This is a genomic window from Streptomyces sp. NPDC088817 (assembly GCF_044750345.1).
In the GTDB taxonomy this organism is placed as follows: Bacteria; Actinomycetota; Actinomycetes; order Streptomycetales; family Streptomycetaceae; genus Streptomyces.
The window spans coordinates 57,672-114,577 of record NZ_JBIVJN010000011.1 but is presented as its reverse complement, the minus strand read 5'-3'; the positions used below and the strand labels follow the sequence as shown (position 1 = coordinate 114,577).

48 protein-coding genes, 1 tRNA gene and 3 pseudogenes (2 of these 52 cut by a window edge) are annotated in these 56,906 nt (G+C 71.0%); 20 read left to right on the top strand and 32 right to left on the bottom strand.

Annotated elements, in window-relative coordinates:
- On the bottom strand, positions 1 to 106 hold the 5' end (the start) of the coding sequence (locus tag ACIP4X_RS21305) for an RpiB/LacA/LacB family sugar-phosphate isomerase (protein ID WP_358730485.1). 365 nt of this gene lie to the left of the window's left edge; the window shows 106 of its 471 coding nt (coding positions 1-106); its start codon is at positions 104 to 106; its stop codon lies beyond the left edge, outside the window.
- A gap of 75 nt (positions 107 to 181) precedes the next feature.
- Positions 182 to 1,297 (bottom strand): protein kinase domain-containing protein, encoded by a 1,116-nt coding sequence (locus ACIP4X_RS21300; RefSeq protein WP_391454703.1) that lies wholly within the window; start codon positions 1,295 to 1,297, stop codon positions 182 to 184.
- Positions 1,298 to 1,607: 310 nt separating this feature from the next.
- On the opposite strand from ACIP4X_RS21300, the gene ACIP4X_RS21295 reads away from it, so the two are divergent.
- Positions 1,608 to 1,769: a hypothetical protein gene (locus ACIP4X_RS21295; RefSeq protein WP_358730483.1), complete on the top strand. Its 162-nt coding sequence runs from the start codon at positions 1,608 to 1,610 to the stop codon at positions 1,767 to 1,769.
- A 12-nt stretch (positions 1,770 to 1,781) separates the two neighbouring features.
- Here the strand turns inward: ACIP4X_RS21295 and ACIP4X_RS21290 are convergent, their stop codons facing one another.
- Positions 1,782 to 2,555 (bottom strand): TSUP family transporter, encoded by a 774-nt coding sequence (locus tag ACIP4X_RS21290; protein ID WP_391454704.1) that lies wholly within the window; start codon positions 2,553 to 2,555, stop codon positions 1,782 to 1,784.
- A gap of 227 nt (positions 2,556 to 2,782) precedes the next feature.
- Here ACIP4X_RS21290 and ACIP4X_RS21285 point away from each other — a divergent pair, with 227 nt between their 5' ends.
- From ACIP4X_RS21285 to ACIP4X_RS21275, 3 genes are all read left to right on the top strand, one after another.
- Positions 2,783 to 3,265: a ferritin-like domain-containing protein gene (locus tag ACIP4X_RS21285; protein ID WP_391454705.1), complete on the top strand. Its 483-nt coding sequence runs from the start codon at positions 2,783 to 2,785 to the stop codon at positions 3,263 to 3,265.
- Between the two features lie 191 nt (positions 3,266 to 3,456).
- Entirely contained in the window at positions 3,457 to 4,008 is a 552-nt protein-coding gene (locus ACIP4X_RS21280; RefSeq protein ID WP_391454706.1) for a hypothetical protein, read from the top strand.
- Between the two features lie 96 nt (positions 4,009 to 4,104).
- Positions 4,105 to 4,770, top strand: coding sequence for a DUF3566 domain-containing protein (locus ACIP4X_RS21275; protein WP_391454707.1), 666 nt, complete (start codon positions 4,105 to 4,107; stop codon positions 4,768 to 4,770).
- A gap of 84 nt (positions 4,771 to 4,854) precedes the next feature.
- Here ACIP4X_RS21275 and ACIP4X_RS21270 read toward each other — a convergent pair whose 3' ends face one another.
- A complete protein-coding gene (locus ACIP4X_RS21270; protein WP_391454708.1) occupies positions 4,855 to 5,739 on the bottom strand; it encodes a Cof-type HAD-IIB family hydrolase in 885 nt (294 codons plus the stop codon).
- A 500-nt stretch (positions 5,740 to 6,239) separates the two neighbouring features.
- Here ACIP4X_RS21270 and ACIP4X_RS21265 point away from each other — a divergent pair, with 500 nt between their 5' ends.
- The 3 genes from ACIP4X_RS21265 to ACIP4X_RS21255 all read left to right on the top strand — a co-directional run bounded on the left by ACIP4X_RS21265 (position 6,240) and on the right by ACIP4X_RS21255 (position 9,428).
- On the top strand, positions 6,240 to 7,643 hold the full coding sequence (locus ACIP4X_RS21265) for a glutamine synthetase (RefSeq protein ID WP_391454709.1): 1,404 nt from the start codon (positions 6,240 to 6,242) through the stop codon (positions 7,641 to 7,643).
- Positions 7,643 to 8,830, top strand: a complete 1,188-nt coding sequence (locus tag ACIP4X_RS21260) for an amidohydrolase family protein (RefSeq protein WP_391454710.1) — start codon at positions 7,643 to 7,645, stop codon at positions 8,828 to 8,830. The genes ACIP4X_RS21265 and ACIP4X_RS21260 overlap by 1 nt, the downstream gene beginning before the upstream one ends.
- A 70-nt stretch (positions 8,831 to 8,900) precedes the next feature.
- On the top strand, positions 8,901 to 9,428 hold the full coding sequence (locus tag ACIP4X_RS21255) for an NUDIX hydrolase family protein (RefSeq protein ID WP_358730641.1): 528 nt from the start codon (positions 8,901 to 8,903) through the stop codon (positions 9,426 to 9,428).
- A gap of 59 nt (positions 9,429 to 9,487) precedes the next feature.
- On the opposite strand, the gene ACIP4X_RS21250 is transcribed toward ACIP4X_RS21255, so the two are convergent.
- The 5 genes from ACIP4X_RS21250 to ACIP4X_RS21230 form a co-directional block, all read right to left on the bottom strand.
- A complete protein-coding gene (locus ACIP4X_RS21250; protein ID WP_391454741.1) occupies positions 9,488 to 10,954 on the bottom strand; it encodes a sialate:H+ symport family MFS transporter in 1,467 nt (488 codons plus the stop codon).
- A 60-nt stretch (positions 10,955 to 11,014) separates the two neighbouring features.
- Complete coding sequence (locus ACIP4X_RS21245; protein WP_391454711.1) at positions 11,015 to 11,698, bottom strand: putative N-acetylmannosamine-6-phosphate 2-epimerase; 684 nt, start codon at positions 11,696 to 11,698, stop codon at positions 11,015 to 11,017.
- Positions 11,695 to 12,639: an ROK family protein gene (locus ACIP4X_RS21240; protein WP_391454712.1), complete on the bottom strand. Its 945-nt coding sequence runs from the start codon at positions 12,637 to 12,639 to the stop codon at positions 11,695 to 11,697. The genes ACIP4X_RS21245 and ACIP4X_RS21240 overlap by 4 nt, the downstream gene beginning before the upstream one ends.
- Entirely contained in the window at positions 12,636 to 13,595 is a 960-nt protein-coding gene (locus ACIP4X_RS21235; protein WP_391454713.1) for a dihydrodipicolinate synthase family protein, read from the bottom strand. The genes ACIP4X_RS21240 and ACIP4X_RS21235 overlap by 4 nt, the downstream gene beginning before the upstream one ends.
- Before the next feature lie 384 nt (positions 13,596 to 13,979).
- Positions 13,980 to 14,756: an FCD domain-containing protein gene (locus tag ACIP4X_RS21230; RefSeq protein ID WP_358730468.1), complete on the bottom strand. Its 777-nt coding sequence runs from the start codon at positions 14,754 to 14,756 to the stop codon at positions 13,980 to 13,982.
- A 153-nt stretch (positions 14,757 to 14,909) separates the two neighbouring features.
- Here ACIP4X_RS21230 and ACIP4X_RS21225 point away from each other — a divergent pair, with 153 nt between their 5' ends.
- The 4 genes from ACIP4X_RS21225 to ACIP4X_RS21210 all read left to right on the top strand — a co-directional run bounded on the left by ACIP4X_RS21225 (position 14,910) and on the right by ACIP4X_RS21210 (position 21,315).
- Positions 14,910 to 16,484, top strand: coding sequence for an ABC transporter substrate-binding protein (locus ACIP4X_RS21225; RefSeq protein ID WP_391454742.1), 1,575 nt, complete (start codon positions 14,910 to 14,912; stop codon positions 16,482 to 16,484).
- Positions 16,485 to 17,391: 907 nt separating this feature from the next.
- Complete coding sequence (locus tag ACIP4X_RS21220; RefSeq protein WP_391454743.1) at positions 17,392 to 18,342, top strand: ABC transporter permease subunit; 951 nt, start codon at positions 17,392 to 17,394, stop codon at positions 18,340 to 18,342.
- A 1-nt stretch (position 18,343) separates the two neighbouring features.
- On the top strand, positions 18,344 to 20,347 hold the full coding sequence (locus ACIP4X_RS21215) for an oligopeptide/dipeptide ABC transporter ATP-binding protein (RefSeq protein ID WP_391454714.1): 2,004 nt from the start codon (positions 18,344 to 18,346) through the stop codon (positions 20,345 to 20,347).
- Complete coding sequence (locus ACIP4X_RS21210) at positions 20,344 to 21,315, top strand: ABC transporter ATP-binding protein (protein WP_358730465.1); 972 nt, start codon at positions 20,344 to 20,346, stop codon at positions 21,313 to 21,315. The genes ACIP4X_RS21215 and ACIP4X_RS21210 overlap by 4 nt, the downstream gene beginning before the upstream one ends.
- A 79-nt stretch (positions 21,316 to 21,394) precedes the next feature.
- Here the strand turns inward: ACIP4X_RS21210 and ACIP4X_RS21205 are convergent, their stop codons facing one another.
- A complete protein-coding gene (locus ACIP4X_RS21205; RefSeq protein ID WP_358730464.1) occupies positions 21,395 to 22,381 on the bottom strand; it encodes a D-cysteine desulfhydrase family protein in 987 nt (328 codons plus the stop codon).
- A 296-nt stretch (positions 22,382 to 22,677) separates the two neighbouring features.
- Positions 22,678 to 23,709: a medium chain dehydrogenase/reductase family protein gene (locus ACIP4X_RS21200; RefSeq protein WP_358730463.1), complete on the bottom strand. Its 1,032-nt coding sequence runs from the start codon at positions 23,707 to 23,709 to the stop codon at positions 22,678 to 22,680.
- Positions 23,710 to 23,846: 137 nt separating this feature from the next.
- Here ACIP4X_RS21200 and ACIP4X_RS21195 point away from each other — a divergent pair, with 137 nt between their 5' ends.
- On the top strand, positions 23,847 to 24,497 hold the full coding sequence (locus ACIP4X_RS21195; RefSeq protein WP_358730462.1) for a TetR/AcrR family transcriptional regulator: 651 nt from the start codon (positions 23,847 to 23,849) through the stop codon (positions 24,495 to 24,497).
- 193 nt (positions 24,498 to 24,690) lie between these two features.
- Here ACIP4X_RS21195 and ACIP4X_RS21190 read toward each other — a convergent pair whose 3' ends face one another.
- The 12 genes and pseudogenes from ACIP4X_RS21190 to ACIP4X_RS21135 all read right to left on the bottom strand — a co-directional run bounded on the left by ACIP4X_RS21190 (position 24,691) and on the right by ACIP4X_RS21135 (position 38,642).
- Complete coding sequence (locus ACIP4X_RS21190; RefSeq protein ID WP_358730461.1) at positions 24,691 to 25,383, bottom strand: response regulator transcription factor; 693 nt, start codon at positions 25,381 to 25,383, stop codon at positions 24,691 to 24,693.
- Positions 25,384 to 25,386: 3 nt separating this feature from the next.
- Entirely contained in the window at positions 25,387 to 26,577 is a 1,191-nt protein-coding gene (locus tag ACIP4X_RS21185; protein ID WP_391454744.1) for a histidine kinase, read from the bottom strand.
- 73 nt (positions 26,578 to 26,650) lie between these two features.
- Complete coding sequence (locus ACIP4X_RS21180) at positions 26,651 to 27,421, bottom strand: lysostaphin resistance A-like protein (protein WP_401349960.1); 771 nt, start codon at positions 27,419 to 27,421, stop codon at positions 26,651 to 26,653.
- Positions 27,422 to 27,724: 303 nt separating this feature from the next.
- On the bottom strand, positions 27,725 to 29,620 hold the full coding sequence (locus ACIP4X_RS21175; RefSeq protein WP_401349957.1) for an ATP-binding cassette domain-containing protein: 1,896 nt from the start codon (positions 29,618 to 29,620) through the stop codon (positions 27,725 to 27,727).
- A 29-nt stretch (positions 29,621 to 29,649) separates the two neighbouring features.
- Positions 29,650 to 30,570 carry an extracellular solute-binding protein gene (locus ACIP4X_RS21170; RefSeq protein WP_401350114.1) on the bottom strand — a complete coding sequence of 307 codons (921 nt, stop codon included), beginning with the start codon at positions 30,568 to 30,570 and terminating at the stop codon, positions 29,650 to 29,652.
- A gap of 331 nt (positions 30,571 to 30,901) precedes the next feature.
- Positions 30,902 to 32,110 carry a PP2C family protein-serine/threonine phosphatase gene (locus ACIP4X_RS21165; RefSeq protein ID WP_401349954.1) on the bottom strand — a complete coding sequence of 403 codons (1,209 nt, stop codon included), beginning with the start codon at positions 32,108 to 32,110 and terminating at the stop codon, positions 30,902 to 30,904.
- Between the two features lie 142 nt (positions 32,111 to 32,252).
- Positions 32,253 to 34,637 carry a SpoIIE family protein phosphatase gene (locus tag ACIP4X_RS21160; RefSeq protein ID WP_401349951.1) on the bottom strand — a complete coding sequence of 795 codons (2,385 nt, stop codon included), beginning with the start codon at positions 34,635 to 34,637 and terminating at the stop codon, positions 32,253 to 32,255.
- A gap of 239 nt (positions 34,638 to 34,876) precedes the next feature.
- A complete protein-coding gene (locus tag ACIP4X_RS21155; protein ID WP_401349948.1) occupies positions 34,877 to 35,452 on the bottom strand; it encodes a DUF1990 family protein in 576 nt (191 codons plus the stop codon).
- A 502-nt stretch (positions 35,453 to 35,954) separates the two neighbouring features.
- Positions 35,955 to 36,800, bottom strand: a complete 846-nt coding sequence (locus tag ACIP4X_RS21150; RefSeq protein WP_401349946.1) for a hypothetical protein — start codon at positions 36,798 to 36,800, stop codon at positions 35,955 to 35,957.
- Positions 36,801 to 36,861: 61 nt separating this feature from the next.
- A pseudogene (locus ACIP4X_RS21145) lies at positions 36,862 to 36,969 on the bottom strand (IS5/IS1182 family transposase); the annotation flags it as partial.
- 16 nt (positions 36,970 to 36,985) lie between these two features.
- Entirely contained in the window at positions 36,986 to 37,951 is a 966-nt protein-coding gene (locus tag ACIP4X_RS21140; RefSeq protein ID WP_401349943.1) for an Ig-like domain-containing protein, read from the bottom strand.
- A gap of 193 nt (positions 37,952 to 38,144) precedes the next feature.
- Entirely contained in the window at positions 38,145 to 38,642 is a 498-nt protein-coding gene (locus ACIP4X_RS21135) for a hypothetical protein (RefSeq protein WP_401349940.1), read from the bottom strand.
- Between the two features lie 221 nt (positions 38,643 to 38,863).
- Between ACIP4X_RS21135 and ACIP4X_RS21130 the strand changes: the two genes are divergently transcribed.
- On the top strand, positions 38,864 to 39,763 hold the full coding sequence (locus ACIP4X_RS21130) for an MBL fold metallo-hydrolase (protein WP_401349938.1): 900 nt from the start codon (positions 38,864 to 38,866) through the stop codon (positions 39,761 to 39,763).
- A gap of 24 nt (positions 39,764 to 39,787) precedes the next feature.
- Here the strand turns inward: ACIP4X_RS21130 and ACIP4X_RS21125 are convergent, their stop codons facing one another.
- Complete coding sequence (locus tag ACIP4X_RS21125; RefSeq protein ID WP_358730451.1) at positions 39,788 to 40,447, bottom strand: isochorismatase family protein; 660 nt, start codon at positions 40,445 to 40,447, stop codon at positions 39,788 to 39,790.
- 205 nt (positions 40,448 to 40,652) lie between these two features.
- Here ACIP4X_RS21125 and ACIP4X_RS21120 point away from each other — a divergent pair, with 205 nt between their 5' ends.
- Complete coding sequence (locus tag ACIP4X_RS21120) at positions 40,653 to 41,159, top strand: MarR family transcriptional regulator (protein ID WP_391454721.1); 507 nt, start codon at positions 40,653 to 40,655, stop codon at positions 41,157 to 41,159.
- Positions 41,160 to 41,243: 84 nt separating this feature from the next.
- Here the strand turns inward: ACIP4X_RS21120 and ACIP4X_RS21115 are convergent.
- Positions 41,244 to 41,584: pseudogene (locus tag ACIP4X_RS21115) on the bottom strand (RNA helicase); the annotation flags it as partial.
- A 234-nt stretch (positions 41,585 to 41,818) separates the two neighbouring features.
- On the opposite strand from ACIP4X_RS21115, the gene ACIP4X_RS21110 reads away from it, so the two are divergent.
- The 3 genes from ACIP4X_RS21110 to ACIP4X_RS21100 all read left to right on the top strand — a co-directional run bounded on the left by ACIP4X_RS21110 (position 41,819) and on the right by ACIP4X_RS21100 (position 43,490).
- Positions 41,819 to 42,379, top strand: a complete 561-nt coding sequence (locus tag ACIP4X_RS21110; protein ID WP_391454722.1) for a hypothetical protein — start codon at positions 41,819 to 41,821, stop codon at positions 42,377 to 42,379.
- Positions 42,379 to 42,948, top strand: coding sequence for a GNAT family N-acetyltransferase (locus ACIP4X_RS21105; RefSeq protein ID WP_391454723.1), 570 nt, complete (start codon positions 42,379 to 42,381; stop codon positions 42,946 to 42,948). The genes ACIP4X_RS21110 and ACIP4X_RS21105 overlap by 1 nt, the downstream gene beginning before the upstream one ends.
- A gap of 98 nt (positions 42,949 to 43,046) precedes the next feature.
- Positions 43,047 to 43,490, top strand: coding sequence for an antibiotic biosynthesis monooxygenase family protein (locus ACIP4X_RS21100; protein ID WP_358730447.1), 444 nt, complete (start codon positions 43,047 to 43,049; stop codon positions 43,488 to 43,490).
- A gap of 35 nt (positions 43,491 to 43,525) precedes the next feature.
- Here ACIP4X_RS21100 and ACIP4X_RS21095 read toward each other — a convergent pair whose 3' ends face one another.
- From ACIP4X_RS21095 to ACIP4X_RS21075, 5 genes are all read right to left on the bottom strand, one after another.
- Positions 43,526 to 43,846: a hypothetical protein gene (locus tag ACIP4X_RS21095; protein ID WP_358730446.1), complete on the bottom strand. Its 321-nt coding sequence runs from the start codon at positions 43,844 to 43,846 to the stop codon at positions 43,526 to 43,528.
- A 657-nt stretch (positions 43,847 to 44,503) separates the two neighbouring features.
- The gene (locus ACIP4X_RS21090) at positions 44,504 to 45,403 is read right to left on the bottom strand and encodes a hypothetical protein (protein ID WP_391454724.1); all 900 of its coding nucleotides are present in this window, start codon (positions 45,401 to 45,403) and stop codon (positions 44,504 to 44,506) included.
- A 20-nt stretch (positions 45,404 to 45,423) separates the two neighbouring features.
- On the bottom strand, positions 45,424 to 48,891 hold the full coding sequence (locus ACIP4X_RS21085; RefSeq protein WP_401349932.1) for a hypothetical protein: 3,468 nt from the start codon (positions 48,889 to 48,891) through the stop codon (positions 45,424 to 45,426).
- Between the two features lie 838 nt (positions 48,892 to 49,729).
- Positions 49,730 to 51,198 (bottom strand): IS3 family transposase gene (locus ACIP4X_RS21080; protein WP_391460076.1). Its coding sequence is split into 2 segments (ribosomal slippage): positions 49,730 to 50,814 and positions 50,814 to 51,198, totalling 1,470 coding nucleotides; the frame shifts between segments, so codons are not numbered across the junction.
- Positions 51,199 to 51,433: 235 nt separating this feature from the next.
- Positions 51,434 to 51,507, bottom strand: a tRNA-Pro gene (locus tag ACIP4X_RS21075).
- A 147-nt stretch (positions 51,508 to 51,654) separates the two neighbouring features.
- On the opposite strand from ACIP4X_RS21075, the gene ACIP4X_RS21070 reads away from it, so the two are divergent.
- Together ACIP4X_RS21070 and ACIP4X_RS21065 are read left to right on the top strand one after the other, a co-directional pair.
- Positions 51,655 to 52,362, top strand: coding sequence for a transketolase (locus ACIP4X_RS21070; RefSeq protein ID WP_358730445.1), 708 nt, complete (start codon positions 51,655 to 51,657; stop codon positions 52,360 to 52,362).
- A 65-nt stretch (positions 52,363 to 52,427) separates the two neighbouring features.
- A pseudogene (locus tag ACIP4X_RS21065) lies at positions 52,428 to 53,309 on the top strand (transketolase family protein); the annotation flags it as partial.
- A 368-nt stretch (positions 53,310 to 53,677) separates the two neighbouring features.
- Here ACIP4X_RS21065 and ACIP4X_RS21060 read toward each other — a convergent pair.
- Complete coding sequence (locus ACIP4X_RS21060; protein ID WP_391460081.1) at positions 53,678 to 54,979, bottom strand: MFS transporter; 1,302 nt, start codon at positions 54,977 to 54,979, stop codon at positions 53,678 to 53,680.
- Positions 54,980 to 55,264: 285 nt separating this feature from the next.
- Positions 55,265 to 55,867, bottom strand: coding sequence for a TetR/AcrR family transcriptional regulator (locus ACIP4X_RS21055; RefSeq protein ID WP_358730442.1), 603 nt, complete (start codon positions 55,865 to 55,867; stop codon positions 55,265 to 55,267).
- Positions 55,868 to 55,975: 108 nt separating this feature from the next.
- On the opposite strand from ACIP4X_RS21055, the gene ACIP4X_RS21050 reads away from it, so the two are divergent.
- A protein-coding gene (locus tag ACIP4X_RS21050) for a beta-ketoacyl-ACP synthase III (protein ID WP_401349928.1) crosses the window boundary here: on the top strand, positions 55,976 to 56,906 show its 5' portion. Its footprint extends 20 nt past the window's final position; only the first 931 of its 951 coding nucleotides appear in the window; it begins with the start codon at positions 55,976 to 55,978; its stop codon lies off the right edge, out of view.

Here is a 56,906-nt window from a genome sequence, read left to right as displayed (position 1 = left end):
GGCGCAGCGCGCCGTGGGTCACCACCTCGTGCCCGCGCTCACGCAGCAGGGCGACCAGCGAGCGGGCGACGGGTTCGGCCATGTCCGAGGAGACGGAGATCCGCATGTGCCGGAGACTACTCAGCGCGCCGTCCGGACTCCAGGGGCACCCGTCCGTACCGACCTGGGAGCGGCAGGCCGGCTAGAACCACGCCATCCCGGCGAGCAGCGCGGAGACGAACAGGACGGCGCCGCCCACGATGGCGGCCACGCGGAAGTGGCGGCGCAGCGAGGAGCGCACGCCGGGTCTGCGCGTGGGCACCCGGTGCACGCTGGTGTTCCAGCCGTCGGAGTCCACGGCGGTGCGCCCCGACGGGGCCCCGGCGCGGGCGGGGGCGGGAGCGGCGGCGCGGCGGTGCGAGGGGGCGGTGCCGCGCTGGCTCGGACCGCGGTGCTGCCCGTGGCCCCCGCCGCCGCCCCACTGCTCGGGGGGAAGCGGCTCGGGCACGCCGCGCCACGCGCCGCCCGCGAACCACTCCGCGGCCTGCTGGGCCGTGGGCCGTTCCTCCGGCCGTTTGGCCAGCATGCTCAGCAGGTACGCCTCGAACGCGGGCGGCAGCGCCGCGCCCCGCTGGTGCGGCGGTACGGGCGCGGAGTCGACGTGCTGGTAGAGCAGGGCGGTGGCGGTCGACGCCTCGAAGGGCGGGGAGCCGACGGCCAGGTGGTAGAGCACGCAGCCCAGGGAGTACATGTCGGAGGCGGCGCTCGCCGGGGTGCCGATGGCCCGTTCGGGCGCCAGGTAGAGGCCGGTGCCGACGATTTGTCCGGTGGTGGTGAGCGCGCCGGAGGGGTCGTCGACGAAGCGGGCGATGCCGAAGTCGGCGATGCGGACGCTGCCCTGCTGGTCGCTGAGCAGGTTACCGGGCTTGACGTCCCGGTGCACGATGCCCTGGGCGTGCGCCGCGGCGAGGCCCTCCGCGGAGTGCTGGGCCACCTGGGCCAGCCGTTCCGGTGTGAGCGGGCCGCCGGCGGTCAGTTCACCGGCCAGGCTGTCGCCCTCGATCAGTTCCATCACGAGGAAGCAGCGGTCCTCCCAGGCACCGAAGTCGAGCGTGCCGACCACGTGCGGGTGGTTCAGCCGGGCCGAGGTCTGCGCCTCCAGTCTGAACCGGGCCTCGGCCGAGGCGTCCGATCCGTCGTTCAGCAGCAGTTTGACCGCGATCGGTCTGCCGAGCACCTCGTCGTGGCCTCGCCAGACCTCGCCCATTCCGCCGCGCCCGATGACCGTCTGCAGCCGGTACCGCCCCGCCACCAGCACCCGTAAGCCCCGCCCTCAAGATCCCCGAATTCCCGCCCTCACGACCGCTCCCCGCAGCGGGCGCGGCAGCAGCCGGGCAGCGCATGCGGGTCGCGGCAACCGCCGTTCATCCTAACGATCACTCGGGGCGCTCCCGACCCCCGTCCGGCCTTACCTGCCGGATTGTCCGGACAAGAAACCTTCGGAATTCGTCGCCGGGGCCCTCCGAGTGAAAACCGGGGAGTCGATCGTCATACAAATATGTAGAGCTGATCATGTATGTCATCGTCGCCCTACCCGGCTGATCCACTCGGGAAGGAGAGGACGAACAGTGGCCCCTCTGACATGGCTGCTCATCCCGCTGGCGACGGTGTTCATGGCGAGCGTCTGGGGCGTCCTCGCGGGACGGCCGCGCCGTGCCGACGACGTGGGGGACGTGGAACGCTACGACCGCTTCCGGGCGGCCCTCGCCCGCGCGGACCGGACGACCTGACCGGACGACGGGCTAGCGCAGCAGAAGCTGAAGCCCGCCCACGACGGTGGCCGCGATCACCAACTGTTCGAACAGCCGCTGGTTGATGCGGTGCACCGCCCACTTGCCGAGCAGCGCCCCGGGCACGACGAAGACCACGAGCGCGGCGTCCAGGACCAGCGAGCGGCCGTCGATCAGGCCGAGACCGGCGCTGAAGGGCACCTTGGAGACGTTGACGATGAGGAAGAAGAACGCCGACGTGCCCAGGAAGCCGAGCTTGCGGAAGCCCGCGGAGAGCAGGTACAGCGACATCACCGGGCCGCCCGCGTTGGCGACCATGGTGGTGAAGCCGCCGAGGACACCGTAGGAGCGTGCCTTGAGGCGGCCCGGACGGGTGGTGACCGCGTCCGGTTCCTCCTCCCGGCCGGCGCCACGCCGCCGCCACACCGTCACCCCCGCCATGAACAGCAGGATCGCCCCGATCGACGTCCGTACGACCCCGTCGTCGGCCCACATCAGGAACAGGGTGCCGACGACCACTCCCGCCGCGACCGCCGGGAACAGCCGCCACAGCGTGGGCCAGTGGGCGTGCCGCCGGTAGGTGAGGACGGCGAGGACGTCGCCGGCGATCAGGACCGGCAGCAGCACTCCGGTGGAGGCGCGGGCGGGCAGGACGGCCGCGAAGACGGCGAGGCTGACCGTGTTGGCCCCGCTGACCGCGGTCTTCGAGAAGCCGACGAGCAGGGCCGCGAGGGCGAGCGCGGCGAATCCCCACCCGGAGATGTTCCAGAGCGTCATCGTGTTCATGCGGTGACCGATGTTATGTCCTGACAACCGCGGCACGTAAGGCCCCCCGGGCGGGCGGTCGGCCGGCACAAGGGGCGCCCCACCTGGGGCAAGCGGTTGTTTACTCCCTCGTGGCGAGGGCACCCGCGCCTTCAGGGAGCGGTTGCGCAGCGTGGGCGGGACCGGCGAGGACGAACGCGTCGCAGCGCTCCGTACCGCCAGAGACGACCCCCAAGGAGAACCACCGTATGACTGTCGTGAAGAGCACGATCTCCGACTCGGCCCTTCAGGTCACCGGGGACGCGCTGCAGAGCACTCTCGTGGACCTTCTCGGGCTCTCCCTGATCGGGAAGCAGGCACACTGGAACATCGTCGGACCGCGGTTCCGGTCCATCCATCTCCAGCTCGACGAGGTGGTGGCGGCGGCCCGCGAGTTCGCCGACACGGTCGCCGAGCGCGCCGCGGCGCTCGGTCTGCCGCCGGACGGGCGCCCCGAGACGATCGCCTCGGCCTTCACGCTGCCCGGCCCCAAGGACGGCTGGGTGCGCGACGCCGAGGTCGTGGCGATCATGGTCGAGTCCCTCGAGGCGGCCATCAAGCGGCTGCGCGAGCGCATCGACGCGACGGAGAAGCCCGACCCGGTCACCCAGGACCTGCTGATCGCGATCACGGCAGAACTGGAGAAGCAGCGCTGGATGTTCGCCGCCGAGAACGTGAGCGAGCGCGGCTGAACGCCGTACGACGGAGGGCCGGTCGGACCGGCGTGGGCACCTGCCGTCACCCGAGCGGCCCCGTCCCGCGGCCACGGGCATGCGGGACGAGGGCCCCGCGCCTAACGTCGACATGGCACACCAATGGCGGTGTCCGGGACGGCTCGCACGCCGTTCGCGGACGCCGGTTCGGCGTGGGAGGCCGGTCAGCCATGAGACTCACCGAAGCACGCCACCGCGGCCGGCGTCGGGACCCGGACCGGCCCCTGCTCGTCAGCAGATGGCGTGAGACGGCGGACCGGCATCTGACCCCGGTGCAACGGTCGTTGCTGATCACGTGGATCTCCTTCGGGGTCACCTTCGGCACCGTCCGTGTCATCACGCACGGCATCCGGGGCGGCTGGCTGCCCTGGGGCAACATCTCCGCCGGCGGCGAGCACCTGCACCACTACAACATCGGCATCGCCACCCTCACCGGCGTGGGCCTGATCGCCGTACGCGGTGACGAACGCGCGGTCGGGCATCCCGCCGTCGCGGCCGCCTACGGCTGCGGCACCGCGCTCATCTGCGACGAGTTCGCCCTCCTGCTGGACCTTCAGGACGTCTACTGGGCCAAGCAGGGCCGGATCAGCGTCGACGTGTCCCTCGGAGTCCTCTCCGTGCTGGGCGCCTATCTGACGGCGAAGCCGTTCTGGCACGAGATCGGCCGTGTCACCCGCCACCACATCGTCGCCGCGACCACGCGCCACGGCGCCACGGCCTGATTCCCGCATCCGCCCGACTTCCGCACCGCCCCACCACGGCCCGGCCGCCGCCATGCACGCCGCGCGGGCGGTCGCACCCACCGTGAGGAGCAAGGCATGAGCACAGCCGAGCACCAGGAGGACGGCACCGAGGGCGCCTCCGGGCAGCGGCCCGTCCCGCAGCGGCCGTCCTTGATACGCATGCGCGTATCAAGGGCCGATCCCTGGTCGGTGATGACGACGAGCTGTCTGGTGCTGCTGGGCCTCGGGGCCTGCGTGCTCGTCACCATGGTGTTCGTCTGGGCCATGCTGACCGCGATGGACCCGGAGGGCTGGCCCTCGTTCGGCTGGACGCTCGTCATCGCCGCCGGCGTCGTCAGCCTGGAGGTCGTATTCGGTACGGCCCTGGCGACCCTGGGCGCGTTCCTCTACAACATGTCCTCGCAGTACGCCGGGGGTGTCCACCTGACCCTGGCCGACGACGCGGCGGCGGGCCCGGACCCTCGGCCCGAGTTGCTGCCGGACGTCGGCCAGGTGTTGCGCAGGATCCAGGACCGCGTGGGGTTCCCGCCACCCGGATGGGGTGCACGCTATGTCGGGTTCGTCAACCACTGCGGCGACGCGTGGCGCCGGCTGAAGGGCCGGGCCGCAGGGCACGGTCAGGCCGCCGGGCACGGCCGGGACGGCGGGCACGGCCGGGACGGCGGGTCCGGTCACGACGAGCGTGGGCGCGGGGACCGGGACGATCCGGACACCCGGGTCGAGGAGACCACTTCCGGCTGACGGCCCTGACGGCCCTGACCAGGGTGCTGACAGCCCCTGACCGCCCCGAGGGCCCGGGCTCCGCCCGGCTCCCGCACCGGCCGGTCAGTCGCCGGCGACGGGCGGCAGGTGCAGCAGGCGCGCGATGGTGCGCAGGACGCCGTTGTCGTTGTTGGACGGGGCCAGATGGCGGGCCCGGCCGATGACCTCGGGGTGGGCGTTGGCCATGGCGAACGACCACTCGGCGGCGTCCAGCATCTCCAGGTCGTTGAGGTAGTCGCCGAACACCAGGGTCTGCGCGGGCGTGATCCCCAGGTCCCGCTGGAGCCTGCGCAGGGCGGCGCCCTTGTCGGCGGTGCGGTTCATGACGTCGACCCAGTGCTCGCCCGAGACGACGACCTGGTGGGTTTCGGCGAACGCTGCCAGCGCCGGGGCGGTGGTCCGCTCGGCCGACCCGAAGTCGAACAGGGCCACCTTGATGATGTGGTCGTCCACGGCCGCCGCGTCCGGCACGATCCGGTGCCGTACGTAGTACTTGCGGACCTCGGTCAGGAACGCCTCGTCGGCGCGTTCCACGTAGGCCGACCGCTTGCCGCAGACCACGGCGCCCACGTCCACGCCCTGGGCGGCGAGTTCCCGTACGGCACCGACGAGGCGGGCCGCGACGGCCGGGTCCAGAGGGTCGGAGCTCAGCTCCACGCCGTCCCGGACGACATAGGTCCCGTTCTCCGCGATGAACACCATGCCCTCGTCGTGGCCGGCGAACTGCTCGGCCAGCGTGGCGTACTGGCGGCCGCTCGCGGGGCTGAACAGCACACCGCGGCGGCGCAGCTCGGCCAGGGTCGGCCACAGTCCGGCCGGGATCCGCTTGGCGTCGTCCAGGAGCGTGCCGTCCATGTCGGTGACGATCAGCCGTATGCCGGCGGGGTCGGTGAGCGTCCCGGAGGCGGGTTCGGAGGCGGTGGTCAGGGGCGAGGGTGTGCTGGGCATGTCCGTTTTCCGTGACGGGCGCGGCGGGCGCGGCCGGTGGTGGGGCGTCGGCTCCGTTGCCGTGCGCGGGGCGTGCGGTGGCCGACGCCGTACCGACTCCGGGCCGTCGTCGGCCGGGTCGATCGGGCCGTGGCGCCACGGCCCGGCCAGCCTACCGGGGCCCGCCCGGCCGGCCGGGTTCGGCCGATTCCCGGACACGGTGATCACCGGGCGGCACAATGGCGGCGACGGCCGCGGCAGGCCGTCGGCAAGGGCGCGAGCAGGAGAGCGACGACAGGGGCACGGACGTGAGCGAGAGCCGCACACCGCCGGGCGCCCGCGCCCGCACCGGGGTGACCGGCTCTTCCGGGCCCCTGGTCGTGCCCGGCCCGGTGCCGTGCTCGCGGTGGCGTCCGGGCGGCGACTCCCCCGTCGCGGTACCGCGGTTCGGCGCGGTCGCCGTGAAACGCTGACGCGGGCGGCCCCGGCCGCCGGTTCGCCCGAGCCCGCCGAGGAGGACTATGACCACCCTTGCCGACCCCGTCCCCGGCGGGCGCCCCGGTGACGTGGAGCGGGCCACCGCGCTCAGCGGCGAGCTGGCCGGGCGAGGCGTGCACGGCGTCGTCCTGGCCTACGTCGACACCGCGGGGATCGGCCGGGTCAAGACGGTCCCGGTGGCGAAGCTTCCCTCGGCCGCCGCCTGGGGGGTGGGCATGTCCCCGGTGTTCGACACGTTCCTGGCGCACGACTCGATCGTCACCACCGACGTCCTCGGCTCCCCCGACGGCGATCTGCGGCTCTACCCCGACCTCGACCATCTGGTGGCCCTGTCCGGGCAGCCCGGCTGGGCCTGGGCCCCGGTCGACCGGATCACGCAGGAGGGCGAGCGCCACCCCGGGTGCGGCCGTACGTTCCTGCGCCGGATCACCGCCGAGGCCGAGCGGCGGCACGGCCTCACCTTCAAGGCGGCCGTCGAGATCGAGTGGGCGTTCGGCCGGGGCGACGCGCCCGGCGGCGCGTTCGAGCCCGCGGCGTCGGGTCCGGCGTACGGGGCCGTCCGGCAGGTGGAGCTGAGCGACTGCGCGGCCGATCTGCTGGCGGCCCTCGCCGCGCAGGGCGTGGACGTGGACCAGTTCCACCCCGAGTACGCGCCCGGGCAGTTCGAGGTGTCCGTCGGCGCGCTGGATCCGGTGGCGGCGGCCGACCGCAGCGTGCTGGTGCGGCAGACCGTGCGGGCCGTGGCCCGGCGGCACGGGCTGAAGGTGTCCTTCGCGCCGGCCGTCCTCGCGCGCGGCGTGGGCAACGGCGGCCACGTCCACCTCTCGGCCTGGCGCGACGGGACCAACCTGCACTCCGGGGGCGAGGGCCGCCACGGCATGACGGCCGAGGCCGAGTCCTTCACGGCCGGTCTCCTCGCCCACCTGCCCGCCCTGACGGCGGTGACCGCGCCGAGCCCGGCCAGCTATCTCCGGCTCAGGCCCTCCCAGTGGGCCGGGGTGTTCACCGCCTGGGGCCGGGAGACCCGGGAGGCCGCGCTGCGCGTGGTGACCGGGACCCGCGGGCAGCGCGGGCAGGCGGCCAACCTGGAGGTCAAACCGGTCGACCTCGCGGCCAACCCGTACCTGGCGCTGGGATGCCTGATCGCCGCCGGGCTTGACGGCACCGCCTCGTCCGCGCCCCTGCCCGAGGAGATCACCGGGGACCCGGCCCGGTTCGGCGAGGCGGAAGCGGAAGCCCGGAGCGTACGGCGGCTGCCGGTCTCCCTGGCGGAGGCGGTCGCCGCGTTCCGCGGGGACGACGTGCTGCGCACCGCCCTCGGACCGGTCCTCGCCGACGCGATCACCGCCGTGCGGCAGGGCGAGATCGCGGCCGTCGAGGGGCTGGACGACGAGCAGGTCGCGGCGGCGTACCGCTGGGTGTACTGATGGGCGCGTCGGCCGGGGCCGCGGGGGTCCACGAGGTGCTCGCGGCGCTGCCGCTCGTGGACCACCACTGCCACGGCGTCGTCACCGCCGACCTGGACCGTTCCGGCTTCGAGTCCCTGCTCACCGAGGGCGAGGCGTGGCCCGGCAGCGGGATCTCGCCGTTCGACAGCCCGGTCGGCGTGGCCGTGCGCCGCCACTGCGCGCCGGTCCTCGACCTGCCGCGCCACGCGCCCGCCGAGGGGTATCTGGCCCGCCGCACCGAGCTGGGCGCGGCGGAGGTCAACCGGCGCTTCCTCGGGGCCTGCGGCACGAACGTCTTCTGCGTCGACACCGGATTCGCTCCCGAGCCCGGCACCACCCCGCGGGAGCTGGCCGACGCCGCGGGCGGTGGCGCGACGGCGTACGAGGTCGTACGGCTGGAGCGCGTCGCGGAGGCCGTGGCGGCCGAGGGCGTCGAGCCCGGCGAGTACGGTGCCGCCTTCCGCGCGGCCGCGCAGGACGCCGTGCGGCGGCCGGGCGTGGTCGCGGTGAAGTCGGTGGCCGCCTACCGCACCGGCTTCGGTCTCGACCCGGCCCGCCCCTGCCGGGAGGAGGTCGCGCGGGCGGCGGCGGGCTGGCTCGCCCGCGGCGGCGGCCGTCTCGACGATCCGGTGCTCGTACGACATCTGCTGTGGACGGCGGTCGGCCTCGGTCTGCCCCTCCAGTTGCACACCGGGTTCGGGGACAGTGACATCCGTCTGCACCGTGCGGACCCCGCCCTGCTGACCGACTGGCTGCGCCTGACCGCGGGCACGGTCCCGGTCCTGCTGCTGCACTGCTGGCCCTACCAGCGCCAGGCCGCCTATCTGGCCGCCGTGTTCGAGCACGTGTACCTCGACGTGGGCCTGACGCTGCACCACGTGGGGCCTGCCCGATCCCGGGCGGTCCTCGCCGAGGCGCTGGAGATCACGCCGTTCCGCAAGCTGCTGTACAGCTCCGACGCCTACGGTGTGGCCGAGTTCCACCACCTGGGCGCGGTGGCCTTCCGGCAGGGCCTGGCCGGGCTGCTCCGGGAGCGCGTGGACGCCGACGAGCTGAGTGCGGCGGACGCGCTGCGGATCGCCCGGTGGACGGGGCGGGACAACGCCCGTCGGGTCTACGGACTGGCCGGCCCGTCCTGCGTCACCGCCCTCGAAGACCCCGGCTGAACCGCCGATCTCCCTGTCACCGATCTCCCCCATCGAGCACCACTGAAAGTATGATCAAGCGATGTCTGACATGACCGAAACCACGCCCGGTTGGCTGACCACGGACGAGTTGGAGTCGGCGCGCGCCCGCATGCCGATCCTCTACGTCGAGGCGGTACCGGTGCGCGTCGACGACAGCGGCGAAGTGATCAGCATCGGACTGCTGCTGCGCATCGGACCGGACGGAACGGTCAGCCGGACCCTGGTCTCCGGCCGGGTGCTGCACCACGAGCGCGTGCGGGACGCCCTGCTGCGGCATCTGGAGAAGGACCTCGGCCCGGTGGCGCTGCCCCGCGTGCCGGCGTCCCTCCAGCCGTTCACCGTCGCCGAGTACTTCCCGACGGCCGGTGTCACGCCGTACCACGATCCGCGCCAGCACGCTGTGTCCCTGGCCTACATCGTGCCGGTCGCCGGTGACTGCCGCCCCCGGCAGGACGCGCTGGACCTGGTCTGGTTCAGCCCGCAGGAGGCGGCGTCCGCCGCGCTCCACAGTGAGATGCCGGGCGGGCACGGGGTGCTGCTCAAGCAGGCGCTGGCCCACGTGGGCCACGCGTACTGACACACCGCGCGAAGGGCGCCTCCGGCATCACCGGCGGCGCCCTCCCCGGCTCGGTCCGGCTAGCCGGCGGTCGCGCGGGCGGCCGGGACCGGGCCGCGGTCCTCGTCCGTCACGAGGTGGTCGGCCGGCCCGTCCGGGTCGAGGAGCCGGCCCAGCCGGCGCGGCACGTCGAAGCCGACGAGGACCACGACGATCATCGTCCCGGCGAAGGTGAGGACGGCGAGCGCGTGGCCCAGGTCCATGCCGGAGGCGAGGCGGGCGCCGAGGACGGGCGCCACGGCGCCGCCCAGGGCGCCCACGTTGTACGTGAAGCCCAGCGCGGCGGCCCGGGTGTGGGTCGGGAAGTGACCGCCGATGTACCGGGGCAGCAGTCCGGAGATGCCGAAGCTGGTGGCCTGGAGCGCGAACAGCAGCACACCGAGCAGCGGCAGGCTGTCGCGGACCGCGAAGACCGGGAAGACGAAGGCCAGTGAGGCCAGCAGCGTGAAGGCGTACGCCTTCCTGGTGCCGATCCAGTCGCCCATGAACCCGGCCAGCCAGCAGCCGGCCATCGTGCCGAAGCCCGCGTAGTAGAGCGCGTCGGTGACCTGCCCGGCGTCGTAGCCCAGGTCGGTCTTCAGATAGGTGGGCAGCAGCGCCTGGATGGGCCAGGAGTACAGGAACGCGAAGAAGATCGTGACGATCATCGACACGTACAGCAGCCACCCGCGGCGGCCGCCGAGCTGCACGGCGAAGGCGATCAGACAGACCGCGGCGAGCACCGACAGGACCGGTACGAGACCGTCGCCCAGCGGGGTGAAGACCGCGAAGAGCGAGACGGTCGCCGCCACCGCGAGCACCACGTTGACGGTGGCCCTGGTCCGGGTGGTGAACAGCGGACGGAAGGGGTTGGGCCGCTGCTCCCGCTCGGCGACCGAGGCCTTCCAGTCGGCGGCCTCGGGCAGTGTGCGGCGCATCCACAGCGCGACCACGACGGGGATCAGGCCGAGGTAGAACATCCAGCGCCACCCGAGCGCCGGCACGACCCACTTGTAGACCTGCGCGGCCAGCACCGTGCCCACCGAGTAGCCCGAGATCAGGAAGCCGCTGGCCCGGTTGCGCATGCGCACCGGCCAGCTCTCCATGACGTAGGTGGCGCTGGACGAGTACTCGCCCGCCATGCCCATGCCGATGGCGAGCCGGGCGACGAACAGGCTGGTGTAGTCCCAGGCGAATCCGCAGGCGAAGGTGCCCAGGGAGTACAGCAGGATGCTGACCACCATCGAGAGCTTGCGCCCGAAGCGGTCACCGAGGGCTCCGAGCAGCGCGCCGCCGAGCCACCGTGTGATGAACGCGGCGGAGACCAGGCTCGCCGCCTGGACGGTGTCGAGGTGGAAGTCGGCGCTGATCTCGGTGAGGACCAGGGTGATCAGCACGAAGTCGAAGCCGTCGAGGACGTAGCCGATCCAGGCGGCGAAGAACGACTTCCACTGGCTGCGGCCCACCTGGCGGAACCAGGGCGGCTCGGATGGCGCGGTGTGGTGCACGGTTGCTCCAGGATGCCGGACGGACTCGTCGCCGAGCACCGTCGGAAGGTAAAGACGCCTCTATCGACGTGTGAGGTGTGTCGCGAAGCGGTGGGTGAGGGCGGTCGGGGCGGTGATGGCGGTGCCGACGACCACGCTGTGGGCGCCCCGGGCGAGCGCTTCGGCCGCCTCCTCGGGGGTGCCGAGCCGGCCCTCGGCGACGACCGGGGTGCCGGTCGCGCGGGCGAGGGCGGCGACCAGTTCCAGGTCCGGGCCCGACTGGCGCGGGGAGCCGGGCGCGTATCCCGACAGGGTGGTGGAGACGAAGTCGGCGCCCTGCCGGGCGGCGAGCACGCCTTCCTCCAGCGTGGCGACGTCCGCCATGACCAGGGCGCCCGCCGCGTGCACGGCGGTCACGAGGTCGGCGAAGGAGCCGCCGTCCGGGCGGGGGCGCGCCGTGGCGTCCGCGGCGACCACCTGGGCGCCGGCCTCGGCGACGGCGAGGGCGTGCCGCACGGTCGGGGTGATGTAGACGCCGGTGTCGCCGTCCTTCCACAGCCCGATCACGGGAACGGTGACGGCGGCGGCGACGGCGGCCACCACCTCGGGGCCGTTGACACGGACGGCCGCGGCGCCGCCGGCCTCGGCCGAGCGCGCCAGCCGGACCAGGGTCGCGGTGTCGCGCATCGGGTCGCCCTCGGGGGCCTGGCAGGAGACGATCAGCCGGCCCGCGACGGCGGCTACGGGCGAGGGGGTCGTGGTCATCGGGGTCCTCCTGTGAAGTGCGGGGACGCGGTGCGGGTGAGCAGGGCCGCCCCCAGGACGGCCGCGTCGGAGCCCAGGCGCGGAGGGACCGGGCGCAGTCGGCGCAGCGGAGCCATCAGTTCGGCGCGGAAGGCGTCGGTCAGCGCGGACCAGTACAGGTCGCCGATCCGGGCTACGCCGCCGCCGATCACGACGCGGTCCGGGCCGAGCGCGTTGGCCAGTCCGCCGAGGGCGCTTCCCGTGGCCCGCGCCCCGGTGGTGATCGCCTGCCGTGCGGTGGCGTCACCCGCGGCGGCGCGTTCCGCCACGGTCTGGAGGCGGTCGGCGGTGCGGCCGCTCAGCCGCTCGTACAGGGCGGTGATCGCGGGTCCCGAGGCGATCGCCTCCAGGTGGCCGCTGCCGCCGCAGGTGCAGGGCAGGCCGGTGGCCTCGGGGCTCGGCACATGTCCGAGGTGGCCCGCGATGCCGGCGCTGCCGTGCAGCATGCGGCCGTCCACCGCGACGGCGCCGCCGACTCCGGTGCCCACGGCGACGTAGACGAGGGAGGCGTACGGGTCGGCGGATTCGGCGAGTTCGGTGGCGGCCGTGGCGCGTACGTCGTTGTCGCAGGCGACCGGCAGCCCCGTACGGTCGGACAAACCCGCGGCCAGCTCGGTGCCGGCCCATCCGGTGATGGAGTCGGTGGCGCTGGTGACGACGCCGGTGCGCGGGTCCACGACTCCGGCGGCGGCGACTCCGATCGCCCGGGCGCCGTCGTCCACCTCGCGGGCCGCGGCGGCGAGCGCGTCGAGCACGGCCGGCGCGCCCGCCCGCGCCGGAGTCGGGCGGGTGTGCCGGCGCAGCACCGTGCCGTCCGGGCCGACCAGGGCGGCCGCGATCTTGGTGCCGCCCAGGTCGAGTCCGATGACGGGAGTGGTGTCCGGTGCCGGGGTCCGCGTCATCGGACCGGGATGAGCCCGGCGGCGCGCAGCCGCGCGTCGACCGCGGCGACGGGGGCGGCGCCGAGCTGGATCTGCGGGAAGGCGGTGTCACCGCAGTCGATGACGCCCAGCAGGCGCAGCGCCGCCTTGAACGCGCCCAGCGCGGAGGAGCTGCGGCCCATCTCGGCCTCGGGCCCCGCGTCGACCATGCCGAACAGGTCGGCGAGCCGCTCCTGCTCCTGGACGGCCAGCTGCCAGTCGCCGGCCCTGGCCGCCTCGTAGAGCCGGACGTAACCGGCGGGGTCGACGTTGCCGAGGCCGGGGACGACGCCGTCGGCGCCGGCCAGCAGGGCCGCGTCCACGGTCAGTTCGGAGCCGGTGAGGACGGAGAAGCCGGGTACGGGGCCCTCGGCGCGGCCCTGGCGTCCGCCGAGGGCGAGGAGCAGGCGGCGCAGGGAGCCCTCGTCGCCGCTGCTGTCCTTGAGTCCGGCCAGGGTGCCGTCGGCGGCCAGTTCGAGGATCAGGGCGGGCGAGAGCTTGCTGTGCACGGAGACCGGCAGGTCGTAGGCGAACAGCGGCAGGTCGACCGTCTGGCGGATCCTGCGGAAGTGGGCGGCGATCTCCCGGGGGTGGGTGCGGGTGTAGAACGGCGCGGTGACGACCAGGGCGTCCGCGCCGATCCGGGCCGCCTCGCGGGCGTGGTCGAGGACGCGGGGGGTGGTGGTGTCGATGACGCCGGCGAGGACCGGTACCCGTCCGTCGACCACGTTGACCACGGTCTCCAGGGCGGTGCCCCGCTGCTCGTCGGTGAGGTAGGCGACCTCGCTGGTCGAGCCGAGGGCGAAGAGCCCGTGGACGCCGCCGCCGAGCAGGTGCTCGACCAGCCGGGCCAGGGAGGCCGTGTCGACCTCGCCGTGGGCGTCGAGCGGGGTGCACACGGGCGGGACGACCCCGCGCAGGGGTGCGGTCAGAGGCATGGGGGCTACTCCATGGGCTGATGGGCCGGGTGACGGAACTGCGGATCGCGGCGGGCCGCGAAAAGGACGTCAGATGTCTGACGTCTGAACCATAAGACGCGGCCGCCCGGGTCGGTCAAGAGGGGGATGGCTCACACTCTCGACTCCGACCCGGGCGGCAGGTCCGTATGGGGAACGACGTCCGGAGCCCGCCGGTACGGGCGGGCGGCTTACGGCGGGCGGGCGGTGCGCTTGGGCGGTCGCCCGCGACCGGCGGACGGTGGGCTCGGACGGTCGCCGACGACCGGTGGGCTCCGGCGGTCCCCGGTGATCCATGAGGCGGTGCGCTTGGGCGGTCGCCGACGACCGGTCGGGCGGTGTGCTTGGACGGTCTCCGGTGATCCGTCAGGCGGTGCGCTCGGCCTCGCTCCGCGCGCCGCCCCGGCCCGCGTGCGCCTGCGCCTCCGCCAGCCGCCTGCGCACCGGCGCGTAGTGGCCGGAGAGGGCGTGCACGAAGCCCTCGACGTCCCCCTGCCTGGCCGCCCGCACGATGGCGCGGTGGTCGGCGATGGTTCCCGCCTCGGCCTCCTCGGAGATGCCCTCCAACTGGGGCGCGACGATGGCGTAGACGTCCCAGAAGGCCAGCGAGAGCTGACTGACCAGCTCGTTCTCCAGCGGCTTCATCAGTCGCTCGTGGAAGGACCGGTCACATTCCGCGAAGCCGCGGTCGTCATGGGCGCCGCGCCGGTCCATCTCGTCGACGAGGGCGTCGAGGGCGTCGAGATCCTCGGGCCCGAGGGTCGCCATGATGCGCGCGGCCATGCCGCGTTCGATCAGTTCCCGCACCTCGACCAGCTCGGACAGGATCCGGAAGTCGTCCTTGGGGCTGAGCAGGCCGCGGAAGGCCAGCCCCTCCACCAGCGCGGACAGGCTCAGCCGGCCGACGTACGTGCCGTGACCGCGCCGCACCTCGACGATGTCCAGCACCGCCAGGGTCTTCACGGCCTCGCGGATGCTGGACCGGCTGGCACCGAGGGCGGTGCACAGTTCCGCCTCCGACGGCAGCGGGTCCCCCGGCTTGAGGTGATTGTCGAGGATGTAGCTCTTGATCGCCTCCGAGACCTCCTGACGCAGTGACGGCCTGACCGCCGCCCGGACCTCTTGCGGACGCGACGAATTCACCTCTTGACCCCTTCTGCTCAATGAAGCTACCTTCACAGCCTATCAAGGTCGGACATCAGACGTCTGATGACGGGACCTCAATTCCTCTTTCGTTTCCTCGCTTTGTGCCGCCCCCAGGAGGGACCTCTCGTGTCGTACAAGACGCCCGTCGGCATGGATCGTCGCAGATTTCTGCGCTATGCGAGTGCCCTCGGGGCCGCCTCGGCCCTGACCGCCTCGATCTCCGCGTGCAGCGGCCCGGCCTCGACCGGCTCGGACACCGGCGCGAGCGGTGGAGGAGGGACGGACACCATCGAGACGGGCATCTCCTACGCCCTCTCGACCGGCTTCGACCCGATGACCGCCTCGGGCGCCACGCCGATCGCCGCCAACCTGCATGTCTTCGAGGGCCTGGTGGACCTGGATCCGGCCACGCTCGAAGCCCGGCCCGGCCTGGCCACCGCGCTGCCGGTCAAGGTGAACGCCACCACCTACCGTGCCACCCTGCGCGAGGGCGCCACCTTCCACGATGGCTCCGACGTCACCGCCGAGGACGTCGTGTACAGCTTCGAGCGGATCCTCGACGAGAAGAACGCCTCCCTGATGGCGCAGTTCCTGCCGTTCCTCGACTCGGTCGGGGCGGTCGACGCCAGGACGGTCGAGTTCAAGCTGAAGTATCCCTTCGCGCTGTTCCCCGGCCGCGTCTCGGTCGCCAAGATCGTCCCCAAGAAGCTGGTGGAGGCGGACCAGAAGGGCTTCGACGCCCTGCCGGTCGGCTCGGGCCCGTACCGGATGGTCTCGGCGACCCGCGAGGACAAGATCGCCTTCGAGGCGTACGACAAGTACAACGGCAGCCACCCGGCCAAGGCGAAGAAGATGGTCTGGCGCCTGGTCTCCGACCCCGCCGCCCGGGTCAGCGCCATGGAGTCGGGCCGGGTGCAGGCCATCGAGGACGTGCCCTACCTCGACGTGGACCGCCTCGCCCGGAAGGTGAAGGTCGAGTCCGTGCAGTCCTTCGGCCTGCTCTTCCTGATGTTCAACTGCAAGAAGAAGCCCTTCGACGACAAGCGGGTGCGCCAGGCGCTGCACTACGCGCTGGACACCGACAAACTCATCACCACGGCCATGGCCGGCAACGGCACGGCCGCGCGCAGCTACCTCCAGCCCACCCACCCCGACTTCCACCAGGCCGCCACGGTCTACGGGCACGACCCGGCCAGGGCCAGGAAGCTGCTCGGCGAGGCCGGCGCCGAGAACCTCTCGGTCACGTTGCTGACCACGGACACCGGCTGGGTCAAGGACGTGGCCCCGCTGGTCAAGGAGAGCTGGGACGCCATCGGCGTGAAGACCACGCTGAGCATCGGCCAGTCCTCGGCCCAGTACGCCAAGGTGGACGCCGGCTCCTACACGGTCCTGCTCGCCCCCGGCGACCCGTCCGTCTTCGGCAACGACGTCGACCTGCTGATGCGCTGGTACTACTCCGGTCTGTGGCCCGAGAGCCGCTACGGCTGGGGCGGGACCGCCGAGTACAAGAAGGTCAACTCCCTGCTGGACAATGCCGCCCAGGCCACCGACGAGGCCACGCGCAAGGACCTGTGGGGCCAGGCCGTCGACCTGGTCGCGGACGCCGCCGCCCTCTATCCCGTCCTGCACCGCAAGCTGCCCACGGCCTGGAACGACAAGGCGCTGCGGGGGTTCAAGCCCCTGCCGACGACCGGCCTGTCGCTCCTGGACGTCAGCCACGCCTGACCCACCGTCCGGCGCCGACGCAGCGGCGGCGGGCTCGGCCCACTCCGGCCGGGGGCCCGGTGGGCGACTGCCGCGGCTGCGGCGGCTGCCGGGCGGTGGCCGCGGGCCAGTGCCCGCCGGGCGGTGGCTACGGCTCGGTGCCTGTCGGGCGGTGGCTACGGGTCGGTGCCTGTCGGGCGGTGGCTACGGCTCGGTGCCTGTCGGGCGGTGGCTGCCGAACGGCTATCGCCGGCCCGGTGTCCGCCGGAGAGCTGCCGGGCCGGGAGCCTGCTCGGTGGCTGCCGTGCCTCGGTGTCTGTCGGACGGATGCCGTGCCCAGAGGGCTGCCGGGCGGCTGCCGTGCCGGCGCTCGCCGGGCGGTTGTCGCAACTCCTGCCTACCGGGCGGCGGCTGCCGTACCCGGCCTCGCTGGGCGGCTGCCGCGGATCCGGTGTCTGCCGAACGGCTGACGCCGGCTCGGCAACCGCCGGCAGGCTGCCGACACCCGGCGGGCTCGCTGAGCGGCTGCCGCACCGGCGCTCGCCAGGCGACTTCCGCACCCCGGCCCCGCCGGGGATGGCAGCCACGGCTCCCGTGCCTGCCGTCCGGCTGACGCCGGCCCGGCGCCCGCCAAACGGCTGCCGACGCCCGGCGGCCCGCTGGGCGGCTGCCGCGCCAGGGGCCCGCCGAGCGGCTGACGCACCGGCACCCGTCGGGCGGTTGCCGCAACCCGTGCCCAACAGTCGACTTCCGCACCCCGGCCCCGCCGGGCAGCAGCCACAGCTCCAGTGTCTGCCGAACGGCTGACGCAACCCCCGCACCGCCGGACGGCTGCCGACGCCCGGCGGCCCGCTGAGCGGCTGCCGTACCGGCGCTCGCCGGGCGGCTGACGCAACCCCGGTGTCCTCCCCTTCTCTAGGAACCCATGATGGTCACATTCCTCCGGCTCGCGCTGCGCCGTCTGGCGATCACGCCGGTGATGATCCTCGGCATCACGCTGCTCGTCTTCGTGGTGCTTCAGTTCTCGCCCGTCGACCCCGCCTACAACGCCCTGGGCGACGGCGCCTCGGCCACGGCCCGCGCCGCCTTCGCCGAGGCCAACGGCCTCAACGACCCGCTGCCGGTGCGCTACGTCCGCTTCCTCGGCCGACTGCTGAGCGGCGATCTCGGCTCCACCGTGCCGCCGAGCCAGCCGGTGCTCGACCGGATCTCCGTCGCGCTGCCCCTCACCCTCCAGCTCACCGCGCTCGGCCTGGTGATCGCGATCGTCCTCGCCCTCGTGCTCGGCGTGACCGGCGCGGTCTTCCGGGACCGCTGGCCCGACCAGCTCACCCGGGTGCTGTCGATCGCGGGAGTCGCCGTCCCGTCGTTCTGGCTCGGGGTACTGCTCATCCAGCAGTTCGCCCTGAACAACCCGGTGTTCCCCACCGGCGGCTACGTCAACCCGGCCGACTCCTTCAGTGGCTGGCTCAGGTCCCTGGCCCTGCCCGCCTTCGCCCTCGCGGTCCCCGTCGCGGCCTCGCTGGCCCGTCTGGTGCGCACCTCCATGGTGGCCGAGCTGGACCGCGACTACGTACGGACCGCCACCGGCAACGGGCTGCCCCGCCACGTCGTCGTCCGGGGCGTGCTGCGCAACGCGCTCATCACCCCGCTGACCGTGCTCGGCGTACGGGTGGGCTACCTGCTCAGCGGCGCGGTCGTGATCGAGACCATCTTCGACCTGCCCGGCATGGGCAAGCTGATCCTCGAGGGGGTCACCGGCGGCGACGTCGCACTCGTCCAGGGCACCGTGCTCACCATCGCCGTCGCCTTCCTGGTCGTCAACGTCGTCGTCGACCTGCTGTACCTGCTGGTCAACCCGCGTATCAGGACGGTGTGACATGTTCCCCAGAAGCGGTCTCGTCAGGAGACTGTCCCGCCCCGGCATCCGGTTCCGGGCGCTTCCGTCGTCCTCGCGGCTCGCCCTCGGCGTGCTGGCGGTCGTAATCCTCGCCGCCGTTTTCGCGCCGCTGATCGCCGCCGACCCGCTCGCCACCGGCGTCCCCGTCCAACCACCCAGCGGCGCCCATTGGTTCGGTACCGACCGGGTCGGCCGGGACATCTTCGCGCGTGTCGTCTACGGCGCCCGGTACTCCCTGGTCATCGGTCTGGGCTCGACCGCCGCCGCCCTGGTGCTGGGCGCCGTCCTCGGCTCGCTGGCCGCCACCTCGCGCAAACTCGGCGACGAGTCGGTGATGCGCACGCTCGACATCGTCATGGCCTTCCCGCCGATCGCCCTCGCGGCCGTGCTGGTCACCGTCTTCGGCACCAGCCTGCCCGTGCTCATCCTGTGCATCGCGTTCGTCTACATGCCCTCGCTCGCCCGCGTGGTGCGCGCCAACGTCATGGCGCAGTACGGCGAGGACTACGTGGCCGCCGAGAAGGTGATCGGCGCCCGCCGCGCGTACATCGTGGTCCGCCACGTGGCCGTCAACTGCGCCGCGCCCGTCATGGTGTTCGCCACCGTGCTGGTCGCCGACGCCATCATCTTCGAGGCCAGCCTGTCCTTCATCGGGGCCGGTGTGCAGGACCCCGACCCCAGCTGGGGCAACGTCCTGTCCTACGGCCGGCAGATCCTGCTGTCGGGCGGCTGGTGGGCCACCCTGCTGCCCGGCCTCGTGCTGCTGGTGACCGTACTCGCCCTGAACATCCTGTCCGAGGGCCTCACCGACGCGGCGGCGGCCCCGTCCGACGCCCGCGCGGACGACGGTGATCCGCAGCCGTCGACGCCCTCCGTGACGGGATCCACCGCGTCTACCGCATCCACCACGTCCAGCGCGGACGGGAGTACCGATTCCGCCGCGGACGTCGACGCCGCGCTCGCCCGGCTCTCCGCGCGTGTGCTGAGTGGACCGTCCGCCTTCACCCCGCTCGCCGACGACGCGGCCGAGCTTCTGGTCGTGGAGGACCTGACCATCCGCTTCCCGGACCGCTACGGCGACACCCGGGTCGTGGACGGCATCTCCTTCTCGGTCCGCGAGGGCGAGACCCTCGGCCTGGTCGGCGAGTCGGGCTGCGGCAAGAGCATCACCAGCCTCGCCGTCATGGGGCTGCTGGCCCGCAACGCCGAGGTCGGCGGTCGCGTCGAGTACCGCGGGCGTGATCTCCTGGAGCTCGGCCCCCGGCAGCGCCGGGCCCTCAACGGCCCGGAGATCGCCATGGTCTACCAGGACGCGCTCTCCTCACTGAACCCCTCGGTGCTCGTCGGCCGTCAGCTCAAGCAGCTCACCAGCCGCGGCGGTACCCAGACCCCCGCCGAACTGCTCGAACTGGTCGGCCTCGACCCGCGGCGGACCCTGCGCAGCTACCCGCACGAACTCTCCGGCGGCCAGCGTCAGCGCGTACTCATCGCCATGGCGCTCTCCCGCAGCCCCCGCCTGCTGATCGCGGACGAGCCGACCACCGCGCTCGACGTCACCGTCCAGGCCCAGGTGGTGGAACTGCTCGAACGGCTGCGCGACGAGCTCGGCTTCGCGATGATCCTCGTCTCCCACGACCTCGCGCTCGTCGGCGACCTGTCGCACCGCATCGCGGTGATGTACGCCGGCCAGGTCGCGGAGGTCGCCGAGACCCGGTCGCTGCTGTCCGCGCCCGCCCACCCGTACACCCGCGGGCTGCTCGGCTCGGTGGTGTCCCTGGAGGCGGGCGCCGAGCGGCTGCACCAGATCCCCGGCATCGTCCCGGCGCCGCGCCGCTTCGGGGACGGCTGCCGGTTCGCCTCGCGCTGCGCCGCGGCGACCGACCTGTGCCGCACCACCCCGCCCGTCCCCGGCGGCGGGCCCGACCACAGCGCCGCGTGCCACCACCCCGTGCCGGCCGCCCTGCTTCAGGAGAGCAACCGATGATCCGGCTCGACCACGTTCACGTACGCCACAAGGCCCGCGGCGGCGGCCTGTTCGACCGGAGCCACGTGCACGCCCTGACCGATGCCTCGCTGGAGGTTGGGCGCGGCGAGATCGTCGGCCTGGTCGGCGAGTCCGGCTGCGGCAAGTCGACCCTGGCCCGGGTGCTGACGGGTCTGCAGCGGCCCACCGAAGGCACGGTCACCTTCCACGGCGAGGACCTGTGGACAATGCCCGGCGCCCGGCGGCGCGGCGAGTTCGGCTCCTCCGTCGGCGTCGTCTTCCAGGACCCGTCGACCGCCCTGAACCCGCGGCTGCCGGTGGGCCGGATCCTGCGCGACCCGCTGGACGTGCACCGGCGGGGCGGCGACAGGGAGCGCGACGCGCGGGTCGAGGAACTCCTCGACCTGGTCGGCCTGCCCGCGCACACCCTGCGGGCTCTGCCGGGACAGCTCTCCGGCGGGCAGCGCCAGCGCGTCGCCATCGCCCGCGCGCTCGCCCTGGAACCGGAGTTGATCGTCGCCGACGAGCCGACCAGCGCCCTCGACGTGTCGGTACGCGCGCAGGTCCTCAACCTCCTGGTGGACCTGCGGGACCGGCTGAACCTCGGCATGGTGTTCATCTCGCACGACATCCAGACCGTGCGGCACCTCGCCGACCGGCTCGCGGTGCTCTACCTCGGCCGGATCGTGGAGGAGGGCCCGGCGCGACGCGTCGCCGACTCCCCCGCGCACCCGTACACCCAGGCCCTGCTGTCGGCCACCCCGAGCCTGATGGAGCGCAGCGAACGCATCGTGCTGCACGGCCCGGTGCCGTCCGCGGTCAACCCGCCACCGGGCTGCCCCTTCAGCACCCGCTGCTGGAAGGCCGACGACGCCTGCGTGACCGCCTTCCCCGCGGCCCGGTCCGACCCTGACGAGTCCCACCGCTGGCACTGCGTCCACCCGCAGACCGAGGACGACCGGTCGTAGCGAGGACGTCGTGTACGGGCCCTCTCCCCCACCCTCCCGGGGTGGGGGAGAGGGCCCGTACCGAACCGCTCCGACACGGTCACGCGTCCGGTTCGTGCCTGAGGCGTTGCTCGGCGAAGGCGACCGCGTCCCGATGACCGAAGAGACCGGGCAGGCCTCCCGTGTGGAGGAACACCGTCTTCTCACCGGGCACGATGTCCCCGTCCCGGACGGCGGAGATGAGCCCTGCCAAGGCGCGGCCGGTGTAGACGGGGTCGAGGACGATTCCTTCGGTGCGCGCCGCCAGCAACAGCGCGTCAGCCACCTGGTCGGTGAACGCCCCGTAACCCTCGCCGACTTGGTCGTGACGGACTCTGAGGTCCTCGGCGGTCGGGGCCGTCGCCGAGAGGGGGGCGGCGAACTCGCATACGGCGGCGGCGACTTCGGCGCGGGCACCGGTGTCGACGCCGAGGACACGTTCCGCGCCGAGTCCCGCGACAAGGCCGGCCATCGTGCCTCCGGATCCCAGTGCCACCACGGTATGGCGCAGATCGGGGACCTGTGCCGTGAGTTCCTCCGCACAGCGCAGGTAGCCGCGCGCGGCGAGCGGACTGGAGCCTCCGAAGGGGATGAGAGCGGGCCGCTCTCCTCGACGCCGCAGTCGCTCGGTCACCGCCGCGGCTTCCTGCGCCAGACGGTCGGCGTCGGCATCGCCGGCCCAGACGATACGCGCGCCCAGCAGGCCGTCCAGTGCCAGGTTGCCCGAGTGCGACGCTCCGGGGGAACCCGGGAAGACCAGCACGGCGTTCATGCCGAGCCGGGCGGCCGCCGCGGCGGTGAGGCGGGCGTGGTTGCTCTGCGGGGCTCCGGTCGTCACCAGTGTGGCGGCCCCCTCGGCGAGAGCCGCTCCCACGGTCCACTCAAGCTTGCGGATCTTGTTTCCGCCGCCGCCGAGCCCGGTCAGGTCATCACGCTTGACCCACAGATCGTCCGGCCGAAGGCCGATGGCAGCGGCCAGGCGGGGAAGCGGCTCGACAGGAGTGGGGAACGTACCGAGGTCGACGCGACGAGGCGGCAGTGTGGTCATGAGAGCCCGTTCCTGGACGATCAAGGGCCGGTCTCGGATGTCTCCGAAATCGGCCCTTGTTCTGCGACTGTCTCCAGTCGGAGTGACAGGATTCCCCCGGTCGCCATGGTACTTCGAATCCTGAGCACATCCTGACACTCCATCAGCTGCCCGGGGTCCATGACGTCGGTCATTCGGGTAATGGTCCGCGGGGTGGCGGACGGTTTGGGTTTTCGGCGGTGCGCCGAATCTGCTTCGAGGTTCGACGGTGGCGGGGCTTGGGGGCGTGGCCGGGTGGTGCCGGCGGGCTTTGCAGGTCAGGGTGTCAGGACGACCTTGCCGGTGACGGTGCCGGATTCCGCCAGACGCAGGGCCTCCGCGGCCCTGGCGAGCGGCAGTTGGGCGGCGATGGGGGCGGTGATGTCGCCGCGGCGCAGAGCGGTGAGAACCTCGGTGAGATCGGTGTGCAGCCGGGCGCGGAAGCGGTTCTTGTTCAGCGTCCGGCCTGCCCAGATGTTGTAGAAGTGGGCGCGGCGGCCGTTGGGCAGGATGTTCCAGAGCCAGGTGCGAGCGAGGATCTTCAGAACGGGCCACTGCTTGGAGCCGGTGTCGTCCCGGGTGGAGGCACTGCCGTAGCAGACGAGGGTGCCGCCGGGGGCGAGCAGGTGCCAGGAGTCGATGACGCTGCGCCCGCCGACGTGGTCGAAGACGGCGTCCACTCCCCCCGGGGCCAGCTTGCGGACCTGGGCCGGCACGTCTCCCGTGCGGTAGTCGACCGGGGTGACATCCAGTTCCCGCAGGGCGTCGTGGTGCCGGGCGGAGGCCGTACCGATCACCTTCACACCGGCGGCGCGGGCGAGTTGAACCAAGATCAGGCCCACGCCGCCGCCGGCGCCGTGCACCAGGACGGTCTGCCCGGCGCGCACGCGGGCGGTGCGGTGCAGCATCTGCCAGGCGGTGATGCCGTTGACCACCACGGTCTCCGCCTCGGCCGCGCCCAGCCCCTCGGGGACCTCGACCGCGTCCTGCGCGTCGACGAGCACGTGGCTGGCCCAGCCGCCGACCTTGACCAGCGCGGCCACGCGCCGTCCGGCCAGCCCGGGGTCGACCCCCCGGCCGATCGACAGCACCCGGCCCACCAGGTCGTAGCCGGGCACGAACGGGAACGGCGGCTGGTCGTAGTACCGCCCGCGGCGCATCTGCTGCTCGGCGAAGGAGACCCCGGTCGCCTCCATGGCGATCACGATCTGCCCCGGACCGGGGTCCGGCACGCTCGCAGGCCGGACCTGCAGGTCTTCCGGGGCCACGACGCCCGGCAGAACGACCTCGACGAAGGGGTGGCTGCTCACGACCACCCTCCTTTCCCTAGCAGGTTATCGCACTCGCTAGAAGTTCTAACGCAAGTTCTAGCACGTCATTTCGTGAGGGTCAATCGCGCTCGTGATACCTTCTAACGGCAGGCGTCGAGAGGGCTGGAGAACGGGTCGTGAGCAAGCCGGATGCGGCAACTCCCCGGGAGCGCTACCGCGCCCAGGTACGGGAGGAAATCAAGAAGCACGCCTGGGAACAGATCGCGGCCGCCGGGGCCTCCGCTCTGTCTCTGAACGCCATCGCCAAGCAGATCGGCATGAGCGGGCCGGCCCTCTACCGCTACTTCGCCAGCCGCGACGAACTGATCACCGAGCTGATCAGGGACGCCTACCGCAGTCTGGCCGACGCCTTCCGTGCCCGCGCCGAGGCCGGCACGGACCTCAGCGACCTCGCGCACGTCCTGCGGGGGTGGGCTCTGGAGGATCCCCAGCGGTACTTTCTTCTCTACGGCACCCCTGTGCCCGGCTACCGGGCCCCCGAGGACACCACCCGGATCGCCGCGGAGATCATGGCTGTCATCCTCGACGCCTGCACCCCCGAACACCTTCCCGCCACGACGCCGTCACCGCTCCAGGCGCACCTGGACGACCACCGGGCCTGGGCCGGACAGCACCCGGCCCCGCCGTCGGCGCTGCATCGCGCCCTCGCCTTCTGGACCCGCCTGCACGGCGTGCTCTCCCTCGAACTCGCCGGCCACTTCACCGGCATGGGATTCGACCCGGCCCGGCTCTACGCCGCCGAGACAGAGACGATCACGCGTCAATGACCGCCGCAGTGGTACCGCAGCGGCACACGGTCCCGTTGAGCATCCCGGGACCTACGGCCTGAAGACAGTCGGCACGGCACGCCTCGATCCGGAGTACCGCCCGGCCGACGACGCCCGCTCCCGCGGCTTCGATCGCGCGGCCGATCAAGGTCTGCCCCCGAAATTCGGCCGCCGCCGACAGGGCCTTACCGGCTCATGGTGCGTCGGACACCAGGCCGGTCCGGTAGGCGAGGACGACAGCCTGGACGCGGTCGCGCAGGTCGAGTTTGGTCAGGATCCGCGACACATAGGTCTTGACCGTCTCCAGGGTGATGAACATCGCCGCGGCGATCTCCGCGTTCGACAACCCTTCGGCGATCAGACGGAGTGCCTCCAGTTCGCGGGCCGTCAGCAGGCTCACGACGTCCTCCCCGGCCCGCCGGGAGGTGTCCGCCGGGCGGAGCCGTTCGGCGAAGTGGCCGATGAGGTGGCGGGTGACGGCCGACGCCAGCAGTGCCTCGCCCCGGGCGACCGTCCGGACTGCGCCGACCAGCTCCGCCGGAGGCGAGTCCTTGAGGAGGAAGCCGCTCGCTCCGGCCCGAAGCGCGTCGTAGACGTAGGCGTCGACGTTGAAGGTGGTGACGACCAGAACCTTCGGTGGTGCCACGGCGTCAGGGCCGGCCAGCCGACGGGTCGCCTCGATGCCGTCGAGCAGGGGCATCCGGATGTCCATCACGACCACGTCGGGGCGCAGTTGTCCCGCGGTCTGAACCGCCGCGTGCCCGTTCTCGGCCTCCCCGACGACCTCCATGTCGGGCTGGGCGGAGAAGATGGTGACGTAGCCGGTGCGCACCAGTGCCTGGTCGTCGCAGACGAGTACACGGATCGGCGGCGGCGCATCGCTCAAGGTTCACTCCTGCACGGGCTCGGACGGGATCACGGCACGGACACTGAACCCGCCGTCGGGCCCGGGTCCGGCCATCAGTTCACCATCGAGCATCCGCACCCGCTCACGCAGCCCGGCCAGACCTCTTCCTCCCGCAGGGCCCGGCCTGCGCGCGGCAGGTGCGGCAGCCGGGGAGGGGGCGGGCCCTTCGGTGACCACTTCCACCTCGATGTGCTCCTCGCCGTGCAGGACCAGGACCCGCGTCCGCCGCCCGGCCGCGTACTTCATCGCGTTGGTGAGCGCTTCCTGCACCACGCGGTACGCGGCCAGCTCCACGTCCACACCCTGCGGCCGCTGCTCGCCCCGCTCGGTGAACTCGACGGGCTGACCCGACCTGCGGGCCTGCCCGATCAGGTCCCTCACCTTTCCCAGGGCGGGCGCCCGGTCCGCGGACGCCGACCGACCGGTCGCCTCCAGCACACCGAGCAGGTACCGCAGCTCGGTCAGCGCCCGGCGACCGGTGTCGCTGACAGCCGTCAGACTCTCACCGACGCGTTCCGGCGCGGACATGAGAAGGAACTGCGCTGCGTCGGCCTGGACCACCATGGCCGTCACATGGTGGGTCACCACGTCGTGCAGTTCGCGCGCGATACGCGCGCGCTCGGCGGCCGCGGCCACCTCGGCTGCCAGCCGCCGGCGCTCGGCCTCCTCCGCCCGACGCCTGCGCACGCCGCCCCCGACCAGCCAGACCCCGGCCAGGACCAGATAGAACGCGAGGTAGTCCGGGATCGTCTGCGGTGAGCCGAGGCGGTGCAGGACGACCGCCAGCACGGCATAGCCCGCGCTCGCCACGGCGGGCAGAGCGCGGCGGAAGGAGGCCTGGTGGGCCCCGGCCGAGTACAGGGCGGGATAGAGCCCGACGGTCCCGAACGTCGCCGGGCAGCCCAGGGCCTGATGCGTCGCGAACGCGCAACCGACGACCGCGAGGCAGACCGCGGGCCACCGGGTGCGCACCGCCAGCGGCAGAGTCTGAGCCAGGGTCAGCCCGATGCTCAGCGCTCCCGGCACATGCCCGGACAGGTCTGCGATCTGCGCCCCGACCTGCGACAGGGTCGGCACGAAGGCCAGCAGGGTGAGACCCAGCGCGAGAACACCGTCCTCGACCGACCGCCACCGCTCCGCCCACCGGCGGAACAGCCCCTGCGGCAGCGGCAGTCTGCGAGACGACCCGAGCACTGTCACTTCCCTCTCCGTTCCGTCCGGCCGTAGGCGGTGCCGCGCGCAGGGGTCAGGAGGCGGCGCGCCTCCGGGGAAGCAGACCGCCCCGGCGGTGGGCGCGGACGAACATCCGGACCACCAGCGCCGCACCGATCAGGACGGTAACGGCCGACGCCTCCAGGCCGAAAGCGCCGCCGGTCAGCAGGGCCGGACCACTGGAGTCCACGGACAGCAGCCCCTTGGCGGTGTTGCCCGAGACCTGGATGCCGAGCAGCTGCTCGGAGGCGTTCCAGGCGAAGTGCACACCCACGACGAACCAGATGCTGCGCCGCCACAGGAACGCCGCCCCGAGCATCGCACCCGCTTCGATGGCGATCGACAGTCCGCTCCACGCGGTGGCCCCGGGATTGGCCATGTGCACGGCACCGAAGAGCAGCGCGGTGATCCCGACAGCGGCACGGCTGCCGAACTTCTGCTCCAGGCCCTGCAGAGCGAGGCCGCGGAACATCAGCTCCTCGGTGACCGCCGCGCCCGCCTGCACGGTGACCGCGGACGCCACGACGGAGAAGAAACCGTTTCCGGCCCAGGAGAACGAGTAGCCCCCGAACGCCGTGATCACGAGGGCGGACACGAGGATGAACCCCAGGCCGAGCCCGCAGCCGAGCAACGCCTCCCGCACAGCCCCGCGCCGGGCGATCTCCGGCACCGGCCGCCGCGCGACGAAGCGCATCACCGCCCAGTACACGCCCACCGCAACGGCCGCCCCCACAACCGGCAGCGGACCGGGGCCGGTCGCCGTCGAAGCCGAGACCACTCCGACCCCGACGATGCCGATCGGCATCCAGCCGAACGGAGAGCGAAAGATCCGGCCGACGCGGCTCCCGCCCGGACCGGAGCCCCCCGGGAACCGGTCGTGCCCCGACTCGTGGCGTGTGGTGGATGTCGCGCTCATCATGGCCTCCCCTTGGACCTGGCCGCACAGGCTGCGGCCCGCCGACCACGCTAGGAACACCACCGCATCCGCGATTCACCCACGAGCGGACACAACCGGTAGCTCTCACGGGGGATGACATCGCCAAGGCGCCCCGGACGCCGGGGTCCGGTCCGGTCCGGGGTCTGACCCCGAAGAGTCAGACCGCTGCCGTCAGCCCGTGCGGGTTGGGGTGGTGCGGTAGGCGAGTGGGTGCTGGATGGTTTCGGGGGGCGCCGGCCAGACGGTGATGGCCTCGGGGGGCAGCTGGAGTCGGCAGCCGCCGGTTGTCGGGAGAGCATCCTGTGCGGTGAGGGCGATGCGCATCTCGTGTCCGTTGGCGAGCGCGGCGCGGATCTCGGTGATGGCGCCGAGTTGGACGGTGTCGAGGATGGTTGCCCGGTGACCGCCGGTGTTGGTGAGGCGGACGTCCTCGGGCCGGATACACCAGGCGACAGGCGTGCCCGTGGGAAGGTCGGTGGTGGCGACCGGGATGCGGGTGCCGTCGACGTCGAGGGTGTGAGGGTCGACGAGGTGTCCGGTGTGCAGGTTGCGGATGCCGAGCAGGCGCGCGGCCTCCGGCGTGGCGGGGTGGGCGAAGACCTCTTGCGGCGCTCCGGCCTGCAGGAGCCGGCCGTGGGCGACGATGAGTATTTCGTCGGCGAGGAGGGCCGCTTCCTCGGGATCGTGGGTGATGAGCACGGTGGTGGGTGCGGTGCCTTGCTGCAGGCGGCGCAGTTCCCACCGCAGGTCGTCGCGCACAAGGGTGTCGAGGCCGGTGAACGGCTCGTCGAGCAGGAGCAGGCGGGGGTCGCGGGCGAGGGCGCGGGCGAGGGCGACACGTCGGCGCTGGCCGCCGGACAGCTGGTGGGGCAGGCGGTGCTGGAGCCCGTCGAGGTGAAGCTGGCGGAGCCAGTGGACGGCCAGAGCGGGATCGGTGCCGGAGCCGAAGGTGATCTGCCGCCAGACCGTCAGGTGAGGGATCAGGCTGGCATCCTGTGGGACGTAGCCGATGCCCCGGTGCTCGGGCGGCACCGCCGAGATGTCGGCGTCGTCCAGCCGGACGTATCCGGCCTCGGGACGGACGAGGCCGGCCACCAGGCGCAGGGTCAGGGTCTTGCCGGCGCCTGAGGGGCCCAGGATTGCCAGGTGGCGACCCCGGGATGTGTGCGAGACCCGCAGTTGGAAGCTGCCCGACTGGGCGTGCAGGTCGAAGGCGAGCCGCGAGGGGGTCCGGGACGACGGCGCACGGGGTGTGGGCAGCACGGTGGGGCGGCGGTGGGGCAGTCGCAGGTACGCGGTGAAGTGGCTGACGGCCAGGATGACCACGGCGGCGGCGAGGCTCACGGCTACCGGTAGCAGGGTCGCGTTCAGCCCGGTGCTGCCGAACTGGACGTAGGTGTAGACCGGCAGCGAGTAGGGGTGGTAGGCCAGGACGACGGTGGCGCCGAACTCGCCGAAGGCGCGCAGCCAGGCGAGGAGGAGGCCGGCCTGGATGCCTGGAGCCGCGCCGGGCAGGGCGACGCGGGTGAATCGGGACAGGCGTCCGTGGCCGAGGGTGGCGGCGACGTCCGTCAGGTCCTGGTCGAGGGCGGCAAAGGCCGAGCGCGCGGCGATGATGAGGAAGGGGGCCGCCACGAAGACCTGGGCCAGTACGATCCCGGCCGCGTGGTCGGTCAGCCGACCGCCGAAGAGGCGCCCGAGCGGGGCGTACGGTCCGACGATGTACAGCAGCAGGATGCCGCTCATCAGCGGCGGCATCGCCAGGGGAAGCTGTACCGCCATCCCCAGCAGAGAGGCGATACGGCCGCGGGCCTGCGCGAGCAGATAGGCCAGGGGCACACCGAGGACGGTGATGATCGCGGTGGCGATGGTCGCGGTCTCCAGCGAGACGGTCAGAGCGTCCCCGACGCCGGGGGCGGTCAGCGCGCCGCGCGGAGCCCCGGCCGCCCACACGACGAAGGCCACCAGCGGGGCCAGCAGATACAGCAGCAGGAGGGAGGCGAGCCAGGGCAGCGGCGTGCCGAGGAGGCTTGCCTGACCGCGAGGCCGCTTTGGTCGTGGACTCACCCTCCGCCTCCCTCCGCAGGACGGCGTCGTCAGCCGGCTGTCCTCGTCAGTTCGGTGCGCAGTGGCGCGGGGACCGCAGCCTTGTCGCCAACGACGTTGGGTCGAGAGAGGGTCACGTCGTGTGCGGCCAGACTCGCCCTGCCCTGATCACTCAGCAAGTACTGCACGAAGGCCGTGGCCCCCGCGGAGTCGGGCGCCCGGTTGACCACCGTCGTGGTGAAGTGGGCGGCGACCTTCACCGCGCCGAGGTAGACGGTGGGTACATGCTGCTCGAGGGCTTCATTGCTGTAGAAGAAGGCGGCGTCCAGCTGTCCCGATTCGAGCCTCCCGTCGAGTTCCTGTTCCGGGAAGACCTGCGAGGACTTCTCCACCTTGGAGAGCAGACCGGGGTCCTTGGAAATGCGCATTGCCTGCTGCAGGGCCTGTACGGACAGTTCCCCCTTGGGATCCAGCCTCGGATCGGTCCGGCCCAGCCGGAAGCCCGGTTCGGTGATCACCTGGTACCACGGCCTGGTCTTCAGGTCGGCGGCGAACTTGCTGTGCGGGTTGTACGCGATCACCACCGGGGCGCTGCCGAACGTCACGTACCAGGACACCCAGTCGCCGTTGGCCGCGCCCTTCAACGAGTCGTTGACCTTCGGGCTGGCACTGACGAAGACATCGGCCTGACGCACCTTGCCCTTGATCTGGTTGGCGAGTTCGTTGGAGCCGCCACCGACCCCGCGGTACTGGTAACCCGTCGCGGCACTGAACTTCGGACCGAGAGCATGCTCCATAAAGTTTTGCAGCGACCCGCAGTACAGCACCTGTACCGCTCCGTGCCCGCTACTGGTCGCCGCCCGCGCTCCCGTCTGGTCGCCGGACGCGCTGCCTCCGGCAACCAGGGCCGCAATGGCCGCCAGCGCGCCCACCGACTGCACTCGCATCCCCCGGCGAGTCGACACCACCATCTGCACGCACCTCCGCCCTTCCCGCTACCACGGGGCGAGAGCACGCACGAGCCGGAGCCTGCACGGGTCGAGTCGGCTCGGGCGGCAGCTGCACCTCGCCCTGCTGCCGCGGCGCCCGAACTCCGGGGATCACGCCTGGTGCACGCTCCTGCCACCCGGTGGTCACCAGCACCGGCGCCACATGGCTTGCGCCCTGGATGTTCCACGTGTGACAGGTGGGCTCCTGAAGACCCCAGAACCGGGCCGCGAACGAATAACGACCAAACACCACCTTAGCCATACAGAATGTGGTTCACCTTGTCGCGAACGCATGGATGCCGCTGTGCGGTCATCATGGTCGCGGCCACGCTGATGGCTGTGCGGAGGACGTGAACGGCGTCGCGTGCCGCTCGGCGCTGTCGTGGGTGGGAGCCACCACGGTGGGTGTCGGTCGGAGGGTGCGTTGAACGGCGACCACAGCGGCGTCGTCGCTCAGGTGTCCGCCGACGTGGGCGAGCAGGTCGGCACGCAGGTGACGGACCAGTGCCGAGGGTCTGTGGTGTGCCCACGATGCGGCCCGTTCGGCCAGTGGGTAGAAGGCGCCCCGGGCGCTGCGGGCCTCGAGCACGCCGTCGGTGTGCAGTAGCAGCACATCCCCGGGCTCCAGGGTGAAGGTGTCGACACGGTAGTCGGGGCGGGTCAGCTCGCCCAGGCCCAGCGGCGGCGCTGGGTGGGTGGCGCGCAGCGTGATGGCCTGCCAGTTGCGCAACAGCAGGGGTGGGGGGTGCCCGCAGGTGACCATCTGCACCATGGGGTGCTCGTCGGGGATGTCGAGGACCGTGGCGGTGATGAAGCACTCCCCGGCTGTCTCGACCTCGGTGGGTTCGGCCAGGTGCCAGCACACGCTGTGGTCCAGGTAGGCCGCGAGCTCGGGCAGACCGGCCTGGCGGTGTGCGGCCTCACGGAAGGCGCCCAGCAGCAGAGCCGCGTCACTGATCGCGGTCAGGCCCTTGCCCATCACATCGCCAATGATCAGTCGGGTGCCTGTGGGCGTGCGGATGGCCGCGTACAGGTCGCCGCCGATCAGGGACTGTGCCTGCGCCGCCAGATACATCGATGCCACCCGCAGCGGGCCGAACCGCCGCGGCAGTGGCCGCAGCACCACCCGCTGCGTGGCCTCCGACACCGTTCGCACCGCCGCCAGCTCACGGGCATGCCGCTCCCGCAGAAAGCGGAAGACCGTCACGAGCACCGAAACCATCACGAGGGCGATGATCTGCGACTCGAAGTCCATCTTGCCCAGCATGTGATTTTCCAGCCCGATGACCAGCATGCCCACCACCGCGAGAGCGGCGATCGCCCCGGTGATGAAGGTCGAGGCGAAGGACGCGGCGAGCGCGGGCGCCACGATCAGCAGCGACGGCCCTGTCGGCAGATGGTGCGACGGGGTCAGTACATCGGCCAGCACGATGGCCACGATCAGGCTGAGCGGAAGCGCGAGCAGGGCATCACCGGCCTGCCGTGGGTGATGCCACTGCGCACAACGATGCCGCCGGCTCATACTTCCTGACTACACCCATCCGCACGGACCCGCAGATGCACGTACGACGACCTGCCAATCAACCGTCGACGCGGATGTCGATCCGGCGCTCGCGGCCGAACACCGTCGTGGTCACGGGTTTTGTACGGCGGGCTCCAGCACGTCAGTCGGCGGGCAGCGCCTGTTCGGTCCAGATGGTCTTGCCGTGGTGGGTGTAGCGACTGCCCCAGCGCTGCGACAGCTGGGCGATCAGGAACAGTCCGCGGCCGCCCTCGTCGGTCAGCCGGGCCCGGCGCAGCCTCGGCTGGGTCTGGCTCGGGTCGGAGACCTCGCAGATCAGCACCTGGTCCCTGATCAACCTCAGGCCCACGGGGCCTCCGGCGTACCGGATGGAGTTGGTCACCAGCTCACTGGCGATCAGCTCGGTGGTGAACGCCAGGTCCGGCAACTGCCAAGCGTTCAGCTGCGCGGTGACCATCTCCCGGGCCCGGCCCACCGCCTCCGGATCGGCCGGGAGCTCCCAGGTGGCGGTGGCGTCCGCGGGTAGTACGTGCAGCCGCGCCATCAGCAGTGCCACGTCATGGTCGGGCGCCTCGGGCAGCAGATGCCGGAGCACCGTACTTCCGGTCTCCGCCGGCGTCCGGTCCTCCTGCACGGCCGCGTCCACCAGCTCGCGGAGTTGCCGCAGCCGCTTCTCGGTGCCGTCCTCACCGTGCGCCAGCAGCTTGCCGGTGCAGAAGGCGAGCAGCGCACCCGGCTCCATCGTCAACTCCGCCGGTTCGAAGGGCAGACCTCCCGCCCCGAGCGGCGGCCCCGGCCTGACCGCCGCGAAGCCGGCCCCCGGCCGCCCGGGGACGGACAGCACCGGCGGCGGGTGGCCCGCACTGGCGATCGCGAACACCCCGGCGATCGGGTCGTACACCGCGTACATACATGTGGAGCCCAGGACGGTGCCCTGCCCGCGATTCGACCCCGGAGAGGCGGCCTCCGCCGCCGACAGCCGCACGACCAGGTCGTCGAGGCGGGTCAGCAGTTCCTCGGGCGACAGGTCCATGTCGGAGAGGGTCTGCACCGCCGTCCGCAGCCGTCCCATCGCGGCTGCCGCCTCCACGCCGTGCCCTGTCACGTCGCCCACGACGAAGGCGACCCGGCAGGAGGACAGCGGGATCACGTCGAACCAGGTCCCGCCGATCCCCGTCGTGGTGCCGGCCGGCACGTAGGAGCCGGCCGTGTCCGCCGCGGACACACGGACGACCGCCTGCGGAAGCAGACTGCGCTGCAGGGCCTCCGCGGTACGGTGCTCGCGGGCGTATCGCCGCGCGTTGTCCAGGCTGATCGCGGCCCGGGAGCCGATCTGCGAGCCCAGTTCCACGTCGTCCTGGTCGAAATGGGGCCGGTCACCGCAGCGCCACAGCACCGCCGCCCCCAGCAGCAGCCCGCGGGCCCGCAACGGCAGCATCAGCAGCGACGCTGCGGCGTGGGGCAGCGCCTGGCGGCGTCCCTCCGCGTCGTCCGCGAGTGCGATCCGCAGTTCCGACAGGTCCGGCACGGCCAGCGCGGAGCGGCCGTAGACGAGTTCCTTCTCCGGGTCCCGGACTCGCGGTGAGGCTCCGGCCGGGAGCAGCTCGGCCGGCCAGGCGCCGTCCCTGGTGGCCACCGCGACCCGCCTCAGCGGAGCCCCGAGGGAGAAATCACCGGGCTCCTCACCCACCAGAGCCGCCTCCGCGAGATCCACCGCGACCAGATCGGCGTACTCGGGCACCAGTACTCCGGCCAGCCCCTCGGCGGTGCGGACGATGTCCAGCGAACCCAGCAGCAGCTTCTCCGCCCCGCTGATCAGAGCCAGTCCGCGCTCCGTCTGCTGCCTCTCGGTGATGTCGCTGAACACGACCGCGACCCCCGTGCAACGGCCCTCCCGGTCCTCCAGCCGCAGCGCCGAGAGGGAGACGAAGCGCTCCTGATCGGGTGCTTCCCGGCGGCGCGCCCGGACCACCTGGTCCGTCATCGGCTTTCCGGTCTCCGCGACCTGGCGCAGCCGCACCGCGACGGCCTCGGCGTCCGCCGCCACCAGCACATCGTCGAGGGCCGGCACAACCGGCCCGACCTCGGTGCAGGCGAGCAGGCCGACGACGTCCGACGGCCGGTTGGTCCGCACGATCCGCAGATCGGCGTCATGCAACACCAGCCCGATCTCGGTCTGCCCGAACAGCGCACGCACCAGCGCCTCGTCCCGATCACGGTCCGCGGCCGTCGCCACCGGTACCGCCAGCACAAGGCACTGGGCCTCGGAGCCTCCGTTCAGCGGCAGTACATCCAGCCGGACCTTCACGGCCCGGTTGCCGCGGTGGCGCAGCGTCGCCGGGCCGCCGGGTGGGAGCAGCACCTCGCCGGGCTCGGCGAGCAGGTCGGCGAACGTCCTGCCGATCAGCTCCCCGGCTCCCACGCCGAGCAATTCCTTGACCGCGGGCGTGCACGCGAGCACGATGCCGCAGCCGTCCAGCACCATGGCCGCTCCGTCGCTCGGCAGCCGACCGGCGACATCGGACACAGGGTTCGCACTCGTCTGCCTCACCCCCGGGAACGGTGGTGGCCTGTCTTCCATTCAACCCGCCGATACGTCCCACCGGCATCCCGGAACGGGTTGTTCCCATCGGATCACCGGCGCTGCCGGCCGGTCCGCCATGGCCTGGCCCCAGGCCCGGAGCACAAGCCCACCACGCCCCGACGGCGCCGATCAACGCGTATGTCCGCCAACGCGGGGGCATTTTCAGGGTGCGGGACAGCGGGTCACTCCACGTCCGGTCCGCGACCGGGCAGCAGGGCGCGCAGATAACGTCGCCGGAAGACCCGCTGCGCGATCAGCAGCACCGGGAACACCGGGCGCCACCACCCGTGTGGGGCGGCACCGGTCAGGGAGCGGATCGTCAGCGCGACCGTGCCGTCGGGGGACCGGTGGACGATGAAGGCCTCCTCACCGCTGACGGGATGACCGGGCAGGGTGCCGTAGGCGAAGCCGCTGCGGTCCGGGGTGTCGACGACGGCGACGACCCGGACCGGCTCCCGCACCACGCATGGACCGAATGCCGCGGTGACCTGGTACTCCGCCCCCTCGACGACCCGCTCCCCTGCACCGTCACGGCCACTGACCGTGAAGCCGCTGCGCCGCTTGACGCCCCAGCGCAGCACCGCGTCCGCCGCGGCCCGCCAGTCCGCCTCCCCGCGGCCGATGACGACGGTACGGGCATAGGGGCGCGGACCTGTGTTCCCCGACGGCCATGGCTCGTCGGCTGGCCGGGTCGCCCCGGCCGGGCCGTAGGTGAGCGCGTCGGCTGACGGCCCGCGTCTCGTACGGCTGTGGGACATGACGCTCCTATGGGGCGGGTGGGCGGGCCGTGAGCGTAACGCGGTGGTGGCACCGTGCACGAGCGGCTTGGCCGGCCTCCCACCCCCGCGGCGCCTGCGCGCGTTCGGACCGCGCCCCGACCTCACCAACCCGGCCCGACCCACTTCGGGCGTGCGAAGAACGGGACTCCTCGGTCTTGGTCAAGCAGGTTGTGAAGCAGTGCCGGCCGATCGCCGACACGGTCCGGCGATACGGGCCGTCCTGACGACGATGCCGGTCTTGCCTGGTCCGCAGGCACAGCTTCCTGCGGCCGCCGCGCGAGGAGTTCCAAGGCGCGCCGGGCGTCTGTTTTCGGCCCGCTCCGCGCACCCGACCACAGTTCGTCCGACACGTTCCACGGACGCGACTCACGCTTCCCCACGACCCGATCAACGAGCAGACAAGCCGACGGCCGCTTGATCAACAACTTCTGTCAGGACCTTTGAGAGTGCTTCAGTCGGCGGCTGTCGCCACATGAAGCACTCACTGGCTCTTGCTCTCGGGTTGGCTGTCCCGCAGGTCCATTTCGTCGTGGCGCGCCTGTATGCGCGCGATGACACGCTCCTGTCCCAGCCTCTTGGCCTGGCGGAGCTTGGCTTCGGCAACGAGTACGGGGATCCAGAACAACCAGCCCCACAGGCTGAAGTCCTGCACTCCACTCCACACCAGTGCCTTGTTCAGGCCGAACGATGCGACGAACGTCAACACATAAGCAGCGACCCGATGTGCGAGAAGCAGACGCAGCGGTGCGTTCCGGGCCCCCTGCAGCAGCTCAACCGCCGCAGCCAGTTCGGCGTCCCGGAGGTCTTCCCCTGTGTCCTCGCCGGACTCGCCACGAGCGGCTCGCCGCAGCGCGTCGGTGACCAGCACGCTCTGCTCCGCGAGGGCTGCCTGATGAGCCTGCCCGCGAGCAGCGCCTGCGTTCAGGTCGTCCCAGTAACCCCGTCCGGCCCAGCCAGTCGCATCATCGACGCGCCGGCGTTCAGCTGACCCGGGCGGCGCCAACTCTTCGATTCGTTCTTGCAGGACCACCGATCGGCGCGCCCGCTCCGGGTATTCGAAGGAGTCCGAGCGAAGGCACAGCTCGCAAAATGACACCAGGAGCCCGAGATCGTCCGCTGCTAGTGCGAGGCCCTTGCGATACGCGGCCTCAGCCTCACGGTCATGGTCGTCCTCATCCTCCGCAGCGTGTGCTTGTCCGAGCCAGCGGAAGAGAACCGGATCCGGCCCGCACTCCTCGAGTCCCGCCTCTGCCGCTGCTCTCACAGCGGCATAGCCACCCACCGCGAAAAGCTCTGAGCACCGCTCCACATACTGCTGCCGTTCCACGTTCCCACCCCAGCCGTCCGCGCATGCACCTTCTGACGTACTCAATACCACTGTCGATCACTGAAGCGGCCCACACGATCGTGCTCTCCGGGTGCATCAGGCGCAGACGGAAGAGGACCTGCTTCGCGGCCGCGGCGTCGTGCGGGTCGGCGGGGCGGACCATGACCAGTCGCCGCTGCGGCGCGTCACAGTGTCGCGGTCGTCTGCTCCCCGGACGCGCTGCCTGCGAGCCACTGGTCCCATGTCACGTTGAAGGCCGCGTAGCCGTTGTCGGCCGCGGCCTTGGCACGGGGCGAGCCGGTGATGGTGACCGGGTCGCCCTGCTTGACCTGACCGTAGAACCACTTGGCGTCCGGCAGGGACAGATGGACGCAGCCGTGCGAGCCGCGGGCGCTGCCGCTGCCCGGAGTGGGGTCGCCGGTCGAGTAGTGCACATACGTGCCGGACTGGGTCAGGTGGACGTCCCAGGGCAGCGTCAGGTCGTAGTAGTTGGGGCTGCCCTTGTCGCAGCTGATGCCAACGCTGCAGGAGGTCATGTGAACCTTCTCCTGCTTGTCGATGACGGCCATCGTGCCGTTCCACGTCGGATACTGAGCACTGCCCGCGTTGATCGACAGGGTGCGCACCACGTTGCCGTTCCGGCTCACCTTCATGGTGTGGCCGGTCACCGAGACATCCGCGCGCACATCGTCGCCGATCTCGAAGGTGTGCGTGTAATCATGCACGCCATAGCGTCCGTTGCCGTTGCTGACGCCCTTCATGTCAACATCGATCTTCACCTTCGTACCGGAGGGCCAGTACACCTTCGGCCGCCAGTCGGCGCGCCTGTCACCCATCCAGTGCCAGGCGCCGGCCACCGGCTGCGAGGCGCTCACCTTCATGTGCTTCTCCACCGCGGCCCGCACCTTTGCCGCCACCGGGTCCGTGAAGACCACCGAGATCGGCATGGCCACGCCGACGGTGGTTCCCGTCTGCGGGGTGATCGTCTCCAGCAGCATCGGCGGGCCCGCGGGCTTCGTCGGTGACGGCGAGGCACTCGTACTCGGCTTGCCCGACGCCTTTGCGTCGTCCCCGCTCGCCTTGTCGCTGCCGCCCCCGCCGCAGGCACTCGTGCCCACCAGCATCGCGACCGTGACCAGTGCGATCTCCATGCCGCCCCTACGCCGTCCCACGACCTGCCCCGCTCTCTCGCTCCCCGGCCCATACGGGCCCGACTCCCTGTCAGACAGCGCCTGAACAGGCCGCAGTTGCGTGCGGCACGCAGACCTTTAGTGATTCACATCACTCAAACGTGGATGACATGCGCTCAACCTTCGATGGCACAGGGACAGAAGCGCCCGTCGCTCACCGACGGCACAGGCGCACTTCGCGCGCCGCGTGGCGGAGCAGCAGACGCGGGCCAGTCTGGCGCAGTTGGACCGGTGGATCGCGGAGGAGTAACGCGAGAAGGCGGTACGGCGGCGCGGCGAGGAGTCTCGGCCGGCGCACCGGAGTGGCTGGTCGAGCGCGGACTGAACCGCCGGAAGATGATCGCCGTGCATGCCGGGCACCGCCCGCCGCGGCAAGTGCCATGGTCAGGGAACCATCCGGTCCAGGTATGCGGGTGGCCAACGACAGTGAACTGCCGGTGGCGGGCAGCGCGCGTCCTGAATCGCCCTTTTCCTCCTGCAGCAGACCGCCGTTCTGTGCGAGGCCGTACCGGAGTCGTCTGAGCGGGTCCTGGCCGAGCGCGGCTGGTACGTGCTCGGCCAGGATGAGGTCGAACCAGGGCAGCAGCACCGCGTTGAGCGCGAGCGGCGCCACGAGAGCGGCGATGACGAGTTGACTGCTGCCCCGGGTCACGCGGGCGGTGCTGTCGCGGGAGCGGGAGCGGGGCTTACGCCGGCCTTCTGGGGCTGGGTGGACAACGTACGCGGCAACGGCCGGGTCGGAGGTGATGTGCAGCAGCTCGGTGCCCGTCGGCAGGTAGTCGCCGGGGACGTACGGGTAGTAGCGGAAAACCAGCAGCAGGTGCGTTCACGTGATCGATGGCGCCTGCGTCATCGGACGCGCAGGCTGAGGGCATGGACACCATCGCGCTCGGAACCGTGAAGATCACCCGCGTGGTCGAGACGGCCTCCAGAGGCCGCCCCCGCGACTACGTCTTCCCCGACGTTCCCGTCGAGCACTGGCAGGCGCACGAGAACTGGCTCGCCCCCACCTTTCTGGACCCGGCAGCCGACGAGGTCCGCATGATGATCCAGACCTGGCTGATCCGCAGTGAAGGCCAGACGATCCTGATCGACACCGGCATCGGCAACGACCGGGAGCGCCCGGCCATGCCGTCCTTCCACCACCTGAAGACCCACTACCTCGAAGAACTGGGCGCAGCAGGCGTCCGCCCGCAGGACGTGGACACGGTGATCTGCACCCATGTCCACGGTGACCACGTCGGCTGGAACACCCACCTGACGGACGACGGAGAGTGGCGGCCGACCTTCCCCAGCGCCCAATACGTCATCTCGCGCGCCGACTTCGAGTACTGGAATCCGGCCAACGGGCACCGGACCCGCTCCGGTCCCCGGATGGCCAACGTCTTCGAGGACAGCGTCGCCCCCGTGCACCAGGCCGGACAGACCGTGCTGTGGGAGGACGACCATTACGACATCGACGCCCAACTCCGTATCGAGCCCGCCCCCGGTCATACGCCGGGCTCCTCCGTCGTGTGGCTGCGGTCGGGCACGGACCGAGCGGTGTTCGCCGGGGATCTGCTGCACAGCCCACTGCAGATCGTGGAGCCGGACGACTGCCCCAGCTTCGACGAGGACGAGTCCCGCGCACGGGACAGCCGGCGCCGGGTTCTGGGAGAGGCCGCCGACCGGGGCGCCCTGCTGTTCCCCGCGCATTTTCCCGGGCCGGGCGCAGCCGAAGTACGACGTGTCGGAGACCGGTTCGCGGTGAAGGAGTGGGCGGCATGGCGGTGACGGCGCCGCGCGGGACTCACCTTGTCATGGACCGACCTGACGCGACGCGTTGTCCGGCCGACGGCCGTAGGCGGCGGACATCTGGCCGACCAGGACAGCGAACGGCATGTCCAGTGCGGCGTAGACGGCGCCGGACTCGGGGGCCGCGTTGTCCGCCAATGCCTCGACCATGAGGGTGGCGAAGTCGCTGACGATGACGCCCGCCTGCTGCATACGCAGCAGCCCCGCCTCCCGCTTGGTCTGACTGAAGGTGCCGGAGGCGTCCACGGCGACGTAGGCGTCATAGCCGGCGGCGGTGGCGGAGTACGCGGGCAGCGCCGCGCATACCTCCAGGGAAACCCCGGCGAAGATCAGCTTCTGGCGCCCGGTGGCCTCGATGGCCTCGCGGACCCGGTCATCGTGCCAGGCGTTGACCGTGCTGCGGTCGATGATCTCCTGGCCGGCGTGGAGTGCCTCGACCAGTTCAGGGACGGTCGGCCCCCACATGCTCTCGGCCGCGGTGGTGGTCACGACCAGCGGGATGCCCAGTACCGTCGCCGCCTTGGCCAGTGCCACCACGTTGTGCTTGAGTTCGTCGACGGTGATGTCACGGACGCCGGACAGCAGGCCCACCTGGTGGTCCACCAGCACCACGGCGGCGTTCTCCCGGGTGATCGACTCCAGGAACTTGCTGCGCTCGCTCATCTTCCGCTCCTTCGGTTGAGCCATCGCGCCATTGGTCACTAATCTTGATAGTCAATTTTTATGACTACTTCGAAGCTATACCGCGCTCCCCCGGAGTGCGAGCACCGGCCGGGGCGGGTCGCCCGGGGGCAGGACGCATTGGCCGAGTCATCGGGCGGCGACTAAGATCCCTGGTCACACGGCAGGAGGGCCGACGATCGCCGAGATGGGAGAGTCGTTGACCGAGCACCGGGGCGCGGAGCCGGACCTCGGCGTGCTCGCCGCCCGGGTTCTCTTCGCCGTGCAACGCGAGCTGTTCACCGCGCTCGCCGAGCAGGGCTTCGACGACATCCAACCCCGCACCGGCGCCGTCCTCGCGTACCTGCGGGCCGACGGCGTCCGGGCCAGCGAGCTCGCCCGGGCCTCCGGACAGCACAAGCAGGTCATCGGCACCCTCATCGACGACCTCGAACGCCTGGGCTACGTCGAACGCAGGCCCGACCCCGCAGACCGCCGCGCCAAACTGATCTGCCCCACCGAACGCGGCCTGCTGCAGATGGAGGCCGCCACCGCGATCATGCGCACGATCGAGGAACGCCATGCGAAGGCGTTGGGCAGGCAGGAGTACGCCGCCTTCAAGACGGCGCTTCAGCGCGTGGCCGATCCCCACCGCAGGGCCCACCGCGACAGCCAAGCCTGCGGGGCGAAGCCAGGGCAACTTGGCGACCAGTGAGGCTGGTTGCGCCCTGACGTCCTCGTCACCGACGGGTCGGTCTCCGGTCCCCCGCTTATCCGTCCGGCAGCGTAGACAATGACACCGCCCGGCAGTGAGCTTGCGGGCCTCGCTGCTCTTGTGGGACGACCTGCCGCCGGAACCGCCCTTCGCGTCCTTGGTACTGCCCAGGCCGCGGAACGGGGCGTTGTGGTTCTTGGGGACCGGTACGGCCGGCCCGCCGCCGAAAGGCCTTCCGGAGGGGGCCTTGGCGCCGGTGATCCGGTCAGCTCCGTCTCGCCGGACCGCACATTGGTGACCTCGGGGGCGACGTCGGCGTCCGCCATGACCTGACTCGTCTCGCGGCGCTGTCCCGAAGGGACGAGTGTCACGACGGTGCCGGAGCGACCGGCCCGGGCCTTACGGCCCGCGCCGTGCACAGGGTCGCCGCGCACACCGTTGCGGGTCAGCGCCGGACTCTCACCGGACATCCCCCACGGGAGGCGAGGGGAGCCTGACAAAAGGTCCCCGGTGTCCTTGCCGGCAGAGAACCGCTCCCGCTCCGGCGGGTACAGGCGGCTGTCACGGATCGCGCGGCAGCGCGGCGACGCAGCTCTGGCCGGCGCGGGCCGCCGATCAGCACCTCGGCGTCACGCAGGACTGTGCGGGAGACAGCGGGGATGCCCGGCGAGTGCTTCGACAAGGTCGCGCGGGTCTTCGGGCTGCCATATCCGGGAGGACCGGCCATCGACCGGGCAGCACGCGTGGGGGATCCACGTACCGTCCCCTTCCCGCGTCCACTGCCGGGCTCGTACGACTTCTCCTTCTCCGGGCTGAAGACGGCCGCCGCCCGCTGGGCCGAGGGGCACACCGGGCGGGAGCTGCCGGTGGCCGACGGCGCCGCCGCACTCCAGGAGGCCATCGCCGACGTGCTGACCCGCAAGGCGGTGGCGGCCTGTGTCGAGCACGGTGTGGGCACACTGGTCGTGGTCGACGGGGTGGCCGCCAACTCGCGGGTGCGCTCGCTGGCCGAGGAGCGCTGCCGCGCGGCCGGCATCGCGCTGCGGGTGCCGCCACTCGGACTGTGCACGGACAACGGTGCGATGATCGCCGCTGTCGGCGACCTCCTCGTACGGGCCGGAGCCGAACCGGCGCCGCTGGACGTGTCGGTCGACCCGTCCGCGCCACTGGAGTACTCGACCCTGCACCCTGTCGCGGCGGCCGGGACGGTGGCGGCCTGATGGCGGACATACGTTTCTTCACAGGCGGCGGCGACCTCCTCGCGCACACCTCCGCCCTGCGCTCCGTCTACGCCGACGCCTTCTGCGCTCCACCCTGGTACGAGGACGAGGAGAAGGCGGCCGAGTTCGCCGCGCGGCTTCCGGTGAACGTTCGACGCCCGGGCTTCACCGCCGCGCTCGCCTTCGCAGGCCGCGAGGTCGTCGGTTTCGGCACCGCGTGGACCACCCTCATCCCCTTCCCCACCGATCGCTGCTACCCGCAGGCCGCCGCCCTCGGTCCCGAGCGCACCGCGAAGTGGCTGTGCGACGCCAGGGAGATCGACGAACTCGCCGTCCGCTGCGACGTCCGCGGCACCGGACTCGCGGCCGAGCTGCTCCAGGCGGTCATCGAAGACGCCCCTGAGGGCCGTTCCTGGCTGCTCACCTCTGTCCGGTCGCCCAGCGCCATGGCCTTCCACCGGCGGCAGGGCTGGGCCCAGGCCACCCACCCCTCCCCCGGCGGCAAGGGCATCGCCGTCTTTCTCGGCCCGAACCACCCAGCCCGGTCGCTCACTGCCCTACCTCTGTGATCCTCCGGAGTCATCGAGGAAGCCGGCCGCGCCACCGTTGGAGTGGTTGGGATGCCGGAGCGGCAGAACCCGACCCGGGTAATGGAAGCAATGGCATCATGACCGTTACCGCAAGGATCGAGAGCGACCGCCCGGTCGCCACGCTGATCAACGTCTTCACCGTTGAACCGCAGCGCCAGTACGAGTTGATCGCACTGCTGGCGCACGCCACGGAGGAGACGATGAAGCATCAGCCGGGCTTCATCTGCGCCAACTTCCACGCCAGCGAGGACGGCGAACGCGTCATCAACTACGCGCAGTGGGAGAGCGAGGCGCATTACCGCGCCATGCTGAACAATCCCGAGGCCCGGATCCACATGAACCAGGCGGCAACCATCGCCATCGACGTCCAGCCCCGCCTCTTCCGCGTCGCCTCCCACCACCCGAAAGCCGGCCACAGCACTCCGGGAAACGCGACTGCCCCCACCGGCACAGCCACTCACGCCAACGCGCCGTGCGGCAGCGCCTCGCGGGATCAGGCAGCGGCGCCGAGCAAGGTATAGGGGCCGTGGGATGCGCTGCGGCCGTGGACGCGATCTCATACGTCGGTGCATCTGGTACAGGTCGATGTGGTCGGTCTGCAGGCGCCGCAGAAGTCGGTGCAGTCCTGCTTGTACTCGGCACGGTCGTTCCAGTGCTTCTTCGCCCACGTCGCCGTGCCACTGGCGTTGATGTTGGCAGCCGGACCGTACTGCGTCTCGGAGGCCAAGAACGCACTGGGGGCAATGGTGAACGTCCGGGTGTTTTCCGCGTCGGGGCCGTCGTTCTCCACGGTGCCAAAGGTGACGGTGCCGAACGCGCTGTCACTCTTGGACAGTTGCTGTTCGTACTGCTCAGCGTTCACCCTGTCGGGCAGCACCGGTTCGCCGCCATGACCTCCGGCACACCGGACTGACCTGGTTCGCCGACGCAGGAGTCCAGATCCACATCCTGATCACGGCCGCCGGTGCAGCGCTCTCCGCACACTTCAGCGTGCTGCGCGCCGCGCTCCCTGCCGAGCCCGAGCGTCATGACCCGCTGACCCCGGTCAAGCACGCTGGTCCCCGACTGGTCACCAAGAATGATCAAAGGCCGGTTTCGGATGTATCCGAAACCGGCCCTTGTTCTGCGACTGTCTCCAGTCGGGACGACAGGATTTGAACCTGCGACCCCTTGACCCCCAGGAGTGAGGGCCACGGGTATTTTCTGTACATAACAGACTTAATCCGGGTGCAAGTTGTGCGCGATGACGTGCGCCGTCCACCACCGTGCGTGCCGTGTGGTCCCCAACTGGTCCCCACAGCACACCTGCTGTTTTGCCATCAGGAAGCCAGCTAGGAGTCGTGCGTCAGCAAAGGAGCGAGCTGACTTCACTCGGCGCCAACTTCGCAGTGGCCGATGCTGCGATCAAGCTGACCCACCCACGGGTCGCGATCGTGATCACCTTCGCGGCGCATCGCCGGGAGCGTGTTCCGGCCAATCTATCTTGCGCTTCCGCTGTCCTGCCCTCAGCATGCGAGCCAATGCCAAGCCGATACTACTGACCCTTCATCTGATCCCAGTTCTCGACCAGGCTATCCAGTAGTGAGGAACGGTCCAGGGTCGGCTTCAGGCTGTAGAGAACCTGTGCTAGCCGCAGCGCTACTTCCACCGATTCACCCGGGTTTAGCGCAAGCCGTTCCATTACATCGGCAGCTGTGACTGGCAGCAGCCGACCGGTCTCTGCGAGAAGAGCCTGCTCCATGCGGCGGGTCGTGGCCGTATCAAGGTCGGCACTCGCAGGGATGAGGGAGAGGGCCTCCGCCCAGCGTCTGCTGTAGCGGTCACGTACCTGATTGAGATTCAGACCTCCACAACCCAGATCGCCAGCCGCCCTCTGCAGCTCGCCAAGATAGTTGACCACGACATCCGTGCGGCTGAGCCGGTCCCTCCACATATTAGACAGCGTCGCGCTGTCGGCGTGGCGCTCTATGGCCCGGGCGACCTCGATGGCCAGTTGCAGGCATCGCAGAGCCGATTCGAGCAATGCCTCCAGACAGTGCTCCCACTGATCGTCGCCAGGGACGCGCGAGCCACAGGCATCCTTGAACCATGCATAGCAGGTATCACGGGTGCCGCGATCCCGCGTGTTGCTGGGGTCGAGGTTGTGGGCGAAAAACGTCCGCAGCCGGCCGAGAACATGTCTGAACCGCTCCGCCTCGGTCGGGTCCACCTCCACCCTGGGTGCCTGGCCAAGCAGGTACTTCATGCTCGCCTTCCACGCCTCCTCCAGCCAGGAACTGAGCCAGATGGTCGTGGTGACGAAGCCGTGCTGCGGGCTGGACAGAACCGGGCGAGGTGCCGTGACCGGGTCCCCCACCGGACATGAGGTCAGTGCATCGCACAGCATTTCCAACTCGGTTTTGCGCCGCTCTAGTTCGGAGAGCGTGGCAAGCAAAGCCGGTCCTGAGGCGGCAATCACTTCCGCCCCCGTCGGGGCATGATCGACGGCAACGGAACGCCAAGACGCGAGGTGACGGTGGGCCCCCTCCGTCCCCCCGGGCTACGCATGGGTTCGAGGATCGGCCCGCGAAGATTAAAGGCCACATGGGAGTCCGGCAGGGCCATCCCCGGCCTAGGGTCAGAGATCGCGAAATCATGTGTCTGGAACGCGACTTCGCGCGCTAGCTCTTCCACCCAACACCTGCCCTTGCGCTGGTCCGCGTCCAACTGGCGGATCACCGGGTGGAACCTCAGAGGGCTGCCAGAAGAATCGCTGGCCATGTACATGGATACGACCCGCCGACGAAACGTGAGCGACTGCTGCTCGGCCGTTCGGAACGCGCCATAGGCGGCGTTGACAAGCCCTAGGTGGAAGAATGCGAGGGCGCGCATGAACTCAACCCGCAGCAAGGACAACTCGTCCGCAGCTCTCAGCCGGTCCGCGAGGTCGCGACACTCGATCCAGTCCTCGCGGGTGAGTGGCAGCGTGAGACGTTCGCCTCCCATAAACCGGTGTCCGGTCTTGGCCAGCCAGAACAGATCCACGAGCAACCGCAGGCAGCGCCGGTCGTTCATCGCGGCATCATGCGACTTCAGGTGAGCCAACGCCGCTTGAACGCCCGCCGGTACCGGTGCGTTCCGCAGGAGTCCGCTCACCCGAAGCGCGTAGAGGTACGCGGCAAGTGGTTCATCGTGCTTCGCCAGCTCCCGAAGCCGCTCGTCAGCAACCCTGTCGTCGCGCGCGAGGGCTGCGAGGTCGGCGAAGCGCGCGTTGTACTTGGCTTCCTGCTTCTCGCTGAGGTCGGCGACGTCGAAGAGCAGCAGCCTGGAGATGCACTCCGAGAGCATCACGGTAGCTTCCCGCTCGGGAAGCACCTTCCTCTCGAGCACGTCGATGGTGACCCAGCAGAGAACGTCCATAGGGTAGTACTTGTCGGCTGAGAGACGCATCGAGTCCGAGGTGACGCGCTGTACACGATCAACGAGTCCGTTGACGAGGTCGGCTGGCACCGGCGACGGAACCGAACCGTCTGGCCCGCTGCGCAGCAGCTCGTAAAGCTTCGAACCCGCGACACTCGCCTGCTCCACTAGCAGGTTGGCACGCAACCCAGGGCGAGGCGAGGGCGGCAACGTCGCCAGCGCCTCCTCCACTACCTGCTCGGCGCGTTCCAGGATTCGGGCGCGTTCGTTCGCGTCGGAAAGCTGCCCACGCTGGGCGTACTTGACCCATTTTCGGCACAAGTTCGTCTCAAGCAGGGCGAGTCGCTGGTTCGGCACCACGCTGGCCCGGTTGGCATGGGAGATCGCGTCCGCGATCCGGAGGAAGTGCGGTGCGAAGCGGCCTTCCTGCTCGCCCTGTGGACCTATGCGGTTAAGAAGGTCCACCGCAAACTGCACCTCGCCCCCGCCGGAGAGCGTACTGTCGGGTCGCACCTCCGAGAGGACTTCCGCCAACGCCTTAATCTCGGACTCCTCGCTGATCCGCTCGGCAGTCACCAGAATCTGAGCTTCGAGTTCGTTACGCGCGGACAGCAGGTAGTTGCCTCCGCGGTCCTCCTGCCAGCGGATGAGATCGACTCTGCCAAGCAGCTGGGGCAGGTTGCGGACACCGTCGCGTCCCACGACCCGCAGTGCGAGTTCGAGGGGAATGGACTGTCCGTGCCGGGAGGCCACAAGCACCACATTGACCAGACGCTCGTACGGCCCCTGGTAAGTGGACGCGCCGGTGCCCTCCCCTATGTCCCGCAGCGCCGAAGCCAGGCTGTCGACCAGGCCGGCCCTCGCCAGCGCCGCGGCCATCGCGCTCGGCGGCGAGTAGTTGGACGACGTACGAATCGCAGCAGTCAACGCCGTTTCGGTGTGCCTCAGTTCGAGTACCAGGCCGCCACTAACCGTACCCCTGCTCTCCGGCAGGAGCCGGTAGAGGGCGGAGAGGAAGGTGTTGTCTTTCTCGATCAGGGGCCTATCCCTATCGTGGATGGTGATCCCCAAGGATTCGAGGTGCTGGGCGAAGCGCTTCATCTCGCCGCTGGCCAGCGACGCAGGTGCCTCGATGACCTGCCGGGTCCTGCGCTCGTTCGTGCGATAGCAACTACCGACCAGCACGGCCTTGCGGCCCCGGGCGTCGAGGTATTTCGCCAGCCGGAAGTACTCGTCGGGATCAATCATCCCGTCCCACACCAGCAGAGTGGTCGGGACGGACGTGTTCTCCACCCATTCGCAGAAGGAGTCGATCGCTTCGAAGGACGGCCGGATCGCCCGTCGAGGAATGTGCAGGACTGCATGTTGGCCCTCACGTGCGACTGAGTAAGCGAGCGAGGCCAAGGCGATCGTCTTTCCACTGCCGGTCTGCCCTTCGAGCAGCAGTGGGCGCTCTAGCAGACCCCGGCCTGTCAAGGCTGTGTCCACGCGTTCGCGCAGGTCCGTCTCGTAGTCCCGACGGAACGCGAGTCCGCTGTTGATCGCTGACCAGATGTTCGATGACTCTGTTGCTCCAAGGAACTCCCGGAACCGCAGGTATCGCAGTTCTTGCGATTGGGTTGGCGGCGCCGCGAGCAAGTCTGCATCGATCGGCTGCCCGAATGCGGTGACGGCGCTCCAAATGTCCCGAGGGACCTCATGGAAATCACCGCCGTGTCTGATCCGGTGGCCGCCGGAATCGAAGCGCTGGAGGTCGGTCAGCCGCCCGCGCCGTCGGGCCTCCTCGACATAGCTCGCAAAGTCCTCCGCGTGAGCAACCAGAGTGCCCTCGGCGATCGCTGCCGCGAGGAACTCGTCGGCGAGTTCGGCGGAGCTCGCCGAAAACAGATGCGCCTGGCCGTGCCCAAGGCGGGAGAGGACTCCGTACAGGTCCTCGGAGTCGAACCAATCGTCGACCCCCCATGCCTCGATGACCAGAACGCCCCGAGGAGTGATGAGCTCGTCCGGGAGACGCTGCGCGAGCGCTCTGGCCTCCGCCTTGCGTGCGCCAAGCCCGAGCCGACCGGTCGGCGGCTGGTTCTCAGGCGGTTGGTCGGCGCCTCCGAAGAGGAGAACGGCCTGGACATGATTCGTACTCCGCGGCGCCGAGGGCCGGAAGGTCGAGGCAGCGACCGGCTGCACCTGGCGCCAGTTGCTTCGCAGTGCGCGCAGAAACAGGGAATCGACCGCGGTGCTGAACACCCCGTTCCACGGCAGACCGGCCACCACATTGAGCCAGGCCGGTGCAGTCAGTTCAGCCGCGACCCTGGTCAGACTGGCGAGCACCGCCTCGCGCTTCTCGCCGCGGACCCTCAGCAAGAGCGAGTACAGATCGGGTGCGTTGGCAAGGTCCTCCGCTGACCGTGAGACCGCTCCGACCAGCGGATCCTCGCCGCTCTCCAGGCATAGATACTTCTGGCCGAGGAGGAGGAAGCTAGGTCCTTGTTCGAGGCGGTCAATCAGATCCTCGTACTGGGTTGTCATCGCTCTCCTCGCAAGTTGCGCTGAAGACTGCCCATCATAGGGACTGACGGGCCGTTGCCATCGGCCCAACCCCCTTGCCTGCGTGCTGCGCTACCACAACTCGGGCAGCAGCCCGGGCTGCGGCAGCAGATTACTCAGGGCGTTCCGGCATCACCAGATTCGCGACCGGACTTCCGGCTGCTCCTCGCCGTCCCAAGCGCGTATCAATGCCACGGACATGCGTACTCGGAAGCAGCTCACCAACAGCAAGCGCGCCCGCGCTTCAGCTCAGTCGGGGCGTGGGTCCTGCCTCCTCTCCCATGTTGCCGACTGCTCCGGCCGAACGCCTACGCGCTGCAGATCTGCCTGCAGACGCCGGCGCTGGAGGTTCCAGGCGCGGCTGCGGCTGGAGTCGTCCGACCTCGACTGGCGGGCAGGCAGAGGCGCCATTGGTCGGCCTCCCAGTGAGCCCTTCTCCCTGGCCGCCGCCGACCAGCGCCCCGGGCACGCGATGCACAAAAGCGCGTGCGCCGGGAGCTCACCCCCGCCCTTTCCCGCCGAACTCCCCCAGTACTGAGCCAACCGTAACCTGGGCTCTCTGCTCGCTTTCTCCCTGCCGCACCATGTTCGGCGACAGGAACAACCCCTGAGAAGCCCTGTTCAGCCTGTCGTTCACCGGCCGCTCACGTGCAAGGAGAGCGCGTTCGGGTGGTGGCTGATTCGATCTCAAAGCCGGGGTGATGCGCCGGGGCTCTGTCGGTGGAGGCTGCTACATCCAGATCTGGAAGGGCCGCGCTGGAGCGGCCCCGGTCGGGAGGGGACCGGAACCTGTCAAAGCGATCAAGGCAGGCAGATCGTTCTAACGCTGTGCCGGGATCAGTGGGCCGTCCGGTGCCGGCTTGTTGATCCAGGCCGCTGCGGGGAGTTTCGGCGGCTCGGGCGGTTTACGGACGAAGCGCTCGGGGTGCTTCGCGTAGACCGCCCGGAGAACGTCGGCGCGCATCTCGCGGAACTGCCCGGCGAGGCCGAAGTGCACGTCGTAGGGGGTGTGCAGGCCGATCCCGGAGTGCCGGTGTTCCTCGTTGTACCAGGCGAAGAAGTGGGTGCACCACGCCCGGGCGTCCTCGAGGGAGCCGAAACGCTCGGGGAAGTCGTGCCGGTATTTCAGGGTCTTGTACTGGCTCTCGCTGTACGGGTTGTCGTTCGATGTCTTCGGCCGTGAATGCGACGTGGTGACACCGAGAGCGGCCATCATCTGGGCGACGTTCTGCGCGACCATCGGGGACCCACGGTCCGAGTGGATCGTCAACCGGCCTGGCTCGATGCCGTACTTGGCGATCGTCTCGGACAGGAACCGTTCGGCGAGGTCCTTGTTCTCCCGATCGGCGATCATCCAGCCGACCGTGTAGCGGCTGAAGATGTCGGTGATCGTGTAGAGGCAGTAGGAGACGCCCGTGACCGGCCCCTTCAGCCTGGTGATGTCCCAGCTCCAGACCCAGTTCGGGCCCTCGGCGACCAGCTCGGGCACGGTCCGGGGCGCATGGGCGGCCTGGCGGCGGCGTTCACGGACCTCGCCACGGCGTCGCAGGAGCCGGTACATCGTCGACTCCGAGCACAGGTAGACGCCCCGGTCCAGGAGAACCGCGTAGATCTCGGCGGGCGCCATGTCGGCGAACTCCGGGCAGTGGAGCACGTCGAAGACCCGTATCTCCTCTTCGGGCGCGAGAGCGCGGGGGTGCCGGCGTCGTTCCCGCCGCGGCCGCTCCGGGGCCGGGCTGCGGCGGTGGTGGCGGTAGTAGGTGGCCCGGCTCACGCCGAGCGCGGTGCACGCCCGGACGCGTCCGACCAGCCCGGTGAGCTCCTCGAGGGCCTGGTCGCGGGCAGCGTCGAACACGGCCGCGGACCGGGCCTCGGTCACTGGTTCTTCTCGCCGTTCCGGTTCGGGGCGCTGTCCGTGGCGAACTGGTCGAGCAGCGCGGAGAGTTTTCCCTGCACCTCGATCACGGTGCGGGCCTTGGCGAGGTCGGCCTGAAGGCGGGCCTTCTCCGCCTTCAGCTTCGCGATCTCCCGGTCCCGCGGGTCCGCCTTCGGCCGTCCGGCCGGCGCGGCGAGCGCCGCCTGGGCGCCCTTGTCCCGCTGCTGCCGCCACGTCGTGATCAACGACGAATACAGGCCCTCCCTGCGCAGCAGGGCACCCTTGCCCTTCTTGTCGAGCGTCTCGTACTCGGCGAGGATCCTCGCCTTGTACTCCGCGGTATACCGGCGCGGGCCGGTCGAGCGGGCTGCTACCTGCGGATCAGGGGTCCCGTGGTCGTTGGTGCCGGCCACCCGGGCACTACTCCTTCTCCGCCCTCGACTCAATGAATCATCCAGTATGCCTGACTCGACCTACTTTGACAGAGAGGGACCTCTACGACGTCATCGGAGCAGGAAGCGCACCTTGACCCAGTCAAGGTGCGCTTCGGATCAGTCAAGTGCGCTGGTCCCCAAATGGACCCCAGGAATGATCAAGGGGTCGTTTCAGATTGCTCTGAAACGACCCCTGACCTGCGACTTCGTTAAGTCGGGACGACAGGATTTGAACCTGCGACCCCTTGACCCCCAGTCAAGTGCGCTACCAAGCTGCGCCACGTCCCGTTGCCCGTCTGACCTGGGGTTTCCCCTGGCTGAACGCGCAGGAAAACAATACCGCACTCAGGTCGGTGGTCGCGCACGGGTTTTGTCCGGCGGTGCCGGGGTGGCGCTACTTGACCTCAAGTTTGGTTGAGGTCGCACCATCGTGGCATGACGATCATCGAGGGGACCGAACGCGCCCACGGCTACGACGATCTGCCCGCACTGATGCGGTTCATGACCGGCGACGAGAAGCACGGACCGGCGGCCACGTCCACGCTGGACGTGCTCTGGGTGCTCTACGACCGGGTGCTCAGGGTCAGCCCGGAGCAGCGGGCCGACCCCGAGCGGGACCGGTTCCTGCTGTCGAAGGGGCACGGTCCGATGGCGTACTACGCGGTGCTCGCCGCGAAGGGCTTCGTGCCGGTCGACTGGCTGCCGGACTTCGGCAGCTACGACTCCCCGCTCGGCCACCATCCGGACCGCACTCTGGTGCCGGGCGCCGAGATCGGCAGCGGGTCGCTCGGGCACGGGCTGCCCATCGCCGTCGGCACGGCCCTGGGGCTGCGCGCCCAGGGGCTGAAGCGGCCCCGCGTGTGGGTGCTGACCGGGGACGCCGAACTGGACGAGGGCAGCAACCACGAGGCCATCGCCTTCGCCGGGCCCGCCGGACTCGAACAGTTGCACACCGTCGTCGTCGACAACGCCTCCGCCAGTCATGCCCGTCCCGGCGGGATCGCGGCCCGCTTCGAGGTGGCGGGCTGGTCGACGGCGAGCGTCGACGGCCGCGACCACGAGGCGCTGTACGCCGCGTTCACCGCGCCGCATCCGGGCCGCCCGCACGTGGTGGTGGCCCGGGTGGAGCCGAAGAACCCGTGATCCGGAACCCCGTATCCCCGTATTCCCGTATCCCCGACTTCCCGATACAGAAGGGCTCGACTTTCATGGACACCATGCGTGACCGACTCGCTCCGGCCGTCTCGCGCCTGCTCGATCAGGATCCACGGGTGGCGGTCGTCATCGCCGAGATCGGCAAGGACGGTTTCACCGACGCGTGGCGCCGGCATCCCGACCGGGTGATCAACGTCGGCATCCGCGAGCAGCTCCTCGTCGGAGTCGGCGCCGGGCTGGCGCTGACCGGTATGCGCCCCGTCCTGCACACGTTCGCGAGCTTCCTCGTCGAGCGTCCCTTCGAACAGGTCAAACTGGATCTCGGGCACCAGGGCGTGGGCGCGGTGCTGGTCAGCGCCGCCGCCTCCTTCGACTGGCCCGCGGGCGGCTACACCCACATGGCACCCGGCGACGTGGCACTGCTCGACACCCTGGACGGCTGGACCGTGCATGTGCCCGGGCACCCGGACGAGGCCGAGACACTGCTGCGGCACGCCGTCGGCGCGGGCGACGACAAGGTCTACGTACGGCTGTCCGTGCAGTCGAACGCCCACCGCCGCCCGGTCGACGGCGAGCACTTCGTGACCGTCCGCGAGGGCCGCTCGGGCGTGGTGGTCGCCGTCGGGCCCCTGCTCGACGACGTACTCACCGCGACGGAGGGCCTGGACGCCACCGTGCTCTACGCGACGACAGTACGGCCCTTCGACGCGGCCGCGCTGCGCCGGGCCACGGAGGCAGCCGGTACGGACGTCGTGCTGGTCGAGCCGTACCTGGCGGGCACGTCGACGTCGGCGGCGAACGACGCGCTGCGCGACGTCCCGCACCGCGTCCTGGGGCTCGGCGTGCGCCGCGCGGAGCTGCGGCGCTACGGGACGGCGGAGGAGCACACCGCCGCGCACGGGCTCGACGCCCGGTCGCTGCGGGAACGGATCTCGCGTTCCTCGGCACCCGGGCCGCCGGGGTGGGCATCGGGGACCCCTCGGGCGCCGAGAGCCTCTGAAGGCGGGTACCTCAAGGCCAGTATCCGAAGACCGTCCGCACGGAGGCAGACTGGGGGACGCCCGGCCCTGGAGCGGGGCCGGCACCTCGGGCACCTGAAGGCCGGCTGCCTCAAGGCCGGTATCCGTAGAGCGTCCGCCTGGAGGCAGGCCGCGGGGCGCCCGGTCCCGGCCCAGGGCGCCGGTATCGCAGGCACCTCGGGCCCTCGGGCACCCGAAGGCGAGGTGACTCAAGGCCGATGCCTGAAGGTTTTCCCGCGAAGGCAGGGTGGCGGCAGTCGGGCCCCGGGACCGGAGTCGCCCCGTCAGTGCGGTTCGGGGTGCGTTCGGGCGGGTGCCGCCTCCACGGTCCCCTCGGGTGCGTGCGCGCCATGAGGGCCGCGCGCGTCGGCCCGTATGAGGCCGCGTATCGCGGGCACCGCCAGCAGGACCACCGGGACGACGAGGCTCATCGCGGCGGACACCAGCAGCACGTGGTCCGCGCCGAGCGCGGTGGCGGCCGGGCCCGCCAGGGCCTGGCCCACGGGCATCATGGCCAGGGAGCCCGCCACGTCGTAGGCGTGGATGCGGTTGAGGACGTCGGAGGGGACCTGGGTCTGGACGCTGGTCGCCCACATCACACCCCAGAACGACATGCCCGCCCCGGCTACGGCGGCGCCCGCCGCCATGGCCGGCACGCCGAGGCCGGCCCCGACCGTCGCCGGGAAGCCGGCGAAGGCGAACAGGGCGAACGCGCCGGCGCGCAGCATACGGCGGGGGCGCAGCCGCAGGGCGAGGAAGCCGCCGACGACGGTGCCGGCGCCGAGGGCGGAGTTGATCAGGCCGTAGGCGCGCGGTCCGTGCTGCTGGACGACTTCGGTCGCCACCAGCGGGACGGTCGGACCCCAGACGGCGATCATGTACAGACACCAGACGGCGATGACGCTCCAGAGCCATGACCTGGCCCTGAACTCCCGCCATCCCTCGACCAGATCCGCTGTGAAGGCACCGGTCGCGGTGGCGTCCGGGGCGACGGTCCGGGTGAGCGCGGGCAGCCGGAGCAGGAGCAGGCACAGGGCGCTGACCCCGTAGGTGGCGGCGTGCGCCGCGAACACTCCGCCGGGTGAGGCGAAGCCGACGAGCAGGCCCGCGGCGGCGGGGCCCGCGAGCTGGGCCGCGGACTCGGCGATGCGTATGGCGCCGTTGGCCGCCTGGACGTCGGAGGCGAGCCGGGGCACCGTGCTCGCCACCCCGGGCTGGAACACGGCGCCCGCCACGCCGTTGACGAGGCCGATCGCGCAGACCTCCCAGAGCACCACGTGCCCGGAGTAGAAGAGCACGGCGGCCAGGGACTGGGTGACGACCCGCACCAGGTCGGCGCCGATCATCAGCTTGCGGGTACTGAACCGGTCGGCGATGACCCCGCCGAAGACCACGAGACCGGCGAACGCGGCGGCCGTGGAGGCCATGGCGAGGCCGACCGCGCCCGCGCCGTACCCGTGCTGGAGCAGGCCCGCGGCGAGGGCGACCGGCAGCATGGTGTCGCCGAGCCGGGCGACGGCCCGCGCGGTGAAGAACAGCGCGAAGTCCCGCGACCACACCGACCGCGCCCGCCCGCCGTCGCCCACTCCGCCCCCGGCCCCGGCCCCGACTCGGCCCCCCGCTCCGGCAGCGGCAGCGAGGTCATCGCGTCCCGGTGACTCCCCCGCCGACTGCTGCGACGACTGCGACGACGTCCCGCCCATCCCTGCGGCACTCCCCTCCCCGACCGATCCCCCACTCCCCGGCCGACCGCGACCCCTCCCGCGCCGGCCGGCCCCACTGTCTCCGGATCATGCCACGGCTGTGCTGTGCCATCGATTTCTTATTGCGAGGCCAGTTTGCGACACCGAAAGATCAACACCGACGCTTCGTCAGTGGGCCTCCAGAAGCCGTCGCACTGCGCGTCGGGCGCGTCCAGGTGCTTGCTCGTCGTGATGGAGCTGCAGGGAGTGGTTGAGAGCCAGCATGATCCCGACCAGCTCGTACACCAGTTGGTCGGGGTCGGTATCCGCCGGCAGGTCGCCGACGGTGACGGCGTGACGGATGTGGATGCTCAGGTCGCGGCGCCAGAGCGAGTCCAGGCCGGCGATGGCATCACGCACCGGTCCGCCGCGGCCGTCGAACTCCGCCGCCACGGCGGTGAAGAAGCAGCCGCCGGGCAGCAACTCACGTTCAAGGTACGAGACCCATGCCTCACACAACGCGCTCAGGTGCGCCAGTCCCGGCGACACGCCCCGGGCTCGTTGCGGCACCTCGCGGGCGAACATCTCCGCCGCGGCGTCCACGACGGCGAGTTGCAGGCTCTCCTTCGTGCCGAAGTGGCCGAGCACGCCCGCCTTGCTCATCCCCAGTTCGGTTGCCAGCCGGCCGATGGTCAGCCCCTCCAGGCCATCCACGGACGCGAGAGTCAGGGCGCGGTCAACGATGCGCTGACGGGTGCGGCCGGCCTCAAGGACGGAGTTGCGAGGACTCATGACCAGGCATGGTAGCCGCTCACCGCCTCTTTAGCTTCCGACCGATCGGTTGCTATATTCCGGCGGGCACCACCCGACCTGCCACGCAGTCCGACCGAGGAGAACTCGATGCCGGGAACCCGTATCGCCTCAATGGGCCACCATCAGCCGTCCCGCATGCTGAGCAACGCGGACCTGGAGCAGCTTGTGGAGACCAGCGACGAGTGGATCCGCCGGCGCACCGGGATCGCCACCCGCAGGGTCGCGGGTGAGGACGAGTCCGTCACCGACATGGCCTCGGCCGCCGCGGCGAAGGCCCTGGCCACCTCCGGCCTCGCACCGTCAGAGATCGGCCTGGTGACGGTCGCGACCTGCTCCGCCGTCGACCGTTGCCCCTCCATCGCGGCCCAGGTCGCCGCTCGCCTGGAGATCCCGTCCGCCGTCTGCTTCGATCTGAACAACGGCTGCGCCGGTTTCACCACGGCCCTGGCCTGCGCGGATCACTCGCTCAAGGCGGGAGCGGCCCGGCACGCCCTCGTCATCGGTGCCGAGAAGATGTCCGACGTCACCGACTGGAGTGACCGCAGCACCTGCGTTCTCCTGGGCGACGGCGCGGGCGCGGCCCTGATCAGTTCGACGGAGGCGGGCCACGAGGGCATCGGCCCCGTCGTCTGGGGCTCCGACCCGACCCGCGGGAACGCGGTGCGGCTGCAGGGCGCCTGGCAGCCGAAGTTCACCCAAGAGGGCCAGACGGTCTTCCGCTGGGCCACCAGCGAACTGCCCGCCATCGCCGAGGACGCCTGCCACCGTGCGGGCATCGCCACCACCGACCTCGCTGCCGTCGTCACCCATCAGGCCAATCTGCGGATCATCGAGGCACTGACCCGACGCCTCGCACTGCGCGATGACGTCGTGATCGCCCGGGACGTCGTCGACTCGGGCAACACCTCCGCCGCCTCGGTCCCGCTCGCGCTGTCCAAGCTCGTCGAGCGCGGCGAGGTACCCGCCGGCGCCCCGGTGCTGCTGTTCAGCTTCGGCGGAGGCCTGTCCTGGGCCGGCC

Excerpts from the sequence above, each read along its gene's own strand:
- ACIP4X_RS21285 (WP_391454705.1), top strand. The coding sequence starts at position 2,783 with ATGACTGTCGTGAAGAGCACGATCTCCGACTCGGCCCTTCAGGTCACC.
- ACIP4X_RS21215 (WP_391454714.1), top strand. The coding sequence starts at position 18,344 with ATGTTCCCCAGAAGCGGTCTCGTCAGGAGACTGTCCCGCCCCGGCATC.
- ACIP4X_RS21180 (WP_401349960.1), bottom strand. The coding sequence starts at position 27,421 with ATGCCGATCGGCATCGTCGGGGTCGGAGTGGTCTCGGCTTCGACGGCG.
- ACIP4X_RS21105 (WP_391454723.1), top strand. The coding sequence starts at position 42,379 with ATGGCGGACATACGTTTCTTCACAGGCGGCGGCGACCTCCTCGCGCAC.
- ACIP4X_RS21235 (WP_391454713.1), bottom strand. The coding sequence starts at position 13,595 with ATGCCTCTGACCGCACCCCTGCGCGGGGTCGTCCCGCCCGTGTGCACC.
- ACIP4X_RS21220 (WP_391454743.1), top strand. The coding sequence starts at position 17,392 with ATGGTCACATTCCTCCGGCTCGCGCTGCGCCGTCTGGCGATCACGCCG.
- ACIP4X_RS21100 (WP_358730447.1), top strand. The coding sequence starts at position 43,047 with ATGACCGTTACCGCAAGGATCGAGAGCGACCGCCCGGTCGCCACGCTG.
- ACIP4X_RS21260 (WP_391454710.1), top strand. The coding sequence starts at position 7,643 with ATGGGCGCGTCGGCCGGGGCCGCGGGGGTCCACGAGGTGCTCGCGGCG.
- ACIP4X_RS21155 (WP_401349948.1), bottom strand. The coding sequence starts at position 35,452 with ATGTCCCACAGCCGTACGAGACGCGGGCCGTCAGCCGACGCGCTCACC.
- ACIP4X_RS21210 (WP_358730465.1), top strand. The coding sequence starts at position 20,344 with ATGATCCGGCTCGACCACGTTCACGTACGCCACAAGGCCCGCGGCGGC.
- ACIP4X_RS21280 (WP_391454706.1), top strand. The coding sequence starts at position 3,457 with ATGAGACTCACCGAAGCACGCCACCGCGGCCGGCGTCGGGACCCGGAC.
- ACIP4X_RS21225 (WP_391454742.1), top strand. The coding sequence starts at position 14,910 with ATGGATCGTCGCAGATTTCTGCGCTATGCGAGTGCCCTCGGGGCCGCC.
- ACIP4X_RS21165 (WP_401349954.1), bottom strand. The coding sequence starts at position 32,110 with ATGAGCCGGCGGCATCGTTGTGCGCAGTGGCATCACCCACGGCAGGCC.
- ACIP4X_RS21085 (WP_401349932.1), bottom strand. The coding sequence starts at position 48,891 with ATGACAACCCAGTACGAGGATCTGATTGACCGCCTCGAACAAGGACCT.
- ACIP4X_RS21255 (WP_358730641.1), top strand. The coding sequence starts at position 8,901 with ATGACCGAAACCACGCCCGGTTGGCTGACCACGGACGAGTTGGAGTCG.
- ACIP4X_RS21170 (WP_401350114.1), bottom strand. The coding sequence starts at position 30,570 with ATGGTGGTGTCGACTCGCCGGGGGATGCGAGTGCAGTCGGTGGGCGCG.
- ACIP4X_RS21240 (WP_391454712.1), bottom strand. The coding sequence starts at position 12,639 with ATGACGCGGACCCCGGCACCGGACACCACTCCCGTCATCGGACTCGAC.
- ACIP4X_RS21120 (WP_391454721.1), top strand. The coding sequence starts at position 40,653 with ATGGGAGAGTCGTTGACCGAGCACCGGGGCGCGGAGCCGGACCTCGGC.
- ACIP4X_RS21265 (WP_391454709.1), top strand. The coding sequence starts at position 6,240 with ATGACCACCCTTGCCGACCCCGTCCCCGGCGGGCGCCCCGGTGACGTG.
- ACIP4X_RS21245 (WP_391454711.1), bottom strand. The coding sequence starts at position 11,698 with ATGACCACGACCCCCTCGCCCGTAGCCGCCGTCGCGGGCCGGCTGATC.
- ACIP4X_RS21125 (WP_358730451.1), bottom strand. The coding sequence starts at position 40,447 with ATGAGCGAGCGCAGCAAGTTCCTGGAGTCGATCACCCGGGAGAACGCC.
- ACIP4X_RS21130 (WP_401349938.1), top strand. The coding sequence starts at position 38,864 with ATGGACACCATCGCGCTCGGAACCGTGAAGATCACCCGCGTGGTCGAG.
- ACIP4X_RS21070 (WP_358730445.1), top strand. The coding sequence starts at position 51,655 with ATGACGATCATCGAGGGGACCGAACGCGCCCACGGCTACGACGATCTG.
- ACIP4X_RS21110 (WP_391454722.1), top strand. The coding sequence starts at position 41,819 with ATGCCCGGCGAGTGCTTCGACAAGGTCGCGCGGGTCTTCGGGCTGCCA.
- ACIP4X_RS21055 (WP_358730442.1), bottom strand. The coding sequence starts at position 55,867 with ATGAGTCCTCGCAACTCCGTCCTTGAGGCCGGCCGCACCCGTCAGCGC.
- ACIP4X_RS21205 (WP_358730464.1), bottom strand. The coding sequence starts at position 22,381 with ATGACCACACTGCCGCCTCGTCGCGTCGACCTCGGTACGTTCCCCACT.
- ACIP4X_RS21275 (WP_391454707.1), top strand. The coding sequence starts at position 4,105 with ATGAGCACAGCCGAGCACCAGGAGGACGGCACCGAGGGCGCCTCCGGG.
- ACIP4X_RS21270 (WP_391454708.1), bottom strand. The coding sequence starts at position 5,739 with ATGCCCAGCACACCCTCGCCCCTGACCACCGCCTCCGAACCCGCCTCC.
- ACIP4X_RS21140 (WP_401349943.1), bottom strand. The coding sequence starts at position 37,951 with ATGGAGATCGCACTGGTCACGGTCGCGATGCTGGTGGGCACGAGTGCC.
- ACIP4X_RS21290 (WP_391454704.1), bottom strand. The coding sequence starts at position 2,555 with ATGAACACGATGACGCTCTGGAACATCTCCGGGTGGGGATTCGCCGCG.